The following is a 53,668-nucleotide window of genomic DNA, read 5'->3' as shown; positions in this document are numbered from 1 at the left end:
CGTCAGGCGCGACTCTCATCGTGGCGCGGAGCAAGTCTCCAACTTAACGCCGGATAGATTTGAGCAAGCCAACTACATCATACGAAATCGGGGTTGTAAAAAGGAGGGTGACCATAGATTTTTTTGCCCTTTTGTAGGGTGGGCGGCTGCGCCGCCGACGCGTCCGGGCGCCCGCCAGCACATCGCGGTCGCGCATTCACGCTGTCGTCGAACGCGTGGGCGGAAACCCGCCCACCCTACGGGTACCGCACTTCGGTGAATTCGCCCGGCATCAGCGGATGGGTCGCGAGCGAGAACGGCCCGATGCTCGAGCGCACCAGGCGCAAGGTCGGCAAGCCCACCGCCGCCGTCATCCGCCGCACCTGCCGGTTCTTTCCTTCCTCCAGCGTGACCGCGATCCAGCTGGTCGGCTTGTCCTGCCGGGCACGGATCGGCGGGTTGCGCGGCCACAGCCATGCGGGCTCGGCGATGCGCACCGCCTTGCATGGCTTGGTGACGAAGTCGCCCAGGTCGAGCGGTGCCTGCAGCCGGGCCAGCGTGGCGCCGTCCGCCACACCGTCGACCTGCACCAGGTAGGTCTTGGCTTCCTTGTGGTCCGGATGCGCGATCCGGTGCTGCAGCTTGCCGTCATCGGTGAGCAGCATCAGGCCTTCACTGTCCGCATCGAGCCGGCCGGCGGGATAGATGTTGGGGATGTCGAGGTAGTCGGCCAGCGTGGCGCGGCCATCCTGGGCCGAGAACTGGCACAGGACCTGGAAGGGTTTATTGAAGAGAATCAGGGACATGGATGACGAATGGGCTCAGAAAGGGTGCTGCGTAGCGCCCCGGAAAATACTGGTGCATAATGCAAGATGCCAGCCAGATGTCTTCTACAAGACTTGCGGCCGTATTCCACATTCTAGATGAAATGCAGGGCGGCCATGGCTATTCAGGCCGGAACGCCGCGCCGCGGCCTGCCTCGCGACCATCACGCGACCCTATGGGAGAACACGATGTACCAACATATCAAGGTCCCGGCCGACGGCCAGAAAATCACCGTCAACGCCGACCTGACGCTCAGCGTGCCGGACCATCCGGTCATTCCCTACATCGAGGGTGACGGCACCGGCGCCGATATCACCCCGGTCATGCGCAAGGTCGTCGATGCGGCCGTCGCCAGGGCCTATGGCGGCAGCCGCAAGATCAGCTGGATGGAAATCTATGCCGGCGAAAAATCGACCGGCGTGTATGGCCCCGATGTCTGGCTGCCGGCGGAAACCCTGGAAGTCCTGAAGGACTACGTGGTCTCGATCAAGGGCCCGCTGACCACCCCGGTGGGGGGCGGCATCCGCTCGCTCAACGTGGCGCTGCGCCAGGAGCTCGACCTGTATGTCTGCCTGCGACCGGTGCGCTACTTCGCCGGCGTGCCATCGCCGCTGAAGCAGCCGGACAAGACCGACATGGTGATCTTCCGCGAGAATTCGGAAGACATCTATGCCGGCATCGAATGGGCCGAGGGCTCCGAAGGCGTCAAGAAGGTCATCAAATTCCTGACCGAGGAGATGGGTGTCAGGAAGATCCGCTTTCCGGAGACCTCGGGCTTAGGGCTAAAGCCGGTCTCGCGCGAAGGCACCGAGCGCCTGGTGCGCAAGGCGATCCAGTACGCGATCGACAACGACAAGCCTTCGGTGACCCTGGTCCACAAGGGCAACATCATGAAGTACACCGAAGGCGGTTTCCGCGACTGGGGCTATGCGCTGGCACAGAAGGAGTTCGGCGCCGAGCTGATCGATGGCGGCCCATGGTGCAAGTTCAGGAATCCGAGGACCGGGCGCGAGATCACGATCAAGGATTCGATCGCCGATGCCTTCCTGCAGCAGATCCTGCTGCGCCCGGCCGAGTACAGCGTGATCGCCACCCTGAACCTGAACGGCGACTACATCTCGGACGCGCTGGCGGCCCAGGTCGGCGGCATCGGCATCGCGCCGGGCGCCAACATGTCGGACTCGGTCGCCATGTTCGAAGCGACCCACGGCACCGCGCCGAAGTACGCCGGCAAGGACTACGTGAATCCCGGGTCGCTGATCCTGTCGGCCGAGATGATGCTGCGCCACATGGGCTGGACCGAGGCGTCCGACCTGATCATCCGCGCGATGGAAAAGGCAATCACCTCGAAGAAAGTCACCTACGATTTCGCGCGCCTGATGGAAGGGGCGACCCAGGTCTCGTGCTCGGGCTTCGGCGAGGTGATGATCGAGCAGATGGGTTGAGGGAGGCCCGGGCGCGGCCGGCAGGCCGCTCCGGCCCGGAAGACGGACGAAAAAAAACCCCGCTGAGCGGGGTTTCTTGCTTCCGGGAGGGGAAAGATTACATGCCCTGGATGTTGGAAGCTTGCTTGCCTTTCGGGCCTTGCGTGACTTCGAATTGGACTTTTTGACCTTCTTTGAGGGTCTTAAAACCGTTCATATTGATTGCGGAGAAGTGCGCGAACAGATCCTCGCCGCCGTCATCAGGAGTGATGAAGCCAAAGCCTTTGGAATCATTGAACCACTTAACAGTACCAGTTGCCATAAAAGAACTTTCAAATTTTAACTAATCACACGAGCCATAAAAGCAAGAAGCTTCTTGCCCCCTCCTCAGCCTGCTCACTTCTTATCAACAAGTACATAAGTACCTGTCAATAACTGCATTGTTGGTGGAATAATCATTGAAGTCAAGCGCTTTTGCGGGGCTGTTGCCAAATTTGTTACGGCTGAGGTAACCCGACTCTTGATTTCGTCAATTGGATCGCCATCTGCGCATAAATCGGAAAACGCGTAACATGGAAGCACATGAGAACAAGCTGATGTTTACGCTTGGCACAGACTTTGAAAGCTTTAGAATACGCCCATGGCTACGAAGCATGATACCGAACAGCTGCTGGAGCGGCAGACCGTAAAACCGCCACCCTTGTACCAGGTGGCCTTGCTGAACGACGACTACACGCCGATGGAATTCGTAGTAGCGATCATCCAGGAGTATTTCAATAAGGATCGTGAAACGGCGACTCAGATCATGCTTTCCGTGCATCGTCACGGCAAGGGCGTTTGTGGGGTGTTTTCCAAAGATATAGCGTGTACCAAAGTGGAGTTTGTCTTAACGCATGCGCGTAAGGCAGGGCACCCCCTGCAGTGCGTGATGGAGGAAGTATGATTGCGCAGGAACTTGAAGTATCCCTACACATGGCCTTTGTCGAAGCCCGCCAGGCCCGCCACGAGTTCATTACCGTGGAACACCTGTTGCTGGCCTTGCTCGACAATCCATCCGCCGCCGAAGTCCTGCGTGCGTGCGCGGTCAATATCGATGACCTGCGCAAGACCCTGACTAATTTTATCGGCGATAACACCCCGACCGTGCCCGGCACGGGCGAGGTCGATACCCAGCCGACGCTTGGTTTCCAGCGCGTGATCCAGCGTGCGATCATGCACGTGCAATCGGCCTCGAACGGCAAGAAGGAAGTTACCGGCGCCAACGTGCTGGTGGCGATCTTCGGCGAGAAGGACTCGCACGCCGTCTACTACCTGCACCAGCAGGGCGTGACCCGTCTCGACGTGGTCAACTTCATCTCGCACGGCGTGCGCAAGGACCAGCAGATGGACACCAGCAAGGCGTCCGAAGGCGTGGAAGAGGCGCAGGTCGAGGGCGGGCAGGCCAAGGAAAGCCCGCTCGACCAGTTCACCCAGAACCTGAACAAGTCGGCGGCCGACGGCAAGATCGATCCGCTGATCGGCCGCGAGGAAGAAGTCGACCGCGTGATCCAGATCCTGTGCCGCCGCCGCAAGAACAATCCGCTGCTGGTGGGCGAGGCCGGTGTCGGCAAGACCGCCATCGCCGAGGGCCTGGCATGGCGCATCGTCCAGGAAGACGTGCCCGAGATCCTGCAGAACGCCGTCGTGTACTCGCTCGACATGGGCGCGCTGCTGGCCGGCACCAAGTACCGCGGCGACTTCGAGCAGCGTTTGAAAGCGGTGCTCAAGCAGCTGAAGGACACCCCGAACGGCATCCTGTTCATCGACGAGATCCACACGATCATCGGTGCCGGCTCCGCATCGGGCGGCACGCTCGACGCGTCGAACCTGCTGAAACCGGCGCTGGCCAACGGCCAGTTGAAGTGCATCGGCGCGACCACGTTCACGGAGTTCCGTGGCGTGTTCGAGAAAGACCATGCGCTGAGCCGCCGCTTCCAGAAGGTGGACGTGAACGAACCGTCGGTCGAGCAGACCGTGGCGATCCTGCGCGGCCTGAAGTCGCGCTTCGAAGAGCACCACGGCGTGAAATATTCCTCGTCGGCGCTGACCACCGCGGCCGAGCTGGCGGCGCGCTTCATCAACGACCGCCACCTGCCGGACAAGGCCATCGACGTGATCGACGAAGCCGGTGCCGCCCAGCGCATCCTGCCGAAATCGAAGCAGAAGAAGACCATCGGCAAGACCGAGATCGAGGACATCATCGCGAAGATCGCGCGGATCCCTCCGCAGACCGTCAACCAGGACGACCGCAGCAAGCTGCAGACCATCGACCGCGACCTGCGCAACGTGGTGTTCGGCCAGGATCCGGCGATCGAAGCCCTGTCGGCGGCGATCAAGATGGCGCGTGCCGGCCTGGGCAAGACCGACAAGCCGATCGGCTCCTTCCTGTTCTCGGGCCCGACCGGCGTCGGCAAGACCGAGGTCGCCAAGCAGCTGGCCTTCATCCTGGGCATCGAGCTGGTGCGCTTCGACATGTCCGAGTACATGGAACGCCACGCGGTGTCGCGCCTGATCGGCGCGCCGCCGGGCTACGTCGGCTTCGACCAGGGCGGCCTCTTGACCGAGGCAATCACCAAGAAGCCGCACGCGGTGCTGCTGCTGGACGAGATCGAGAAGGCCCACCCGGACATCTTCAACATCCTGCTGCAGGTGATGGACCACGGCACGCTGACCGACAACAACGGACGCAAGGCCGACTTCCGCAACGTGATCATCATCATGACCACCAACGCGGGCGCCGAGAGCCTGACCAAGCGCTCGGTGGGCTTCGTGGATTCGAAGGCGGCAGGCGACGAGATGGCCGACATCAAGCGCATGTTCACGCCAGAGTTCCGCAACCGCCTGGACGCGATCATCAGCTTCCGCGCACTGGACGAGGACATCATCCTGCGCGTCGTGGACAAGTTCCTGATGCAGCTGGAAGAGCAGTTGCACGAGAAGAAGGTGGAAGCCGTCTTCACCGAGAAGCTGCGCAAGTTCCTCGGCAAGAAGGGTTTCGACCCGCTGATGGGCGCGCGTCCGATGTCGCGCCTGATCCAGGACATGATCCGCAAGGCGCTGGCCGACGAGCTGCTGTTCGGCCGCCTGGTCAACGGCGGCCGCGTGACGGTGGACCTGAACGAGAAGGACGACGTCGTGCTCGAGTTCACGGAAGGAGACGCACTGCCGCCGCCGGCACCGGCCGAGACGGTGGAAATCGAATAAGCTTCGATTCACGATCCAGGAAACCGCGCTTCGGCGCGGTTTTTTTTCGTCCGGCCGACGCGAACGGCGCCGCAGGATTGAGCCTGCGCAATCGATATCTTTCTTTGCGGAATAAATTCTCTTGCGCGACGTATGCTTTTGATCTGGCGCGGCACTGTGCCGATGCGCTCACACTGCGTTCACTCGATTGCGTTCGCCGCTTCCAGCGGCTGGAGAAGCCGATGGAAATTGCTAGCTTGATCCTCCTGGTGCTGGCGTATCCCTTCCTCGCAGCATGGCTGGTCGGTATCGGCCGCGGGAGCAGGCTGGCCGCGCTGGAGCGTGAAATCAGCGTCCTGCGCGCCAGGGTCGAGGCCTCGACACCTTCGCCTTCCCCCGAATCCGCGCCTGGCGCCGCAAAACAGGGTCATGAGCCGGCCGCAGCGCTGCCAGAAGCGCAAGCGCCGGACCGGGCGGGGGAGGAAAGCGCAGCGCCGCTTTGGCCGCTCGCACCGCGAAACGAGCACGAAGCCGCACTGGAGGAGGGCAGCGATGCGGACGAGGTCGCGACCGAGCGGGCCGCGTCCACTGTCGCGCCGGCGCACGCCGCCGCGCAAGCGGCCACGCCAGGGGACGCCGGACAGGCGCTGGACGCGACGGCCGACCCGCAGGCCAGCGCGGCCGCGGACACGCGGCACGCCCCCGCAACGCAAGGCGGCGCCACACCGCCGCCTTCGTCCACCGCGCCAGGATGGGCCGCCGCCGCGATGGGCTGGCTGTTGAGCGGCAACCTGGTCGCCAAGCTCGGCCTGGTCATCCTGTTCATTGGCGTTGGCTTCCTGCTCAAGTACGTTGCAGAGACGGTCACTGTCCCGATCGAAGCGAGGCTGGCCGGGGTGGTCGTGGCAACCCTGGCCTTGCTGGGCTGGGGGTGGCGCCTGCGTAGCGCACGACGCGACATCGGCCTGCCGGTACAGGGGACAGCCATCGCGATCCTGATGCTGGTGGTCTTTGGCGCGTACCACCGCTACGACCTGATTCCTTCCGGTTTCGCTTTTGCCTTGCTGGTGGCGCTGACCGCTTTCACCTGCCTGCTGGCGGTGCTGCAGGAATCGCCCTGGCTGGCGGCATTCGGCATCACCGGCGGATTCGCGAGCCCTCTGCTGCTCTCCACCGGCGGGGGCAATCATGTCGGACTGTTTTCCTATTACGCGCTGCTCAATACGGGTGTCTTTTTCCTCGCCATCAAGCGCGCCTGGCGGCCCCTGAACCTGATCGGTTTCGCATTTACCTTCATCGTTGGCAGCGCATGGGGTACGCTGCGCTACACACCCGAGCATTACCTGAGCGCCCAGCTGTTCCTGGCCCTGTTCTTCGTGTTCTACGTCGGCATCGCGGTGGCGTTCGCACGCCAGCAGCACACGCGCCTGAAAGACCCCGTCGACGGCACCCTGGTACTGGGGACGCCGCTGGCCGCGTTCGCCCTGCAGGCCGGACTGGTCAAGGACATGGAGTTCGGGCTCGCCTTCTCGGCGCTCGTACTCGGCGTGTTCTACATGACGCTCGGTGTCATCCTGTGGCGCAGGGCAGGCGCGCGCTGGCGCGTGCTGGTGGAGACCTTCATGGCCCTCGGTGTGGTCTTCGGCACGCTGGCCATTCCGTTCGCGGTCGATGGCCGCTGGACTTCGGGCGTATGGGCGCTCGAAGGCGCGGGCTTTGCATGGCTCGGCCTGCGTCGCCAGCAGCGCCTCACGTGGGTGTTTGGCGTGCTGCTCCAGGCCGGCGCCTGGATGGGCTTCATCGGCGCAATCAGCGGCATCGATCCGGATGCCGCGCGCGACGCCAACCTGTGGCTGGGCTTCCTGCTGTTGGCGGGCAGCGCGTTTGCGATGGCCCGCGGGTTCCGCCAGCAAACCGGCGACCAGCACCCGGCCCTGCTGTGGATTGCCAACTGCTTCCTGGTGACGGCCGCCGGCTGGTTCCTGGCCGGCATCTGGACCGAAGCGATCCTGCACACGGGCGGCGGGCTGCGCGCGAACCTGCTCACGGCAGGCGCCCTGCTGACCGCCGGCTTGCTCTATCTCAGCGGCGCCCGCCTGGCCTGGCCGCTGGCGCGGCGCCTCGCCGCCCTTGCCCAGCTTGCGGCAGCGATCGCCCTGATGAGCGTCAGCACCGTGGCATGGCAATGGCTGAGCGTGAGGGAAACCGAGGACGGCGAACCGCTGCTGGGTGTCCTGATGATCGCGCTCGCCGCGCTTGCCAGCGCCTGCATGAGCAGGCGTTCGCCAGACCCCCAATCGCACCGCCACTTTCCGCTGGTGTTCCTGCTGTGGGGCGGCGCCTGGTGGTTCGGGCCGGGCATGAGCATTGCCGCAAGCAGGCTGCTGTTCGCGCTGCCGGCCGCACTCGGCCCTGCCGATGCACGCTGGAGTGCCACGTACGCGCTGCTGGCCGGGGTGTCCGCTATCGCCTGCACCCGCCTGGCGCCGCGCCTTGCCTGGCCGGAGCTGCGCTGGCTGGGCACGAGCAGCTGGGCCATGCTGGCCGTATTCACGCTGGTCATCCTGTCCAGCCTGTACGGGACGCGGACCTTGCCCGAGCCCGGTGTCTGGCTGGCCTGGGCGCTGCTCTGGTCCAGCAGCGAGTATGTGCTGCTGCGCTGGAACGCCGGCGATGCCAGTGGCGGTGGCCTGCTGCTGCGCGTCATGCACGCGCTGCGCTCGGCCGGGCCCTGGCTGGCGATCTGGCCCACCGGGGCGATCCTGGTCGGGCGGTGGCTGGCGGTGCCGGGCGACGTGGTCGATACGGCAGAGCAGACCGCCTGGGCAAGCAGCCCGGCCTGGGGCAACTACCTGCCGACCTGGGTCATGATGCTGGCGCTGGCCTGGCTGGCCGGGCGTAGCCGGGCCGGAAGGTGGCCGGCCACGCCCTTGCCGCAGTGGTACCAGCGCGTCCTGATTCCGTGCGGCGCGCTGCTCCTGCTGGCGCTGACGAGCGTCTGGAACCTGGTGCAGGACGGCACCATGGCGCCCTTGCCCTACCTGCCGCTGCTCAACCCGCTCGACCTGACGACCGGCTTCGTCCTGTTCCTGTCCCTGGGCGCGGCGCGCGCTGCGCTGGAAGGGCAGGGTGCCCCCGGCAGGATGACGGCACGCCTGCAGGCCAGCGGCGTGGCCGCCGCCTGGGTTTGGTGCAACCTTATCTTCCTGCGCAGCGCCGCGCAATACCGCGACATTCCGTATCGGGTGGATGCGCTGGCGGCGTCGCAGTTCGTGCAGGCCATGCTCTCCCTCGTCTGGTGCGCGAGCGCACTGGTCCTGATGCGCTTCGCTGCCGTCAGGGCCGTGCGCGGCAGCTGGTGTCTCGGCGCCGTCCTGCTGGGCGTGGTGGTGCTCAAGCTGTTGACCTTCGACCTGGCCAACAGCGGCAGCCTGGCGCGCGTCGTCTCGTTCGTCGGCGTCGGCCTTTTGATGATACTGATCGGCTATTTTGCTCCCTTTCCAAAGGCCGACAGGCGCCATGCCATGTCGACCCAGGGGGGCTGACCGGACTGGAACCCTATGCACCCCATGCACCCCATCCTCGAGCGCTTATCCAGCTTCCCCCGATCGGTCACGCTGTCGCTCACGATCGCGCTGAACGTCGTGCCGGTAGCGCAGGCGCTTGCGGTCCCGGGCGACCAGCGTCAAGACTATGCGCACGCAATTCCCGTCAGCGTGAGCGGCAAGCATGCCGTGGTGCAGTTGCCGGTGCCGCGCGCGGTCTACCTCGCGGCGCGCCAGCCCGGCCTGGCCGACCTGCGCCTGTTCGATGCCGCAGGCAGGCCGATGCCGTTCGCCCTCATCGACCAGGTCCAGCAGGCACAGGAGCAACGGTCGAGCACACCGGTCGCGGTGTTTCCGGTGCGCGGGCCGGCCGGCAGCACGCGCTTGCCGCCCGGACTGGAGATTCGGACAGGCGAGAATGGCGCGCTGATCTCGGTGACGGCGCCCGGGAACCGCGGCGCCGACGACGCCCTGGCAAGCCTGGTCCTCGACCTGCAGGCAGGAGCGACAGCGTCCAACCCGGTCGCTGCCCTGGCGCTCAGTCTGCCGCCCGGGCAGGGCAGCTACAGCGCCCAGGTGGCGCTCGATATCAGTGACGACCTGCAGGAATGGGAGGAACTCGCCGTCGCATCGCTCAGCTGGCTGGTCAACCGCCAGGGCGCCAGCGTGCGCAAGGACAGGATCGCGTTCCCGCCACGGGCGTTCCGTTTCGCGCGCATCCGCTGGATCGACGGGACGCCGGTCGAATTCTCCGCCGTCGCCGCGGAGCGGCTGGCCACGGAGCGTGTCCCGGAGCGGTGGGAAAGCGTCGTGCTGCAGCCAGGGCCGGCCACGGGGACCGACCTGCTGTACGAGGCGCCGATCGCCGTGCCGGTCGAATCGATCGGCCTCGCGCTCCAGCACCAGAATGTCGTGATGCCGGTACTCGTCGGGCACTACCAGAAACAGCCCGACCGGAGGACCGGCAGCACGCTCCAGCTGCCCCTGCGGCCGGTAGCGAATGCGACCTTCTACCGCTTGACGCAGGACGGACAGCCGCGCGTGTCGGGTGACATCGCCGTGCCCTTGACGCATGCGTCGCAGTGGGTGGTGCGGCCCCAGGGCAGTGCGCCCGAGCGGCCCGGCCTGCGCCTGCGCTGGAAGCCGGCGGTCCTCGTATTCGTCGCCGGAGGAGCCCAGCCGTACACGCTGGCCTTCGGGCGCGACGCCGTCCGCTCGGGCGCGGTGCCGCTCAGCCAGGTCGCGCCCGGCTTCTCGATGCGCGAGCTGGCTGTACTCGAGCAGGCACAGGCGGGTACGCCGGTCCGGCTGCAGGCCGAAGCCGACATCGCCCGTGGAGCGTACGAGGAACGGCAGGCATCGCGTACGCGCGTCACCTGGCTGTGGGCGCTGCTGCTGGCAGGCGTGGCGGTACTGGCCGGCATGGTCTGGAAACTGTCGCGCCAGATGAAAGGCGCAAGCGAAGGCACGCCGCCCGCCTGAACACCGCGGGGCGCCGCCGGCCGGATTTTTTGCATGTATGCACGTCGTCCAGTGCAGCCAGCTGTGGCAAACTGTTCCGCTTGAGTAACTCTTGCCACAGTGGACATGAACGTCTCCCGCACCATTCTCGCGCTGTCTCTGGCGCTCATCGGCAGCCAGGCCAGTGCTGCCGATCCTTATTTCCGTTTCCCGGCCGTGCGCGGCGACACGGTCGTGTTCACCGCCGAGGGCGACCTGTGGCGCACCACGCTCGCGGGCGGCAAGGCGACCCGCCTGACCACCCATCCGTCCGCGGAGACCCAGGCCGCGATCTCGCACGACGGCAGGTACGTGGCCTTCGCCGCTTCCTACGAGGGGGCGCAGGAAGCCTACGTGATGCCGGTCGAGGGCGGCCTGCCGAAGCGGATCACCTTCGAGAACGGCGGCGTGAGCGTGCTGGGCTGGACCGCGCAGGGCGAAGTGCTGGTCAGCACCGAGAACTCGACCGGTCCGTCCAAGCACCGCATCGTCGCCGCGCTCGACCCGATCAAGCTGGTGCGCCGCGTGCTGCCGCTGGCCGATGCCAACGATGCCGCGCTGAGCGACGACGGCCGCACCGTGGTCTTCACGCGCATGGGCCTGTCGATGACCAACGATAACGTCAAGGCCTACCGCGGCGGCGCCCATGCCCAGCTGTGGCGCTATGAACTGGGTTCGAAGAACGAAGCGGTGCGCCTGTTCAAGGACGACAACGCGAACAACCGCCGCGCCATGTGGCATGGGGGCCGCATCTACTTCATCAGCGATGCCGGCGGCGCCGACAACATCTGGTCGTCGCTGCCGGACGGCAGCGACCGCCGGGTCCACACCCGGCACACCGAGTGGGATGTGCGCACCGCCTCGCTGGGCGACGGCCGCATCGCCTACCAGCTCGGGGCCGACCTGCGCATCTACGACATCGCCAGCGGGGCCGACACGCGCCTGTCCGCCAGCCTGGTGTCGGACTTCGACCAGCAGCGCACCCGCCGCGTACGCTCGCCGCTCGACGCGCTGACCAGCATCGAGCTGGCCAACAAGGCCCAGCGCATCGTGCTGACCGCGCGCGGCAAGGTCACCATTGCCGGTACCGGCAGCTACCGCCGGGTCGAGATCGCGGTGCCGGAAGGCGCGCGCGCCCGCTCCGCCGTGTTCAGCCACGACGACAAGTGGGTATACGCTTTCGTGGACAGCACCGGCGAGAACGAGATCTGGCGCTTCGCGGCCGACGGCTCGGGCAAGGGCGAACGCCTGACGCTGGACGGCGCCAGCCACCGTTCCGGCATCTACCCGTCGCCGGACGGGAAGTACCTGGCCCATACCGACAAGAAGGGCCGCACCTGGCTGCTCGACCTGCAGGCGCGCACCAACGTCATCATCGACGACGCCAAGCAGGTCGGCGCCGACGGTCCCGACCAGGTGGTGTGGTCGCCGGACAGCCGCAACCTCGCCTTCGTGCGGGTCGGCAGCAGCGAGCAGCGCAACCAGATCGGCATGTACCACCTGCCGAGCAAGACCAAGGACTTCGTCACCACCGACCGCTACACGGCCGAGTCGCCGGTGTTCTCGCCGGACGGGAAATGGCTGTACTTCCTGTCCGCCCGCCACTTCAACGTCGCCAACGGCGGCCCCTGGGGCGACCGCAACATGGGCCCGGTGTTCGACCGCCGCGTCGGCATCTATGCGCTGGCCCTGCAGCCGGGCGTGCGCTTCCCGTTCAAGCCCGAGGACGAGCTGACCAAGCCGGAAGAAAAGACGCCGGAAGCGGCTGCCCGCGCCGCCGTGCAGGCGCCGGGCAAGGACGACGGCGACAAGAATGCCGCGGTCGCCGCGGTGGCCGCCGCCAGCGCCGCCGCCGCGGCCGCCGACGATGCGAAGGGCAAGGGCAAAACCGTGCCGACGCCGCCGGTCGACTACGCCGGCCTGCGCGAGCGCCTGTACGAGGTACCGGTCGCGCCGGGCAACTACCGTGCGCTGGCGGTCGACGACAAGCGCCTGTACGTCCTGGACACGGAGGGTGGCCGCGGCAGTGCGCTGAAGACCCTGGAGATCTCGCGCAACAGCCCGTCCCTGGAAACCTTCGTGGCCAACGTGCGCGAGTTCGGCCTGAGCGCCGACCGCAAGCACATCTTCTACCGCAGCGCCGGCAGCGGGCCGGGCGACATGCTGATCGTGGCGGCCGGCGCCAAGGCCCCGGCCGACCTGAGCAAGGCCAAGGTCAAGCTCGACGACTGGGCGGTGAGCACCAACCCGCGCCTGGAATGGAAGCAGATGTTCAACGATGCCTGGCGCATGCACCGCGACTTCCTGTACGACGCCAACATGCGCGGCGTGGACTGGAACGCCGCCCGCGCGCGCTACGCGCCGCTGGTCGAGCGCGTCACCGACCGCGCCGAACTGGACGACGTGCTGGGCATGATGGTGGGCGAAGTCGGGGCGCTGCATTCGCAAATCCGGCCGGGCGACGTGCGCCGCGCGCCGGGCGAGGGTGCGCCTTCCAGCCTGGGCGCGGTGTTCACGCGCGTGGCGGACGGTTTCCGGGTCGACCGCGTCTACCGTAGCGAGCCGGAACTGCCGTCCGAGCGCGGCCCGCTGGCCCAGCCCGACGTGGGGGTGAAGGAAGGCGACATCATTACCGCCGTCAATGGCAAGTCGCTGGTCGAGGCGCGCGACATCGCCGACCTGCTGCTTGACCAGGCCGACAAGCAGGTGCTGCTGCACGTGAAGAGCGCGGGCGCGAAGCCGGAGGGAAAGCCGCGCCCCGTGATCGTCACCCCGGTCAGCATGGCGCGCCATGCCAGCTTGCGCTACGCCGACTGGGAGCAGGGCAGGGCGCAACAGGCCGAGCGCGCGTCGCAGGGCAGGATCGGCTACCTGCACCTGCGCGCGATGAGCGCGCGCGACATCAACGCCTTCGCGCGCGACTTCTACGCCAACATCAACAAGGAAGGCCTGATCATCGACGTGCGCCGCAACAACGGCGGCAACATCGACAGCTGGATCATCGAGAAGCTGCTGCGCCGCTCATGGGCGTTCTGGAGCGCGAACGGCAACCTGCCGCAGTCGAACATGCAGAACACCTTCCGCGGCCACCTGGTGGTGCTGATGGACGAGCTGACCTATTCCGACGGCGAAACCTTCGCCGCCGGCATCAAGGCCCTGAAGCTGGGCCCGCTGGTCGGCAAGCGCACCGCCGGTGCCGGCGTCTGGCTCAGCGACGGCAACAGCCTGCTTGATAACGGCATGGCGCGGGTGGCCGAGTTCGGCCAGTTCGCGGCCGACGGCGAATGGCTGATCGAAGGCGTGGGCGTGAGCCCGGACATCGAGGTCGACAACCTGCCGCACGAAACCTTCGAGGGCCGTGACCGCCAGCTGGAAGTGGCGCTCGAGGTACTGGAGAAGAAGATGAAGGAGCAGCCGGTCAAGCCATGGAAGCCGGCGGCGATTCCGGCGCTCAAACGCCAGTGGGAAGGGGGCGAAGCCTCCGGCAAGGCAGCGCCAGGCGGCAAGTAAACCCGAGGCATGGGCGAAAACGCAGCCGGTTTTCGCCCATGCCTGCACCTTGCCATCACCTTGCCATCACGGCAGGCGCAAGTCCAGGCCCAGCTTCGTGGCCAGCAGGTAGGTGGCGAAGCCCAGGATCACGACCAGCAGCACGAACAGCACGGCCACCTTGGCGCCGGTACCCACCACCGCGCGCATCTCCTTCTTGCGGTCCGGATGCTTCTTCCCTTGATCGTAGTGCCACTTCACGGCAAAGAACATGCCGATGCTGAGTGCAACGACCTTGAACGTGAAGAAGACCACGGGGAACCATTCCATATCCATCATTTGCGTAATTCCAGGCTATCACTTGGACTGAGGAGCACCGGTTCACCACGGCGCCGGGCAGTGTCATTCGAAGAGGAGTGAGACGAAAACGCCAGCGATCGGCCATGCAGGGATGGTGCCGATGGTGCCGATGGCGCTTTTGAGGCATTCTACTCAAAAGCAAAATCCATACATCGAGACAAAATGTCCCAGTTGAAAGCCATACAAGATCCGCATCCGCCAAGCTGGCTGCCGCACCTGGCCGCGCAGGGCGGGCCGCGCTTCCTGCAGATCGCGGATGCCTTGCAGGCTGCGGTGGCGGACGGCTCCCTGAAGCCGGGTGACCGCCTGCCTCCCCAGCGCCGGCTGGCGGCGCAGCTGGGCGTCGACCTGACCACGGTCACCCGCGCCTACGACGAAGCCAGGCGGCGCCACCTGCTGGAGGGCCGCGGTGCGCGCGGCACCTATGTGGCGGCGCCAAAGGTCGAGCTGAACCCGGTCCTCGACCTGAGCATGAACACCCCGCCACCGCCGGATGGCGTGGACTTCGGCGACATGCTGAAGCAGGGCTTGTCCCAGGTACTGATGAGGGCGGACAATGAATTGCTGATGACCTACCACCTGGGCGGGGGAAGCGAGGCCGACCGCCAGGCCGGCGCCGCATGGCTTGCGCCGATGTTCGGCCGGCTGGACGCCAGCCAGGTGGTAGTCTGCCCGGGGGCGCAGGCGGCCATCGCCGCCCTGATCCTTGCGCTCACGGCGCCTGGCGACGTGATCCTGGCGGAACCAATGACGTATCCCGGCCTGCGCGCCGCGGCGACCCGGTTCAGCCGCCGCATCGTTGCGGTGGACGCGGACCAGCACGGCATGCTGCCCGGGCTGCTCGAGCAGGCCTGCCGCCAGCACAGGCCGCGGCTGGTTTACCTCAATCCGACGCTGCAGAATCCGACCGCCATCACCATGCCGGAAGGCCGGCGCAGGGAGCTCGCCGGCGTCGCGCAGCGCTGCCATGTACGCATCGTCGAGGACGATCCCTACTGGCTGCTTGCCGATGCCCCGCCGCCGCCGATCGCCGCGCTGGCCCCGCACCAGGTGCTCTACATCTCGACCCTGTCGAAATGCCTGACGCCCGGCCTGCGCGTCGCCTTCGTACTCCTGCGCGACCCGGACGAGCGCGAGCGCTTCCTGGTCGCGCTACGCGCGTTCGCACTGATGGCCGCGCCGCTGACGGCCGCACTGGCCACGCAGTGGATCCTCGACGGTTCCGCGGGCGGCTTGCTGGAAGGCGTGCGCAAGGAGGCGCGCCTGCGCCACCGGATGGCGCGCGACATCCTGGCGGGCCGCTACGGCGGCACCGGCGACGGCCTGCATGTCTGGCTTGCGCTACCGGCCTATTGGAACAGCGCGCAGCTCGCGCGCGCAGCCGACAGCGAGGGCATCGCCGTCACGCCGGCGGAGGCGTTCGCGACAGGCAGCGCCTGCGCGAACGCAATCCGGATCTCCCTGGGCAGCATCCAGGACCGTGGACGCCTGCAGGCAGGTCTGCAACGGCTGTCGCACCTACTTGCGCGGCGGCCGGAACCGTTCAGCGCCGCCGTCGTGTAAACATTCATCACGCTGTCACATACAATTTCTAAACTGCAAGTATCCCACTCATCCCACCCACTCGGATACGTGCAAATGCCACTTACGAAGCTGCAGACCGGCACCAAGCTCCTTGGCGCCTTCGGTATCGTCTCCCTCCTGATCCTGATCCTGTCGGCCGTGGCGCTATGGCGCATGCAGTCCACCGACGGCCTTACCCACGACCTCGTCTACGACAAGCTGGCCAAGCAGCAGCTGAGCGCCGACCTGCTCGGCGTCGAGCGCCTGAACGGCTCGCGCACGGTCGCCGTCGCGCGCAGCGACAGCCTGGAGCTGGCCGACTACTTCGGCACCCAGCTGGCCCAGGGCAAACAGGCCGCGTCCGCGCTTGAAGCGAAGCTGGCGGGGCTGCCGCTGTCGGCGCGCGAGGCCGGGCTGGTCGCCGAAGCGGGCAGGCACAAGGCCGCACTGGCCAGGACCCAGGCCGCGCTGTTCCAGGCCAAGGAGTTCGGCCAGACCCAGGTTGTCGAGCGTCTCGTTGCCGGCGACTGGGAACAGGGCTACCGGGCATATGCCGGCGCGCTGGAGGCTTTGCTGGCCCACGAGACGGAAGAGGCGCGCCGTCTCGCCGCGGAGTCGGCTGCCGCCTCGCTGGCCGGCAAGTCGCTGGTGCTGGCCCTGGGCGCCGGCGCGCTCGTGATCGGTGCCGCCATGGCCTGGATCCTGACCCGGAACATCGTCGGCCCGCTGCGCCAGGCCGCCGTGCTGGCCGAGCAGGTGGCGCATGGCGACCTGCGTCCGGTGATCCGCCACGGCCGCCACGACGAGATCGGCCGCCTGTTCGATGCGCTCAACGGCATGACGGGCGGTGTGTCCGCCACCGTGTCCCAGGTGATGCAGGGCGCACGGGAGATCGACATGGCGTCCGGCGATATCGCGGAGGGCAACCAGGACCTGGCGCGCCGTACCGAGCGCCAGGCGGCGGCGATCCGCCAGACCGTCGGGGCGATGGACGAACTGGGCGCGGCCATCGCCCGCAACAATGCCAGTGCGCGCTCGGCCCATGCCGTGGCCCGCTCGGCCTCCAGCGTGGCGGTGCGCAGCGCGGAGGCGGTCGAACAGGTGGTGGCGCGCATGGGCGCGATCAAGGCCTCGAGCGAGCGCATCGTCGACATCACCGCCATGATCGACAGCATCGCCTTCCAGACCAACATCCTGGCGCTGAACGCGGCGGTGGAAGCGGCGCGCGCCGGCGCCGAAGGACGCGGCTTCGCGGTGGTGGCGGCCGAGGTGCGTAGCCTGGCCCGGCACTCGGCGACGGCGGCGAAGGAAATCAAGCAGCTGATCGGCGCATCGACGCAGGAGGTCGCCGCCGGCACCGACATCGCCGGTACCGCGGGCGAAACCATGCGTGCGGTGCTTGCCCACGTGCACGACGTGGCCGGGCTGCTCGACACCATCCACGACGCCAGCAGCGAGCAGGCCAGCGGCGTGGCCCAGGTGAGCCAGGCGATCACAGAGATCGACGAATCGACGCAGCAGAACGCGGCCATGGTCGAACAAGCGGCGGCCGCCGCGGCATCGATGCGCCGGCAGGCGGCCGAGCTGTCGCAACTGGTGGCGACCTTCAAGTTGCGCACGGGTGCGCAGGCGCCGCGCGCACTGGCCGGCGCCTGAGGCGAGCGGCAAGGAAGCGGCAGGGGCGCGGCTTGCTGTATCATGCCGACCTCGAAAACGAAAGCCGCGCATGCTCATCATCACCATCAAACAGGGCAAGGAACAGGCCCTGCTGTCCGGCGACCCCTGGATCTACCTGTCCGCGATCGAGAAGGTCGAGGGCAAGCCCATGGAACGCGGCAAGCCGGGCGCCACCGCGCTGGTGCAGTCCTCGGCGCGGCGCTTCCTGGCGCGCGCGGCCTACAACGCCAAGTCGCAGATCGCGGCCCGGGTCTGGACCCTGGCTGAAAACGAGCCGGTCGACCATGCGCTGATCAAGCGCCGGGTGCAGGCCGCCGTCGAGCGCCGCGCTCCCGTGCTGGCGCAAGCCGACCTGCAGGCCCTGGTCCAGCTGGTCGATGGCGAGCAGGATGGCCTGTCCGGGCTGCTGGTGCACGCCTACGGCGGCCCGGCCGGCTACCTGGTGTGCCAGTTCAATGCCGCCGGCGTCGACCTGTGGAAAGTCACCATCGTGCAGGCGCTCCTCAAGGCGACCGGCTGCCCCAACGTCTATGAGCGCAGCGACGAGCTGGTGCGCAAGGCGGAAGGGCTGCCGATCACCCGGCGCGTGCTGGCCGGCGAGGAGCCGCCGCAACGCCTGATGGTGCGCGAGGGCGCGCGCCTGGTACCGATGGACATCCGCACCGGTTTCACCTACCCGCGCTGAGCACGGGCGCGCGCGCCCGTTGACTTCCGCCGCCGATCGCCGACAATGCATTGTGGGCGTCGTGCGGGGAGACAGCGCATGGTCATGAACCAACCGGGGTTTCTGTTTGCCACCGGAATCGAGAACAGCATCCCGACCATCGATGGCGGCAGGCATCGCATGGACGAGATGGACAAGTGCGGCCATTACCGCCACTGGCGGCGCGACTTCGACCTGGTCCAGGAAATCGGCATCCGCTTCCTGCGCTACGGCCCGCCGCTGCATACCACCCTGGTCGGCCCCAGGCGCTACGACTGGTCCTTCGCCGACGACACCTTCCCTGCGCTGCGGCGGCGCGGCCTGGTCGCCATCGTCGACCTGTGCCACTTCGGCCTGCCCGATTTCCTCGGCAACTTCCAGAATCCGGATTTCCCCGCCATCTTCGCCGACTACGCGCGCGCCTTCGCGCTGCGCTATCCCTGGATCCAGATGTACACGCCGGTCAACGAGATGTCGATCTGCGCGCTGTTCTCGGCCCTGTACGGCTGGTGGAACGAACAGCTGCGCAGCGACCGCGCCTTCGTCACGGCCATGAAGCACCTGGTGAAGGCGAACCTGCTGGCCATGCGCGCGATCCTGGAAGTGCGCCCGGACGCGCTGTTCGTGCAGAGCGAATCGACCGAGTACTTCCATGCCCGGTCTCCCGCCGCGATCGCGCCGGCCGAAACCATGAACGCGCGCCGCTTCCTGTCGCTCGACCTGAACTACGGCCGCCGCGTCGACTCCACCATGTACGAGTACCTGCTGGACAACGGCATGACGCGCGAGGAGTACCACTACTTCCTCAACAACAACCTGAAGCACCACTGCATCATGGGGAACGACTATTACCAGACCAACGAGCACCTGGTCGCCAGCGACGGATCGAGCACCGCCTCCGGCGAGATCTTCGGCTATGCGGTCATCACCCACCAGTACTACAACCGCTACCGGTTACCGGTGATGCACACGGAGACCAACCTGTGCGAGGGGCCCTGTGGCGACGAGGCGGTGCGCTGGCTGCGCAAGGAATGGGCCAACGTGCTTCGGGTGCGCAACAACGGCGTGCCGCTGGTCGGCTTCACCTGGTATTCGCTGACCGACCAGGTGGACTGGGATACCGGCCTGCGCGAAGACAATGGCCACGTCAACGCGCTCGGCCTGGCCGACCTGGACCGCAAGCTGCGGCCGGTGGGCCTGGCATACCGCGACCTGATCCGCGACTGGACCGAAGTGCTGCCGACCCAGAGCGTGTGCCTTCAGGTGCCGCTGGAGCTCGACGAGGATTATCCGGAGCACGGCGGTTCGCGGCCGCGCCCCATCGCCGACCCGGGTGCCACCACGGGCGCGCCCAAGAATACGGAATAGGCATGCGTTTCTCGAACCAGGTCGTGATCGTCACCGGCGCCGCTGGCGGCATCGGCCTCGCCACGGCCCGGCGTTTCGGCGCCGAGGGTGCGTCGGTGGCGCTGGTCGACCAGGATGCGAAGGCGCTGGCGGCAGCCGCCGCGCAGGTCCGGGGCGATACGCTGCAGGTCGTGTGCGACGTGGGTGACGAGGGGCAGGTAAGCGCAGCCGTCGACCGGGTCATGCAGCGCTATCGCCGGCTGGACGTCGTCGTCAACAACGCCGGACTCATGATGTTCCGGCCGATCGAGGAACTGGACGGCGCGCAGTGGAACAAGATTCTGCGGGTCGACCTGCTGGGCGCGTTCTATTTCGTCAAGCAGGGCTTCCTGCATATGCGGCCCGGCGGCGCGATCGTCAACGTCGCCAGCGTGCATGCGCTCGAAACCGAGCCGAACGTCGCACCCTACGCCGCCGCCAAGGCGGCACTGCTTTCCCTGACGCGCTCGGCGGCGATCGAAGGCATCCCGAAGGGCATCCGGGTGAACGCCATCCTGCCGGGCGCCGTCGACACCCCGATGCTGTGGAACAACCCGCAGGTGAAATCCGGCACCGAGCACCTCGGTCCCTCCGAGGTCGGCAAGCCCGCGCAGGTCGCGGCCGCGATCGCCTTCCTGGCGTCGAGCGATGCGGCCTTCATCCAGGGCGCCTCGCTGCTGGTCGACGGCGGCCGCCTGTGCCAGCTCTAGTCAGATGGCCGCCAGCGCGCGGCGCAGGTCGTCGCGCTGGTCTTCCAGGTGCTCGATGCCGACCGACAGCCGGATCAGGCCGTCGCCGATGCCCAGTCCGGCGCGCTGCTCGGGCGGGATGGTCGCATGGGTCATCAGCGCCGGGTGCTCGATCAGGCTCTCGACGCCGCCCAGGCTTTCGGCCAGGGTGAACACCTCGCAGGCTTCGAGGAAGCGCCGGCTGCCGGCCAGGTCGGTGGCCAGGTCGATCGAGACGATGCCGCCGAAACCGTTCATCTGGCGCCGCGCCAGCGCATGCTGGGGGTGCGATTCCAGGCCGGGGTAGAACACCTTGCGCACCTTCGGCTGCTGCTCCAGCCACTGGGCCAGGGCCAGCGCGTTGGCGCTGCTGCGCTCCACGCGCAGGGCCAGGGTCTTGATTCCGCGCAGCACCAGGAAGCTGTCGAACGGACCCTGGATCGCGCCCACGGCGTTCTGGATGAAGCCGAGCCCCTCGGCCAGGGCCGCGTGGCGCTCGTCGCGGCCGACCACCGCCACCCCGCCGATCACGTCCGAGTGGCCGTTCATGTACTTGGTGGTCGAGTGCACCACGATGTCGAAGCCCAGTTCCAGCGGGCGCTGGACGATGGGACTGGCGAAGGTGTTGTCGCACACGGTGATCACGCCGCGCGCGCGGCACAGCGCCGCGATCGCCGCCAGGTCGGCGAGCTTGAGCATCGGGTTGGTCGGGGTCTCGACCCACACCAGCTTCGTCTCGGGCGTGAGGGCCCTGGCCAGGGCATCGGGGTCGGTCAGGTCGGCGTAGCTGAAGCTGTGGCCGGCGCTGCGCCGGCGCACCCGCTCGAACAGGCGATAGGTGCCGCCGTACATGTCGTCGCCGGCCACGATGTGCGAGTTCGCCGGCAGCAGCTCCAGCACCGCCGCGATCGCGGCCAGGCCGGAAGCGAAGGCAAAGGCGGCGCTGCCGCTTTCGATGTCGGCCACGCAGCGCTCCAGTGCCCAGCGGGTCGGGTTGTGCGAGCGGCCGTAATCCAGGCCCTTGTGCACGCCCGGACTCTCCTGGCGGAAGGTCGAGGTGGCGAAGATCGGCGGCATCACGGCGCCGGTGGCCGGTTCCGGCGCCTGGCCGCCGTGGATGACGCGGGTGGCGATGTGCTTGTGCTGGTCGGTCATGAGAGCGTCCTACGAAGATGGTTGAGCAGGTCGTAGCGGGTGATCAGGCCGTAGAAGCGCTCGCCGTCGTGGATCACGGCGGTCAGCCCGCGGTCGAGGATTTCGCGCAGCTGGCCCATGCCGGCGGTGGGCGGCAGGGTCTGGAGCGAGGAAGTCATGGTGGCCGAGACGGGGGCATGGAAGTCGCCCCCCTTGCCGGTCACGTGCAGCAGCAGGTCGGACTCGTCGATCAGGCCGGCCAGCCGGCCCCCGGCGTCGATCACCGGCAGCTGCTGCAGGTCGGCGTTGCGCATGCGGTTGAAGGCGGTAAGCAGGGTGTCGGTGGGGGCGACGGTCACCACCTCGCCCTGGTCGTGGCGGCGCCCGATCAGGTCGCGCAGGTCGCCCGTCCTGGGGCGCGTGATGAGGCCCTGGTCGACCATCCAGCCGTCGCTGTAGACCTTGCTCAGGTAGCGGGTGCCGGTGTCGCACACGAAGCTGAGCACGCGCTTGGGCCGGGTCTGTTCCCGGCAGTAGCGCAGGCTTGCTGCCAGCAGGGTGCCGGTGGACGATCCGCCCAGGATGCCTTCCTGCTGCAGCAGCAGGCGTGCGCTGGAAAAGCTTTCCTCGTCGTCGATGGTGTAGGCCTTCTTGACGCGCGACAGGTCGGCGATGCCAGGGATGAAGTCTTCGCCGATGCCTTCCACCGCCCACGAACCTGCGTCGGTGCGCAGCACGCCGGTATTCACATAGTCGGCCAGGATCGAACCCTTCGGGTCGGCCAGCACGAATTCCAGGTTCGGCTGCACCTTCCTGAAATAGCGCGACAGGCCGGTAAGGGTGCCGGAAGAGCCGACGCCGACCACGATCGCATCCAGCCGGTGGTTGACCTGGTCCCAGATCTCGGGACCGGTGGTGGTCTCGTGGGCGCGCGGGTTGGCCGGGTTGTTGAACTGGTCGGCGAACCAGGCGCCGGGAATTTCCTTGGCCAGGCGCGCCGCATAGTCCTGGTAATAGTCGGGATGCCCCTTGCCGACGTCGGAACGGGTCAGGTGGATCTCGGCGCCGAGCGCCTTCAGGTGCAGGATCTTCTCGGGGGCCATCTTGTCGGGCACCACCAGCACCACCCGGTAGCCCTTGATGCGCGCGACCAGGGCCAGGCCGAGGCCGGTGTTGCCGGCGGTGGCTTCGACCACCGTGCCGCCGGGCGCCAGGCGGCCGTCGTGCTCGGCCTGTTCGATCATGGCGCGGCCGATGCGGTCCTTGATGGAGCCGCCGGGGTTTTGCGATTCGAGTTTCAGGAACAGCTGGCAGGGACCGGTGTCGATCCGGGTCACTTCGATCAAGGGGGTGTCACCGATCAGGGAAAACAGTGCAGCTTGCGACGCATGTTGCATAGTGCCTCCGAAGGCCGGGCCGGGCCCGGTTGCGCGCCGCTTCGTGGGCGGACGCTGGTCGACGAGCTGGCGCTCCTCCGGCGCCAGGCCATACAAAAATGTCATGATACGGCGAATAGCCGCGCCGGTGTTGATCCCGCTACCGATGGCCGAACTAGCGCTTCTTCAGGCGCCGCCAGAGGGTGGTGCGGCTGATGCCCAGGTGCCGGGCCGCGGCGTCGCGCTGGCCGCCGAAGCGCGCCAGCACCTCGTCCAGGCTTTCCCCGGCTGCAGCCGGGAGGGCAGGGGAAAGGGAAGGCGATACGTCCGCCCCCTGCGCCAGCTCGGGCGCGATCGCCAGCAGGAAGGCCGGGGTCAGCGCCTGCAGCGGCTCGGCCGCCATGAACAGGGCCAGGCGCTCCATCAGGTTGCGCAGTTCGCGCACGTTGCCGGGCCAGGGATAGGCTTCCAGCAGCGCCGCGCAGGCCCCGATCTCGGCATGCAGGTTCGGATGCGGACGCGCGTCGAGCGCGGCCAGCGCGCCCTTGAGCGACCATTCGGCCAGCGGCACGATGTCGGCGCGCCGCGCGCGCAGCGGGGGTAGGGCCAGGCGCAGCACGGCCAGGCGGTAGAACAGGTCGGCCCGGAAGCGCCCCTCGCGCACGCGCGCTTCCAGGTCGCAATGGGTGGCGCTGATCACCCGCACCTCGATCGGCACCGGCCGGGTGCCGCCCACGCGCATCACCTCGCGCTCTTCCAGCACGCGCAGCAGGCGCGTCTGCAGGCCGAGCGGCATCTCGCCGATCTCGTCGAGGAACAGGGTGCCGCCGTTGGCGGCCTCGAACAGGCCGGCGTGGCCGCCGCGCCGGGCCCCGGTGAAGGCGCCTTCCTCGTGGCCGAACAGTTCCGATTCCAGCAGCGACTCGGCGATCGCGCCGCAGTTCACCGCCACGAAAGGGCGGTTGAGCGCGCGCCGCAGGCCCTCGCGGTGGATCGCCTGGGCCACCAGTTCCTTGCCGCTGCCGGTCTCGCCCTGGATCAGCACCGTGGCCGGCGAACGCGCATACAGCACCACGGTCTGGCGCAGGCGCTCCATTGCGCCTGAATCGCCGCGCAGGTCGTGCAGGCCGCGCCGCGCGCGGCGCGCCTCGAGCGAGGCGCTGCGCCGGCCGTGGTTCGCTTCGAGCCGGGTCAGGCGCGCCATCTCGAGCGCGTCGTCGAAGGCCTGCCGGATCGACGCGGCCGAATACAGGAACACCCCGGCCAGCCCCGCTTCCTCGGCCAGGTCGGTGGCCAGGCCGGCGCCGACGATCACGGCGATGCCCGCGGCCTTCAGTTCATGGATGGCAGCGCGCGCGTCTTCTTCCGTGACGTAGGTGCGCTGGGCGATGTCGAGGCCGAAAGTGGCCGCGAAGTCGGCCAGTTCCGGCAAGGGTGTGCCGTAGCTGATCACGCCGATGCGTGCCGACACCCGGCGCGCCCGCGCCAGCGCCTGCATCACGTCGAAGCCGCTGGCCCTGGCCACCACCACCGGCGCCGCCACCCGGCCCTTCAGGTAGGCCGCGTTGGAGCCGGCCGCGATCACCACGTCGCAGCGCTCGGCGGCCATGCGTTCGCGGATACGGCGCGCCGCCTCGTCGAAGCCCAGGTGCAGCGGCTCGATCGTGGCCAGGTGGTCGTACTCGAGGGTGATGTCGCGGAACAGGTCGGACAGGCGCGATACCGACACTGTCCAGATCACGGGCTTGTCGCCGCCGTCGGCGGGGCTGCGGGAGGGATCACTCATGGCGGCAAGTGTAGCCGATCCGTGCGCCGTGCTTGCGGCCAGTGCCCGCGGCGCTGCCGGCTGCGCAAGCGCTCACAAGTAAGCGCTCACAAGTAAGCGGTCGTAAGAATGCGGTAAGGCCGCACCCGTAGGATGGGCCCCAGCCTGTAAAAAAAGGCATCACGATAACTACCGGAGACAGAAGTGGAACAAGACATCGTACAGCGGGTCAAGGCCGACCCCAATTACCGCAAGCTGGTCAGGGCGCGCTCGCGCTTCGGCTGGATCCTCACCTGGAGCATGATGGTCGTGTACTACGGCTTCACACTGCTCTGCGCCTTCGACAAGGAATTCATGGGCAGCCGTTTCGGCGACGGCGTCATGACCTGGGGCATTCCGCTGGGCCTGTTCGTGATCCTGTTTACCGTCGTGATCACCGCCGTCTACGTGCGCCGCGCCAACGGCGAGTACGACCGCCTGACCGACGCCATCAAGGCCAATGCAGCCAGCGGCAACGGCAGCGGCAACGGCAGCGGAAGGAAGGTGGCCGCATGAACACCCTGAACCGTATCGTCCTCGCGCCGGCGCTGCTGGCCGCCAGCGGCGCCGTCCTGGCCGCGCCCGACCTCGGCCAGGCCACCAAGCAGGCCACCAACTGGACCGCGATCAGCATGTTCGCGATCTTCGTGGTGCTGACCCTGTTCATCACCAAGTGGGCCGCCGCCAAGACCCGCTCGGCCTCCGACTTCTACACCGCCGGCGGCGGCATCTCGGGCTTCCAGAACGGCCTGGCGATCGCCGGCGACTTCATGTCGGCGGCCAGTTTCCTCGGCATTTCCGCCGCCGTGTTCCTGGACGGTTTCGATGGCCTGATCTACGCCATCGGCTTCCTTGTCGGCTGGCCGGTGATCACCTTCCTGATGGCCGAGCGCCTGCGCAACCTGGGCCGCTATACCTTCGCCGACGTGGCCGCCTACCGCTTCCACCAGAAACCGATCCGCGTGTTCGCGGCGTCGGGCACCCTGGTGGTGGTGGCCTTCTACCTGATCGCGCAGATGGTCGGCGCCGGCCAGCTCATCAAGCTGCTGTTCGGCCTGGAATACTGGATCGCGGTGGTGATCGTGGGCCTCCTGATGATGGTCTACGTGCTGTTCGGCGGCATGACCGCGACTACCTGGGTGCAGATCATCAAGGCCGTGCTGCTGCTGTCGGGCGCGTCCTACATGGCCTTCGCGGTGCTGGCGCAGTACAACTTCAGCCCCGAGCAGCTGTTCTCGGCCGCCACCGAGGTGCACGCCAAGGGCGACTCCATCATGGGCCCGGGTACCTTCCTGAAAGACCCGATCTCGGCGATCTCGTTCGGCATGGCGCTGATGTTCGGCACCGCCGGCCTGCCGCACATCCTGATGCGCTTCTTCACCGTCCCGAGCGCGAAGGAAGCGCGCAAGTCGGTGCTGTGGGCCACCACCTGGATCGGCTACTTCTACATCCTCACCTTCATCATCGGCTTTGGCGCGATCGTGCTGGTCGGGACCAATCCGGCCTTCAAGGACGCCGCCGGCAAGCTCCTGGGCGGCAACAACATGGCGGCGGTGCACCTGGCCAATGCCGTGGGCGGCGACATCTTCCTCGGCTTCATCTCGGCGGTGGCCTTCGCGACCATCCTGGCGGTGGTAGCCGGCCTGACCCTGTCGGGCGCCTCGGCGGTGTCGCACGACCTGTACGCCACCGTGTTCAAGAAGGGCAAGGCCAACAGCGCCGATGAGCTGAAGGTGTCGAAGATCACCACTATCGCGCTGGGCATCATTGCGGTATTCCTCGGGATCGCGTTCGAGAAGCAGAATGTCGCCTTCATGGTGTCGCTGGCCTTCGCGATCGCCGCCTCGGCCAACTTCCCGGTCCTGTTCATGTCGGTGCTGTGGAAGGACTGCACCACCCGCGGCGCCACCGTCGGCGGCTTCCTGGGCCTGGCCACGGCCGTCGTGCTGACCGTGGTGTCGAAATCGGTCTGGGTCGATGTGCTGGGCAATGCGCAAGCGATCTTCCCGTACACCTCGCCGGCGATGTTCTCGATGGCGGTCGGCTTCTTTGGCATCTGGTTCTTCTCGGTCACCGACAAGAGCCCGCGCGCCGCGATCGACAGGGCCGGCTTCGAAGCACAGGAAGTACGCTCCGAGACCGGCATCGGCGCCGCGGCCGCCTCGGCCCACTGAAGCCCGCGCTTCGATCACCGAACCCCGCCGCGGCGGGGTTTTTTGTTGCTACAATGTTTCACTTTATGTTGCATGTTGCGTTCGATTGAAACACGTGGGTGGGGCAAACGGCGCCAAGTCCTTGAAATTCGGGCGAAAGCGCGACTGGCACGCCACTTGCATTAGCTAACCCGTATTCGCTCAACGCATCACTCGAAAGGACAAGCATGAGTCTCACCTCCGCTGGCGCCGCCTTCCGCAAGGCCGTCCAGGAAGAATCCCCGCTGCAGGTCATCGGCGCCATCAACGCCAACCACGCGCTGCTGGCCAAGCGCGCCGGCTACCGCGCCATCTACCTGTCGGGCGGCGGCGTGGCCGCCGGTTCGCTGGGCCTGCCGGACCTGGGCATTTCGAGCCTGGAAGACGTGCTGATCGACGTGCGCCGCATCACCGACGTGTGCGACCTGCCGCTGCTGGTCGATATCGACACCGGCTTCGGCGCCTCTGCCTTCAACGTGGCGCGCACCGTGCGCAGCCTGGAAAAGGCCGGCGCCGCCGCCTGCCATATCGAGGACCAGGTCGGCGCCAAGCGCTGCGGCCACCGTCCGGGCAAGGAAATCGTCGGCAAGGACGAGATGGTGGACCGCGTCAAGGCCGCCGCCGATGCCCGCCACGACGGGGACTTCGTGATCATGGCGCGCACCGACGCGCTGGCCGTGGAAGGGCTGGACGCCGCCATCGAGCGCGCCGTCGCCTGCGTGGAAGCGGGCGCCGACATGATCTTCCCGGAAGCGATGACGAGCCTGGAGATGTATAAACAGTTCGCCGACGCCGTCAAGGTGCCGGTGCTGGCCAACATCACCGAGTTCGGCTCGACCCCGCTGTTCACGCTCGACGAGCTGCGCAGCGCCAACGTGTCCATCGCGCTGTATCCGCTGTCGGCCTTCCGCGCCATGAACAAGGCGGCCGAGAACGTGTACCAGGCGATCCGCCGCGACGGCACCCAGCAGAACGTGCTGGACACGATGCAGACCCGCGCCGAACTGTACGACCGCATCGACTACCATCGCTACGAGCAGAAACTGGACGCGCTGTTCGCCCAGAAGAAAACCACATAACGCAGACTCAGGAGAATCCACGCATGAGCACCCAGAACAACGAGACCCCAACGTTCAAGCCGAAGAAATCGGTGGCCCTGTCCGGCGTCGCCGCCGGCAATACCGCGCTGTGCTCGGTGGGCAAGTCGGGTAACGATTTGCACTACCGCGGCTACGATATCCTGGACGTCGCGAACACCTGCGAGTTCGAGGAAATCGCCTACCTGCTGGTGCACGGCAAGCTGCCCACCCAGGCGGAACTGAAGGGCTACAAGGCCAAGCTGAAATCGCTGCGCGGCCTGCCGCAAGCGGTGAAGAGCGCGCTGGAAGCGCTGCCGGCCGGCGCCCACCCGATGGACGTGATGCGCACCGGCGTGTCAGTGCTGGGCTGCACCCTGCCCGAGAAGGACGACCACAACATCGCCGGCGCGCGCGACATCGCCGACCGCCTGATGGCGTCGTTCGGCTCGATGCTGCTGTACTGGTACCACTTCAGCCATAACGGCAAGCGCATCGAGGTCGAAACCGACGACGACTCGATCGGTGGCCACTTCCTGCACCTGCTGCACGGCGAAAAGCCGCGCGACTCGTGGGTGCGCGCGATGCACACCTCGCTGATCCTGTACGCCGAGCACGAGTTCAACGCCTCGACGTTCACGTCGCGCGTGATCGCCGGCACCGGGTCCGACATCCACTCGGCCATCACCGGCGCGATCGGCGCGCTGCGCGGACCAAAACACGGCGGCGCCAACGAAGTCGCGCTCGACATCCAGAAGCGCTATGAAAACGCCGACGAGGCCGAAGCCGACATCCGCAACCGCGTCGCCAACAAGGAAGTCGTGATCGGCTTCGGCCACCCTGTGTACACCATCAGCGACCCTCGCAACGTGGTGATCAAGGAAGTGGCGCGCACCCTGTCGCAGGAAGCTGGCTCGATGAAGATGTTCGACATCGCCGAGCGCCTGGAATCGGTGATGTGGGAAGTCAAGAAGATGTTCCCGAACCTCGACTGGTTCTCGGCCGTGTCGTACCACATGATGGGCGTGCCGACCGCCATGTTCACGCCGCTGTTCGTGATCTCGCGCACCTCGGGCTGGTCGGCCCACATCATCGAGCAGCGCATCGACAACAAGATCATCCGCCCGAGCGCGAACTACGTCGGTCCGGAAGACCTGCAGTTCGTCCCGATCGCCGACCGCACCTGAGCGTCAACAGAATGCGCCGGCCCGGGCATGCCCCCGCGCCGGCCAATCACACGAGTACCGCCATGAACACCAATCACCGCAAACCCCTTCCCGGCACCGCGCTGGACTACTTCGACACGCGCAGCGCCGTCGATGCGATCCAGCCGGGCGCCTACGACACGCTGCCCTATACCTCGCGCGTGCTGGCCGAGAACCTGGTCCGCCGCTGCGACCCGGCCACGCTCACCGATTCGCTGAAGCAGATCATCGAGCGCAAGCGCGAGCTCGACTTCCCCTGGTTCCCGGCGCGCGTGGTCTGCCACGACATCCTGGGCCAGACCGCGCTGGTCGACCTGGCTGGCCTGCGCGACGCCATCGCCGCGCAGGGCGGCGACCCGGCCCTGGTCAATCCGGTGGTGCCGACCCAGCTGGTGGTCGACCACTCGCTGGCCGTCGAGTGCGGCGGCTTCGACCCGGACGCCTTCGCCAAGAACCGCGCGATCGAGGACCGCCGCAACGAAGACCGCTTCCACTTCATCGACTGGACCAAGAAGGCCTTCCAGAACGTGGACGTGATCCCGCCGGGGAACGGCATCCTGCACCAGATCAACCTGGAGCGCATGTCGCCGGTCATCCAGCAGGAACAGGGCGTGGCCTATCCGGATACCCTGGTCGGCACCGACTCGCACACCCCGATGGTCGATGCGCTGGGCGTGATCGCGATCGGCGTGGGCGGCCTGGAAGCGGAAAGCGTCATGCTCGGCCGCGCCTCCTGGATGCGCCTGCCCGACATCGTCGGCGTCGAGCTGACGGGCAAGCCGCAAGCGGGCATCACCGCCACCGACATCGTGCTGGCGCTGACCGAATTCCTGCGCAAGTCGAAAGTCGTTTCCACCTACCTCGAGTTCTACGGCGAAGGCGCGTCCAGCCTGACGCTGGGCGACCGCGCGACGATCTCGAACATGGCCCCGGAATTCGGCGCCACCGCCGCGATGTTCTACATCGACGAGCAGACCATCAAGTACCTGCGCCTGACCGGCCGCGAGGAAGAGACCGTGCAGCTGGTCGAAACCTATGCCAAGCAGGCCGGCCTGTGGGCCGACAGCCTGGCGAGCGCCCAGTACGAGCGCGTGCTGTCCTTCGACCTGTCGACCGTGGTGCGCAATATCGCCGGTCCGTCGAACCCGCACAAGCGCGTGCCGACTTCGGAACTGGCCGCGCGCGGCATTGCAGGCAGGGTCGAGAACGAAGCAGGCCTGATGCCGGACGGCGCCGTCATCATCGCGGCGATCACCAGCTGCACCAACACCAACAATCCGCGCAACATGATCGCGGCCGGACTGATCGCCCGCAACGCCAACCGTGCCGGCTTGACCCGCAAGCCCTGGGTCAAGAGCTCGCTTGCGCCGGGTTCCAAGGCCGTCGCCCTGTACCTGGAAGAAGCCGGCCTGATGCCCGAGCTGGAAAAGCTGGGCTTCGGCGTGGTCGCCTTTGCCTGCACCACCTGCAACGGCATGAGCGGCGCGCTCGACCCGACCATCCAGCAGGAGATCATCGAGCGCGACCTGTACGCGACCGCGGTCCTGTCGGGCAACCGCAACTTCGACGGCCGCATCCACCCGTATGCCAAGCAGGCCTTCCTGGCCTCGCCGCCGCTGGTGGTGGCCTATGCGATCGCCGGCACCATCCGCTTTGACATCGAGAAGGACGTGCTGGGCACGGACACCGCTGGCCGCGAAATCCGCCTGGCCGACTTGTGGCCGTCGGACGAAGAGATCGACGCGGTGGTGGAGAACAGCGTCAAGCCGGAACAGTTCCGCAAGGTGTACACGCCGATGTTCGCGCGCGTGGCGGACGATGGCGCGACGGTGAGCCCGCTGTACGACTGGCGACCGCAGAGCACCTACATCCGCCGTCCGCCGTACTGGGAAGGCGCGCTGGCCGGCGCGCGCAGCCTGGCCGGCATGCGTCCGCTGGCGGTCCTGGGCGACAACATCACCACCGACCACCTGTCGCCGTCGAACGCGATCCTGCTCGATTCCGCCGCCGGCGAATACCTGGCGAAGATGGGCCTGCCGGAAGAGGACTTCAATTCCTACGCGACCCACCGGGGCGACCACCTGACGGCGCAGCGCGCGACGTTTGCGAACCCGACCCTGAAGAACGAGATGGTGCGCGACGCGATGGGCAATGTAAAGGCGGGATCGCTGGCGCGCATCGAGCCGGAAGGGCAAGTGACGCGCATGTGGGAAGCGATCGAGACCTACATGGAGCGCAAGCAGCCACTGATCGTGGTCGCCGGCGCCGACTACGGCCAGGGATCGTCGCGCGACTGGGCAGCCAAAGGGGTTCGACTGGCGGGCGTGGAGGCGATCGTGGCCGAAGGCTTCGAGCGCATCCACCGCACCAACCTGGTGGGCATGGGCGTGCTGCCGCTCGAGTTCAAGCCGGGCGTGAACCGCCTCACCCTGGGCATCGACGGCACCGAGACCTTCGACGTGCGTGGCGAGCGCACGCCGCGCACCGACCTGACCCTGGTCATCCATCGCCGCAACGGCGAGCGCGTGGAAGTGCCGGTGACCTGCCGCCTCGATACCGCCGAGGAAGTGGCGATCTACGAGGCCGGGGGCGTGCTGCAGCGCTTCGCGCAGGATTTCCTCGAGTCGAGCGTCCCGAAGGTCGCCGCGTAATCGCGAACGGAATTTGACCGCGTGGGCAGGGGACCTGCCCACCCTACGAAACATCTTGATTTTGTAGGGTGGGAGGGTTTCCCGCCCACGCGGTGAAGACGCGTTCGAATCGCCCATAAGGATTTATATGGCACACACTCCCCAAATCAAGATCCCCGCCACCTACATGCGCGGCGGCACCAGCAAAGGCGTGTTCTTCCGCCTGCAAGACCTGCCCGAAGCCGCCCGGGTTCCCGGCCCGGCGCGCGACGCGCTGCTGCTGCGCGTGATCGGCAGCCCCGACCCCTACGGCAAGCAGATCGACGGCATGGGCGGCGCCACCTCCAGCACCAGCAAGGCCGTGATCGTCGCCAGGAGCGACAAGCCCGGCCACGATGTCGACTACCTGTTCGGCCAGGTCGCGATCGACAGGCCCTTCGTGGACTGGAGCGGCAACTGCGGCAACCTGTCCTCGGCGGTCGGATCCTTCGCGATCGCCAGCGGCCTGCTCGACCCGGCCCGCGTTCCGCAGGACGGCGTGGCCACGGTGCGCATCTGGCAGGCCAATATCGGCAAGACCATCATCGCCCACGTCCCGGTAACGAACGGCGCGGTGCAGGAAACCGGCGACTTCGAACTGGATGGCGTGACCTTCCCGGCGGCCGAAGTGCAGCTCGAATTCCTCGACCCGGCCGCGGAAGAAGAGGGCGCTGGCGCCGGCATGGCTACTGCCATGTTCCCGACCGGGAACCTGGTCGACGAGCTCGAGGTGCCCGGTGTCGGCACACTCAAGGCGACCATGATCAACGCCGGCATCCCGACCATCTTCGTACAGGCCGACGCGATCGGCTACCTCGGGACCGAACTGCAGGAGGCCATCAATGGCGACCCGCGCGCGCTGGCCATGTTCGAGACCATCCGCGCCCACGGCGCCCTGCGCATGGGCCTGATTTCGAGCATCGAGGAAGCGGCCCGGCGCCAGCACACGCCCAAGGTAGCCTTCGTCGCCCCGCCGGCGAGCTACCAGGCGTCGAGCGGCAAGCAGGTCGATGCCGGCGACATCGACCTGCTGGTGCGCGCACTCTCGATGGGCAAGCTGCACCACGCCATGATGGGCACGGCCGCCGTGGCGATCGGCACCGCCGCGGCGATTCCCGGCACCCTGGTCAACCTGGCCGCCGGTGGCGGCGAGCGCAGCGCGGTGCGTTTCGGCCACCCGTCCGGCACCCTGCGCGTCGGCGCCCAGGCGGTGCTGCGCGATGGCCAGTGGAGCGTGGCCAAGGCCATCATGAGCCGCAGTGCGCGGGTGTTGATGGAAGGCTGGGTGCGCGTCCCCGGAGACTGCCTTTAATATGGAACGTTGACGGTGCCACTTTGACGGGCCGCAACAACACGGCCCGTTTTTGTGCTTTTTAGTTTTGGATCGTCAAAGGTTTGTGGTTTATGATTGCTAAATGGCAAGTTAGCCAAGCAACAATCAAGATTCCATGCCCCGACTTTCCAGCGAGCCGATGCTTGCAGCCAGCCCCGCCTCCGCCCCTGCCGCCGACGCCTGCGCGCAGCCGGACGCCCGCGATCTCGACCACGAGATGCTGCGCATCGCGCTGCGCGAGCAGCGCGCGATCCTGGAAAACGCGCCGGTCGGTATCGTCTTCACGCTGCCAGGCGCCTTCAAGTCCTGCAATCCGCGCATCTGCGAGATGCTCGACTATTCCCACGAGGAGCTGAGCCGGCTGCATCCGGCCGAGGTGTTCGGCACGCCCGAGGATTACCAGGCACTGACCGCGGAAGCCTATCCGGTGCTGGCCGCGGGCGGCCTGTACGAGAAGGGGGAACACCCGTTCCGGCGCCGCGACGGTTCCATGATCTGGGCCCGGCTGCGCGGGCGCGCGGTCGATCCGGCCACGCGCGAAGCCGGTACCATCTGGATCGTCGAGGACGTGACCGAGGTGCGCCAGACGCTGTTCGAGATGCAGGCGATCATGAACAACGCCACGATCGGCATCATGTACACGCGCAACCGCATCATCCAGCGCTACAACCCGGCCTTCAGCGCCATGTTCGGCTACCGCGACGGCGAAGCGCTGGGCCGCTCGACCCGCATCGTCCACCCGGACGACCAGTCCTGGCACGACTTCAGCGTGCACGCCTACCCGCAGCTGGCGCGCGGCATTCCCTACCGCGCCGAGACGGAGCTGGTGCGCAAGGACGGCACCCGCATCTGGGGCCAGCTGAACGGCTACCTGTTCAATCCGGAGGACCCGGCGCTGGGCGCGATCTGGATGTTCGAGGACCGCACCCGCGAGCGGGCCGACGAGATCCAGCTGCGCAACGCGCTGATGGAAAACCGCGCCATCCTCGACAACGCGGTGCTGGGCATCGCCGTGGTGGAAAACGGCGTCACCCTGCATTGCAACGCCAAGATGGAGGAGCTGTTCGGCAGCCCGGCCGGCGGCATGGACGGCCGTCCGGTGCGCGACCTGTATCCGGACGACGTCACCTGGCGCCAGGCGCGCCGCGATACGGCGCGCAGCTTCCGCGAAGGGCCGGTGCACAGCGCGGAACACCAGATGGCGCGGCGCGACGGCAGCCGCTTCTGGGCGCGCCTGTCGGGACGCCTGTTCGACGTGGCCGAGAAGGCGGGGCGCAGCGTCTGGCTGCTGGACGACGTCACCGCCCAGCGCGAGGCGGCCGACGCGATCCGGCGCGCGCGCGACGAGCTGGAGATCCGGGTGGCCGAGCGCACCGCCGAGCTGGCCGGGGCCAACGCGCTGCTGCAGGAAGAGATCGTCGAGCGCCGCCAGGCCGAGGCGCGGGTGCACCACATGGCCTACCACGACAGCCTGACCGGCCTGCCCAACCGCGCCCTGCTGGCCGACCGCCTCGAGTGCGCGCTGCGCGCCGCGCAGAGGAACAGCAGGAAGGGCGGGCGTGCCCTGGCGGTGATGTTCCTCGACCTCGACCGCTTCAAGACCATTAACGATTCGCTCGGCCATGCCACCGGCGACCACCTGCTGCGCGAGGTGGCGCGCCGCCTGTGCGCGGCGGTGCGCGCCAGCGATACCGTGGCGCGCCTGGGCGGCGACGAGTTCGTGGTGCTGCTGCCCGATGTCGGCGGCGCGGCCGAGTGCGCGCTGGTGGGCGACAAGATCATCGAGGCGCTGTCCACGCCCTTCCCGCTGGAAGGGCACAGCCTGCACATCTCGCCCTCGATCGGCATCTGCCTGTGCCCGGACGATGGCGGCGACGTCGAGACCCTGATGCGCCACGCCGACGCCGCGATGTACCACGCCAAGGCGCTGGGGCGCAACAACTACCAGTTCTTCGACCAGGGCATGAACCAGGCCGCGGCGCGCCGCTTCGAGCTGGAATCGAACCTGCGTGGCGCCCTGCTGCGCAGCGAGTTCGAGCTGCACTACCAGCCGATCATCTGCACCGCCACCCGGCGCCTGCACGCGCTCGAAGTGCTGCTGCGCTGGCGCCGGCGCAGCGAAGGCGGCGCGGGCGGCGCGGACGCCAATACCGTGCTGGTGGGGCCGGACGAATTCATCCCCATCCTCGAAGAGAACGGCATGATCGTGCCGGTGGGCGAATGGGTGATCCGCACCGCCTGCGAACAGAGCATGGCCTGGCAGCGCCAGGGCTTGCCGGCGGTGCCGCTGGCGATCAACCTGTCGGCGCGCCAGTTCATGCACGACGGCCTGGTGGAATCGATCCGCCGCATCGTGGGCGAGACCGGGATCGACCCGGCGCTGGTGGAATTCGAGATCACCGAGACCGCGCTGATGCAGCACGGCGGCCAGACCCTCGACACGCTACGCCAGATCAACGACATGGGCATGCGCCTGTCGATCGACGATTTCGGCACCGGCTATTCGAGCCTGGCCTACCTGAAGCGCTTCCCGGTGCGCAAGATCAAGATCGACCGCGCCTTCGTGCGCGAGCTCGAAGCCAGTTCCGAAGACCGCGCCATCGTGGCGGCCGTGATGGCGCTGGCCAACAGCCTGCAGCTGTCGGTGGTGGCCGAAGGCGTCGAGACCGAGGGCCAGTACCAGCTGCTGGGCGGGCAGGGCTGCCAGCTGGCCCAGGGCTACCTGTTCGCGCGCCCGCTGCCGGCCGGCGAGGCTGCCCGCCTGCTGCGCGGTTCAGCCCTGCAGCAGGGCGCCTGAGTCGAGCGTGGCGACCACCGGCGCGTGGTCGGACGGCTGTTCCCACTTGCGGGTCTCGCGGTCGATGCCGCAGGCCGTGCAGTGCGCCGCCAGTTCGCGGCTGAGCAGGATGTGGTCGATGCGCAGGCCGCGGTTGCGGCGAAATGCCATCTGGCGGTAGTCCCACCAGCTGTACTGTTTTTCCGGCTGCGCGAACAGGCGGAAGGCGTCGAGCAGTCCCAGTTCCATCAGCGCCGCCATCTGCGCGCGTTCCGGCGCCGTGAAGTGGATGCGGTGCTCCCATTCGGCCGGATCGTGCACGTCGCGCGCTTCCGGCGCAATGTTGTAGTCGCCCAGCAGGGCCAGGCGAGGATGGGCGCGCATCTCGTCGGCGATCCAGGCGCGCAGCGCATCCAGCCAGGCCATCTTGTAGGCGAACTTGTCGCTGCCGATCTCCTGGCCGTTCGGCATGTAGGCGCACACGATGCGCATGCCGCCGATGGTGGCGGCCAGGATGCGCTGCTGCTCGTCGGCGAACAGCGGATTGTTCTTCTGCACCGACTCGATCGGGTGCCGGGACAGGATGGCCACCCCGTTGTAGGTCTTCTGGCCGCTGAATGCGGCTTCGTAGCCGATCGCCTTGAGCTCCGCGGCGGGAAACCTGTCGTCGGTCAGCTTGGTTTCCTGGACACAGAGGACGTCCACCGGATTGGCCTCCAGCCAGGCGAGCAGGTGCTGGAGGCGGACTTTCAGGGAATTGACGTTCCAGGTGGCGATCTTCATGGGCGGGTCTATAGGCAAAACCGGCATGATAACCGCTTGCGATCCTGTGCGGCAGCATGTGCCTATGCGCGAAATGCAACATTTCCGTTTGATGCGGCGCAAACGCCTGAATTGTGGAAAACACTTACGGGGATCGTCCCCGCTTCGAAAAACCGTTGCTAATTAGCCTACAGAATTGTGTGTGAAACAATTGGCTATGCTAAAATAAATTAATATATTATTAAAAAAATTTGCAATTACCGTCTTCAGGGGCTGTAAAAACGTTCGCAAAAGAATTAAACTAGCGCCACAGTATTTAACACTGTTTCTACGCAAGCATTACAATAGTTGTGATGGTGCAACTAATCTTGTACTATCTACGGAAATGAAGACAGATGTTCGGGGCTGTCCCAATGGCTGCATGCATGGCAGCCGGGCCCGCCTGGTGCATGGTAATAACCGATTCGCCACCGTATCTTTCGATAGCGATGAATCCGAACGCCGATTTACAAAGGACTGAAATGCGCACTGCATTCGAAGCGTGGGCCCAGCGCGAAGGGCATATCACCCGCCGCCGCGAGGACAAGCCCGAGGAATACCTCGTCTACGAAACCCAGCGCCGCTGGGTGATCTGGCAGGCCGCCCTGACGCACGGGGCCAAGGCTGCGGCCGAGGCGCCTTCCAGGTTCGCGAAGGACGCCGGGCAGAAGCCTGCGCTGACCCAGGACGAGGCAACGGTACGCAACCGCGTGCTCAACGAGGTGCTCGATGCGTTCAGCGAACTGGACGAGGCCGCCGGCATGGAAGGCGTGCTGAAGGTCATCCAGGGCCTGAAGAAGAAGCAGAAGAGCCTCGAGGACAGCAAGGCCTGAGTTTGTCTGCAGCCAGGCACTACCGCCACTACAAGGGCGGCCTCTACGAACTGCTCGTCGAGGCCGTGCTGGAAGCGGACCACACGCCCGTGATGGTCTACCGCGGCCAGGACGGCAAGGTCTGGGTGCGCCCGCGCGCCGCCTTCTTCGAAACCGTCCATGCCGATGGCGTGGCGCAGCCCCGCTTTCGCGCGCTCGACGATGCCGGCTCCGACTGAGGCATCCTGACCCTTCAGCATGTGGCCTGCGCTGCCGTTAATGGTGGGATGAAACATCTATCCACCGCCACCATGCCGCGTCGTTTCTCCCGTTCCATCCTCTCCCTGCTGGCTGCCCCGTTCCTGCTGGGCGGCTGCGCCACCATTGCCGACGCACCGCTGCAGCAAATGCTGGAAGTGCACGCGGTGCTCGACTACCAGGAGGTGGCCGGCGTCGGCTGCGTGCTGACCAATGACATGGGGCGCTGGTTCGTGGTCGCGCCCGGCCGGGTCACGATCACGCGCAGCGCGGCGCCACTGGTGGTCGACTGCAAGAAGGCGGGCGCGGCGAGCGGGCAGGAGATCTTCGGCTCGCGTCCCGATGCGATGAGCCTGATCGGAAACGCGGTCATCAGCGCCGGCATGGGCATCGCGCTCGACCGCTGGGCGGGGGCGAGCTGGGCTTATCCGGTCAACCTGACCGTATTGATGGCGCCGGCGAAAGTGGCGGCCGAGGTGAACGCGCTGCAGCGGGTGGAAACGCGGGTGTTCTGAAGATTGCCGGGCAGGCGGACCTGCCCATGAGCGATGAAATAATCTTTCATTTTAAAGGCCGCCGTGAAATATTATTTCACGGCGGCCTTCGTGCTCCGGCTGCGCTTACACGCGGTTCATCAGGAAGGTGGTCAGGAGCGGCACCGGACGGCCGGTGGCACCCTTGTTCGCGCCCGACTTCCAGGCGGTGCCGGCGATGTCCAGGTGGGCCCAGGTGTACTTGCGGGTGAAGTTCTCCAGGAAGCAGGCCGCCGTGATCGAGGCCGCGCCCGGGGTACCGATGTTGGCCAGGTCGGCGAAGTTCGACTTCAGCTGCTCGTTGTAGTTCTCGCCCAGCGGGAAGCGCCATGCCACGTCGCCCGCCTGCTTGCCGGCGTCCAGCAGTTCCTGGGCCAGCGCGTCGTGCGCCTCGTCGTGGCGGGTGAACAGGCCGCTTGTATGGTGGCCCAGGGCCACGATGCAGGCGCCGGTGAGCGTGGCGATGTCGACCACGGCGGCCGGCTTGAAGCGCTCGGCGTAGGTGAGGGCGTCGCACAGGATCAGGCGGCCTTCGGCGTCGGTATTCAGGATCTCGATGGTGAGGCCGTTCATCGAGCTCACGATGTCGCCTGGCTTGGTGGCGCGGCCCGAGGGCATGTTCTCGCAGGCGGCCACGATGCCGATCACGTTCAGCTTCAGGTTCATCTCGCCGATCGCGCGGAAGGTGCCCAGCACCGAACCGGCGCCGCACATGTCGTACTTCATCTCGTCCATGTTCGGACCCGGCTTGAGCGAGATGCCGCCGGTGTCGAAGGTGATGCCTTTGCCCACCAGGACGGTCGGCGCATCCTTCTTGTTGCCGCCCATGTGCTTGAGCACGATGAACTTCGGCGCTTCTTCGCTGCCCTTGGCCACCGCCAGGAAGCTGCCCATCTTCAGGGCTTCGAGCTGCTTGCGCTCGAGGACCTCGATCTCGAAGCCATACGCGTCAGCCAGCTGGCGCGCGGTGTTGGCCAGGTAGGTCGGGGTGCACACGTTCGGCGACAGGTTGCCCAGTTCCTTGGTCAGGGCCATGCCGTTCGAGATGGCGAGCGCCTGGGCCAGGACCGGCTTGAGCGCGGTGGCGGCATTCGCGGCGTCGGCAGCGATCACGATCTTGCGCACGCCGGAAGGCACAGGGTCCTTCTTGCTCTTTTGCGTATCGGTGCGGTGCTCGGTCTCGTTGGCGGCGATCACCAGGGTTTGCACCGCCCAGTTGACGTCGCGGTCTTTCACATCGGCCAGCGGGAATGCGATAATGCCATCCGCGCTGCCCAGGGTGCCGAAGACTTTCAGGGCCGCGCCGACGGCGGTGCCGTAGTTCTTTTCGCTCACCGTGTCGTCGGCGCCCATGCCCACCAGCAGCACGCGGGCGGCGGCGACGCCGCTCACGCCGCGCAGCAGCAAGGTCGAACCGGGCTTGCCGCTGATGTCGCCGGACTTCACCGCCGCGCTGATGGCGCCGCCGGCATCGAGTGCCTGGGCGGCCTGCGACAGCTTCTTGTTCTCGAACACGGCCACGGCCAGCACGCCGGTTTTTGCGGCGGACAGGGTGTTCTTGGTGTCGAATGCTTTTATGCTAAAGTCCATTTTTGGTTCTCCGGTTCGTTTTCGCGGTGCCGCAGTGATGTCGATTTCCATACTGCCGTGCCTAACCTGCAATTATAGCTACTTATTGAATGATCTTTCGACGCGCCCTGCAACGTGAATTGGCCAGTTCGGCCGGCGCCACCTTCACGGTGCTGTTCACGATCCTGGTCACCTGGACCCTGATCACGGTCCTCGGCAAGGCCGCCGGCGGCAAGGTCGATTCCGGCGACGTGCTGGCCCTGATCGGCTTCGCCATCCTGAACTACCTGCCCACCATCCTCACCCTTACCGTGTTCATCTCGGTGCTGGGCGCGGTCACGCGCAGCTACCGCGATTCCGAGATGGTGGTGTGGTTCGCCTCCGGCATGTCGCTGAGCCGCTGGATCCGCCCGGTGCTGAGCTTCGGCCTGCCGATCATGGTGGTGGTGGCGGCGCTGTCGCTGCTGGTGGCGCCGTGGGCGGCCATGAAGCGCATCGAGTTCGTGGAGCGCTTCCAGAACCGCGAAGACCTCAAGCGGGTCGCCCCCGGCCAGTTCCGCGAGTCTTCCTCGGCGGACCGCGTCTTCTTCGTCGAACGCTCGACCACCGGCGCCACCGTGGTGCAGAACGTGTTCGTCAACTCGCAGGACAAGAACGGCAACACCGCGGTGGTGGTGGCCAAGGAAGGCGTGATCGAGACCGATGCCAAGGGCGGCCAGTACCTGGTGCTGAGCAACGGGCGGCGCTACCAGGGCAGGCCCGGCCAGGCCGACTTCCAGTCGATGGAGTTCGAGCGCTACAAGATGCGCGTGGCGACCCGCGCCCCGGTGCTCGGCGCCGACACCCCCAGCAATGCGCTGCCCACCTCGGTGCTGCTGCAGTTCGATAACCAGTACACCCGCGCCGAACTGCTCGACCGCATCTCCGCGCCGATCATCTGCCTGGTCCTGATGCTGCTGGCGATCCCGCTGGGCTTCGTCAATCCGCGTGCCGGCAGCTCGGCCAACATGATCCTGGCGCTGCTGATCTTCTTTACCTACCTGAACCTGAACAAGCTGATGGAAAACAGCGTCAAGCGCGCCAAGCTCGATTTCGACATGGCCTGGTGGCCGCTGCACCTGGCCGCCGCGCTGACCGTGCTGGCGCTGTTCGCCTGGCGCCTGAACGTCAACCACCGCTGGCATCCGCTGGCCTTGCTGGGTGCCTGGAAGCGGCGCCGCGGCCAGCGCCGCAGCCCGGCCGCGGCAGCGGCGGCGCCGGCCAGGGCGGAGGCAGAATGAGCGTCCTGCAGCGTTATTTTGCGGTGAACATCGCGCAGGCGGTCGCCTTCGTGCTGGTCGCCTTCCTGGCCCTGATCTCCTTCATGGACCTCACCGGCGAGCTGCCCTCGGTCGGCAAGGGCGGCTATGAATTCCAGCATGCGCTGATGTATGCGCTGCTGCTGGTGCCGGGCAACGTGTACCAGGTGATGCCGGTGGCGGCCCTGATCGGCACCATCTACACGATGGCGCAATTCGCCTCGAGTTCCGAATTCACCATCATGCGCGCTTCCTCGATGTCGACCCGGATGGCGGCCTGGATGCTGTTCCGGATCGGCGTCGTGTTCGTCCTGATCACCTTCGTGTTCGGCGAACTGATCACCCCGCGCACGGCGCCCCTGGCCGAGCGGGTGCGCCTGGCCGCCAAGGGCTCCACCCTGTCGACCGACTTCCGCTCCGGCATGTGGACCAAGGACAGCGTGCATACCGACGGCATCAAGGGCCCGGTGGTCGGCACCCGCTTCTTCAACGTGCGCCAGATCCGCAACGACGGCCAGCTGGTGGACGTGCGCCTGTACGAGTTCGACGCCAACATGCGCATGCGTTCCCTGATCACGGCCAGCGGCGGCACCTACCGCGGCGACAACACCTGGCGCCTCACCGGGGTCACCGAGACCATGTTCTCCAACAGCCGCACGCTGCCGGCGCCCGGCAGCCCGGTGCCCGAAGGGCAGTCGGTGGCGGCCAGCTTCGGCCAGGAGACCGCGGCCGTGTCGACGCGCAAGCTCGACACGCTCGAACTGGCCTCCGAGATCACCCCCAAGATCCTGTCGGTGTCGCGCTCGGACCCGGAACGCATGTCGGCCAACGAGCTGGCCGTGTACACCCGCCACCTGGCCGAGAACCGCCAGGAGACCGACCGTTTCAAGGTGGCGTTCTGGAAGAAGATCATCGACCCGCTGTCGATCCTGGTGCTGATGGCGCTGGCGCTTCCCTTCGCCTACCTGCACACGCGCAGCGGCGGCGTGAGCCTGAAGATTTTTGTTGGCATCATGATCGGCGTGAGCTTCCTGCTGCTCAACGCGCTGTTCTCGCACCTGGGCGTCCTGACCGCGCTGCCGGCCTTCTTCACGGCGGCCGCGCCCAGCCTGCTGTTCCTGCTGCTGGCGATCGGCGCCCTGTGGTGGGTGGAGCGGCATTGATGGTGCTTCCCGTGCCTTCCACTACCCGCGCCCTGGTCCTGTTCGCGCACGGCGCGCGCGCCGCATCCTGGGCCGCGCCCTTCGAGCGCCTGCGCGAGCAGACCGCGGCGCGCTTGCCGGACGTGCGCGTGCGCCTGACCTTCCTGGAGCTGATGGAGCCGCGCCTGCCGCAGGCGGTCGCCGCGCTGGTGGAGGAAGGAGTAAACGACATCACCGTGGTGCCCGTGTTCCTGGGGCAGGGCGGCCATCTGCTGCGCGACCTGCCGCTGCTGGCGGACGGCATCCGCGCCGCCCATCCCGGCCTGCGGCTGCAGGTGGCGGGCGCGATCGGCGAAGATCCGGGCGTGCAGGCGGCGATGAGCGACTACTGCGTGCGCGCCCTCGGCTGAGCGGCGCCGGCCTTGCGGCCGGCTGGATCAGGCCTGGTGCGCGCGCCTGGCCAGCGCCTCGCCCAGCATCACGAGCACCGGCCCGTGGCCCGGTTCCAGCCCGCGCGCCAGGTCGCTCAAGTGCATGCGCAGGATGCGCTCGTCCGGTCGGCTGCAGTTCTCCACCACCACCACGGGTAGGTCCGCGCGCCGGCCTTCGGCCAGCAGGCGCTCGGCGGTGGCCGCCGCTTCGCGTCCACCCATGTACTGCACCAGGGTGTCGGTTTCGGGCAAGCTGGGATGGTCGGGCTGGTCGGGCGCGGTGCTGGAAGTAAAAAAGGCGACGCTGCGCGCAACGCCGCGCTTGGTCAGCGGCTGTTTTGCGGCGGCGGCCGCCGCCACCGCGGTGGTGATGCCGGGGACGACCTCGACCTCGATGCCGGCCGCTTCCAGCGCGCGCAATTCCTCGTCGGCGCGGCCGAACAGCATCGGATCGCCCCCTTTCAGGCGCACCACGAGGCGGTAGCGGCGGGCGCAGTCCACCAGCTGCTCGTTGATCAGGACCTGGGCGGTCGAGCGCTGGCCCGAGCGCTTGCCGACCGGGACCAGCTCGGCCCGGGCGCACAGGGCTAGCATCTCGGGCGTGACCAGGGCGTCGTAGAGCACGACCTCGGCCTGGGCCAGCAGGCGCGCGCCGCGCACCGTGATCAGGTCGGCCGCGCCGGGACCGGCACCCACCAGATAGACTTTGCCCAGCCCCGCCATACGCCTCCTTCGCTTATCGGTCCAGGCGGATCATACCCGCTGCGACGGTCTGGTGGGTGACTTCGTCGATCAGGATGAAGGCGCCGGTAGCGCGGTTGTCGGCATAGGCGTCGGCCGCCAGCGGCTGCTGCACGCTGAGCTGCACCGTGGCGATGTCGTTGAGCGACAATCCCGTGCCCGGCGTTCCGGGCGCACGCTGCTGGGTGTTGACGTCGAGGATGCTGTCGATCTGCTTGAGCTTCGCCGCGCTCTGGCGCGTGCCGTGCTTGATCCAGTACTTGCGGCGCGCATCGAGCGGCTCGTCCGACATCCAGCACAGGTCGGCCACCACCTGCTTGAGCAGGGTGGCCGGCTGCTCGCTGCCGGCCAGTAGGTCGCCGCGCGAGATGTCCAGGTATTCGTTGAGCAGCAGGGTCACCGACTGGCCGGCGACGGCCGTCCGCAGCGAGCCGTCGAAGGTGACGATGTCCTTGACGGTGGCCTGCTGGCCGGAGGGCTGCACGATCAGCTTGTCCCCGACGGAGACCTTGCCCGACTCGATGCGGCCCATGTAGCCGCGGAAGTCGTTCGCCTCGTGGCCGTTGTGGCGCGCCACCAGCTGCACCGGGAAGCGCAAGGGCGCGGCATGGGCGTCGTTGTATACCGACAGGCTCTCCAGCAGTTCGATCAGGGTCGGGCCGCGGTACCAGGGCATGTTGCCGGAGGCGGCGACCACGTTGTCGCCGCTGAGTGCCGACAGCGGGATCGCGGTGACGTCGCGCAGGCCGAGCGTGTCGGCGAAGGCGCGGTAGGCGGCGACGATGCGCTCGTACACGGCCTGGTCGTAGCCGACCAGGTCCATCTTGTTGACAGCGACGATCACGTGCTCGATCTGCAGCAGTTTCGCAATGGTCGAGTGGCGCTTGGTCTGGGTCAGCAGCGTGACCGAACCATCTTCTGCCAGCTTCACCTTGGACACGTCCACCAGGATGACCACGGCGTCCGCGGTGGATGCGCCGGTGACCATGTTGCGGGTGTACTGCTCGTGGCCCGGTGTGTCGGCGATGATGAACTTGCGCTTCGGGGTGGCGAAGTAGCGGTAGGCGACGTCGATCGTGATGCCCTGTTCGCGCTCGGCTTCCAGGCCGTCGGTCAGCAGCGACAGGTCGATGGTGTCGCCCACGGTGCGCTTGTGCTTCGAGCGCGAGACGGCGGCCAGCTGGTCGGCGAAGATGCCCTTGCTGTCGTACAGCAGGCGGCCGATCAGGGTGCTCTTGCCGTCGTCGACGGAGCCGGCCGTGATGAAGCGCAGCAGGCCGGCGTCGGCCGCCTGGGGCAGGTTCGGATGGTCGAGGTGCTGGGTGCGTGCGTTCATCAGAAATATCCTTGCTTCTTGCGTTTTTCCATCGAGGCTTCGGAGGTCTGGTCGTCCATCCGGGTCGCGCCGCGTTCGGTCACCTCGGTGATCGCGGTTTCGGCGATGATCTGTTCCACCGTGGCGGCGCTGGACGCCACCGGGCAGGTGCAGGAGATGTCGCCCACCGTGCGGAAGCGCACGCTGCGGGTCTCGACCTGCTCGCCGTCGCGCGGCGGCGTCAGGGGCGTGAGAGGCACCAGCAGGCCATTGCGCGGGATCACCTGGCGCTCGTGGGCAAAGTAGATCGGGGGCAGGGCCAGCCGTTCGCGGGCGATGTATTGCCACACGTCGAGCTCGGTCCAGTTCGAGATCGGGAACACACGCATGTTCTCTCCCGGGTGGACGCGGGTGTTATACAGGTCCCACAGTTCCGGCCGCTGGGCCTTCGGGTCCCATTGGCCGAATTCGTCGCGGAAGGAAAAGATGCGCTCCTTGGCGCGCGCCTTTTCCTCGTCGCGGCGGGCGCCGCCGATGCAGGCATCAAAAGCGTGCTCGGCGATGGTTTCCAGCAGCGTCACGGCCTGGGCCGCGTTGCGCGAGTCGGTGGCCGGATTGCGCAGGCGTACCGTGCCGCGCCGGATCGATTCCTCGACCGAGCCGACAATCAGGCGCTCGTCCAGTTCGGCGACGCGCGCATCGCGGAAGGCGATCACTTCGTCGAAGTTGTGGCCGGTGTCGATGTGCACCAGCGGGAAGGGAAACTTGCCGGGGCGGAAGGCCTTTTCGGCCAGGCGCAGCAGCACGACCGAATCCTTGCCGCCCGAGAACAGCAGGGCGGGATTGCTGCACTCGGCCGCGACTTCGCGCAGGATGTGGATGGCCTCGGATTCCAGGGCGTCGAGGTGGCGTGCATTCATGTCGCCGAGCACGGCCGGATTGTCGAGAAGCTTGGTCATGTGTGTTCCGTCATGAAGTAGCGGCCCGGGCCGCCACGGATTGGATGCGTACGAGTTTGCCGTCGACCACGTGCAGGCCGCACTCCTTCGATTCGGGGTTTTCCCACCACCAGCGGCCGGCGCGCACGTCCTCGCCAGGCTGGACCGCGCGGGTGCAGGGTTCGCAGCCGATCGACGGGTAGCCGCGCTCGTGCAGGGCGTTGTACGGGACGTGTTGCGTGCGCAGGTACTCCCAGACGTCTTGCTCCGACCAGTCGGCCAGCGGGTTGAACTTCTGCATACCGTGCGCGGCATCCATCTCCTGCACCGCGAGTTCGGCACGCGTGGTCGACTGGGCGCGGCGCTGGCCGGTGATCCAGGCCCGCTTGCCGGCCAGGGCGCGGCCGAGCGGCTCGACCTTGCGGATGCGGCAGCATTCCTTGCGCATCTCGACGCTGTCGTAGAAGGCGTTCAGGCCGTTTTTGGCGACGTAGGCTTGCACGGCTTCCGGTTGCGGCTTGAACAGGGCGATATCAATGCCGTAGGTCGCGCGCACGCGGTCCAGCATGTCGAGCGTTTCGGCATGCAGGCGGCCGGTCTCGAGCGAGAAGATCCCGATCGGCAGTTCCGCTTTCAGGATCAGATCCAGCAGGACCATGTCCTCGGCTGCCAGGCTCGACGCGAACACGGCGGGCGAATAGTCGCGCGCGATGCGCGCCAGGATGGCGCCCGTTTCTTCGACACGACGGTGCAGGTCGCTCATGGTGTCGTCCCTAGATGCCGGCGCCGATGTCCGCCAGTTCCGGCGGCGTGCCGCGCGGCGCGCGGCGGAACAGCGGCAGCGGCTGGTCGACGGAAGCCTGGTAGGTTTCCGAGAACACGGTCAAGCCCTTCAGGGCGTCGTGGATGCTGCGGTCCGGGCGGGTGGCGAAGGCATCGAAGCCGACCCGCGAAAGGGGCCACAGCTGGTCGCGCAGCACGTCGCCAATGGCGCGCAGCTCGCCCGTGTAACCGAGACGCTTGCGCAGGTTGAAGGCGGTCGAGTAGCCGCGCCCGTCCGAGAACTTCGGGAAGTCCACCGCCACCACCTGGAAGCGCGGCAGGTCGTCGCGAATCGCCGCGGCCTGCTCGTCGGGCGCGAGCCAGACGCCGATCTCGGCGCGCGCCGACAGCACGGCGCGCTGCGCCAGCCACACGCCCAGCGGTACGATGATCCTGCCTTCCGGGACCTCGACCGTCTCGGCGCTTTGCTCCGGCTCGAGGCGCAGCACCGACCAGTCGTCCGCGACCACTTCACGATGCCTGATGATCTGCTTGTGCGCATTAAGCATATTGGTCTTCTCCCACCAATTGGCCAGCCGCGATCGGCGTGGCATAGACGTGTTCCTTGAAGGGCGCGATGCCCAGGCGCTGCACGGTGTCGACGAAGCGCTCGCCCTCGAAGCGCTCGCGCACATAGACTGCGAGCAGGCGGCCAACCACTTCCGGCATCTGCACGGCCGAGAAGGACGGGCCGATGATCTTGCCGATGGCGGACAGGTTGCCCTGGGCGCCGCCGATCGACACCTGGTACCACTCGCTGCCGTCCTTGTCGACGCCGAGGATGCCGATCGCGCCCACGTGGTGGTGGCCGCAGGCGTTGATGCAGCCCGAGATGTTCAGTTCGATGTCGCCGATGTCGTGCTGGAAGTCGAGGTTGTCGAAGCGCTCCGCGATGGCGGCCGCGATCGGGATCGACTTGGCGTTCGCCAGCGAGCAGAAGTCGCCGCCCGGGCAGGCGATGATGTCGGTCAGCAGGCCGATATTCGGCGTCGCCAGGCCGCGTGCCTTGGCCAGCTGCCACAGCTCGAACAGCTTCGACTGCTCGACGTCGGCCAGCACCAGGTTCTGCTCGTGCGTCACGCGCAGTTCGCCGAAGCTGTAGCGGTCGGCCAGGTCGGCCACGAAGTCCATCTGCTCGGCGGTGGCGTCGCCCGGCGGCACGCCGGTTTTCTTCAGCGACAGCACCACGGCGGCGTAGCCGGGCACCTTGTGCGGCTTGACGTTGCGGTTGACCCAGTTGGCGAAGGCGCGGTTGCCGGCGTGGACCGCGGTCGGGTCGATGTCGTCCAGTTCGGCATAGTCATGCGGCTGGAACCACTGGGCGACGCGGTCGAATTCTTCCTGGGTCAGGGTTTCCGGACCATCCTTCAGGTCCTTCCACTCTTCTTCGACCTGGCGCGTGAATTCCTCGACGCCGAGGGCCTTCAGCAGGATCTTGATGCGTGCCTTGTACTTGTTGTCGCGGCGGCCGTGCTGGTTGTACACGCGCATCACGGCTTCGGTATAGGTCAGCATGTGCTGCCAGGGCAGGAACTCGCGGATCACCGAGCCCAGGATCGGGGTGCGGCCCATGCCGCCGCCGGCCATGAACTTGAAGCCGACTTCGCCCGCCGCGTTCTTTACCAGGGTCAGGCCGATGTCGTGGATGGCGATCGCCGCGCGGTCTTCGACGGCGCCGTTGATGGCGACCTTGAACTTGCGCGGCAGGGCGATGAACTCGGGGTGGAAGGTGCTCCACTGGCGCAGGATCTCGGCGAAGGGGCGTGGATCGATGATCTCGTCCGCGGCGACGCCGGCGAATTCGTCGGTCGTGATGTTGCGGATGCAGTTGCCCGAGGTCTGGATGGCGTGCATCTCGACCGAGGCCAGCTCTTCCAGGATCTGCGGGGTGTCTTCCAGGTCGATCCAGTTGTACTGGATGTTCTGGCGCGTGGTGAAGTGGCCGTAGCCGCGGTCGTACTTGCGCGCGATGTGGGCGAACACGCGCATCTGCTTCGAGGCCAGCAGGCCATAGGGCACGGCCACGCGCAGCATGTAGGCGTGGCGCTGCATGTAGAGGCCGTTCTGCAGGCGCAGCGGGATGAATTCTTCTTCCGTCAGTTCGCCGCTCAGGCGCCGTTCCACCTGGCTGCGGTATTGCGCGATGCGCTCGCGCACGATGAGGTGGTCGTAGTGGTCGTAGCGGTACATGGTCTCGTCCGATGGGGGCGGACCTGGCAACATTGTCCACCCATTAAAGGTAGCGGCCAGTGTAGGGTGGGGTGCTTATATTCCAAACTACGGAGATTTCATTTGCTTATATGCGCAACTTGAATAAGCATCTTAGAATGTCGTCTGCTGCCGCTTTAACAAGAACTCCAGGAACCGAACCATTCAATGAATCTCCACCAGCTGCGCTTCGTGCGCGAAGCCGTCCGCCAGAACTACAACCTGACCGATGCGGCCAAGGCGCTGTTTACCTCCCAGCCCGGGGTCTCGAAAGCCATCATCGAGCTGGAGGAAGAGCTCGGCGTTGACATCTTCACCCGCCATGGCAAGCGCATCCGCGGGTTGACCGAGCCGGGCCAGCTGGTACTGCAGTCGGTCGAGCTGATCATGCAGGAGATCGAAAGCCTCAAGCGCATCGGCAAGGAATACGCGGCCCACGACAGCGGCAGCTTCACCATCGCCACCACCCACACCCAGGCGCGCTACATGCTGCCCAAGGTGGTGCAGGCCTTCATGCAGAAGTTCCCGAAAGTGCGCCTGTCCTTGCTGCAGGGTAACCCTAAGCAGATCGCCGACATGGTCAAGAACGACCAGGCCGACCTGGCCATCGCCACCGAATCGATCTCGGCCGTCGACGGGCTGATCACGCTGCCCTGCTACCAGTGGGAGCACATGGTGGTGGTGCCGCCGGAACATCCGCTGCTGCGCTCGAAGGCGGTGTCGCTGGAAGAGATCGCCAGCTATCCGGTCATCACCTACGACGCCGCCTTTGCCGGCCGCAGCAAGATCGACCACGCCTTCGGCCTGCGCAGCCTGAAGCCGGACGTGCTGCTGGAAGCGATCGACGCCGACGTCATCAAGACCTATGTCGAGCTGGGCATGGGCGTGGGCATCATCGCCGGCATGGCCTTCGACCCGGAACGCGACCGCAACCTGCGCGCCATTCCCGTGGGCCAGCTGTTCGGCATGAACGTCTCGCGGGTCGCGGTGAAGCAGGGCGCCTACCTGCGCAGCTATATCTATACTTTCATCGAACTGCTCGCCCCGACCCTCAACCGCAAGATGGTCGAGTCCGCCATGCGCGGCGGCGACAACTACGAACTGTAATCAACAAGGAAACACCATGAGCAACATCCCTGGCAACAACCCGGTTGCCGACTTCTACACCGCCATCGCCGAGCACTACGACGCCCAGTTCCACGACGAGAGCGACGAGGAACGCCAGGACGACCTGGACGACGTGGCCGAGCAGGTCGCCGAGCTGATGCGGGGGCACACGGTGCTGGAGCTGGGCTGCGGCACCGGCTACTTCACCGACGTGATCGCCGAGACGGCGCAGTCGGTGCTGGCCACCGACATCAGCGAAGCGATGCTGGCCGTGGCGCGCGAACATGGGGAAGGGCTGGAGAACGTGCGGTACCGAGTGCTTGACGCGCTGAACCTGCCCACCGACCTCGGCAACGAAGTCGGAAAAATCACGGCCGTGTTCGCTGGCTTCCTGTGGTCGCATTTCAGGAAAGAAGAGCAGGATGCCTTCCTCGCCGGCCTGCGCGCCCGGGTCGGTTCCAACGCGCTGCTGGTGCTGATCGACGATGAATACGTGGAAGGCGCCAGCCCGACGGTGGCGCGCACCGACGCGCAAGGCAATACCTGGGCCCAGTTCACGGATGCCGAGGGCAGGCGCCACGAGCTGCCGAAGAACTACCCGACCGACAGCGCGCTGCGCAAGCGCCTCGGCACGGCGGTACGCGAGATCAAGATCGGGCGCTGGGACAGCTGCTGGGCGCTGACCTGCCGCCTCAAGTAGGACGCGCCTTTTGCTATCAGCACAATATACTGCGGCTATTAAACCAATCCCATCCGAAAGGACATCCATGAAGTTTGTCGCCGCATCCGTACTGGGCCTGTCGCTGGTCCTTGCCAATCCGGCCGCCAGCGCTGCCGCCGTGCCCGCGCCGCATGCCGCAGCGCCCACCCCCGCCCACGTGAAGGCGGTGCAGGACCTGCTCGCCACGATGCAGGTCGAGAAAGTCCTGCGCAGCGTCGCCGCGCGCAGCCGCTATGCCAGTGAAGCCCAGCGCCAGGCGGTGTTCGCCCGCATCGGCCAGACCCCGCCGGCCGAGGTGGCGCGGCGCCTGGCCCCGGCCCTGGCACCGTCCATCTCCGCCGACACCGCGGCCGAAATGACGCGCTTCTACCAGACGCCGTATGGCAAGCGTGTGCTGCACGAGAAGTACAACAGCAGCGCCCAGATCCAGATGCCGGGCATGAAGCCGGTGGTGCCGCCGGAAGAGAAGAAGGAACGCAAGCGCGCCGCCTACGTGAAGGCCAGCAAGGAACTGGCGGATGCTGCGCCGCTCATCGAGCGCGAAGCCTTCAAGCTGCTGCAGAAGATCCTGGCCGAGAAGCGCTGAAGCCAGCCGTGCGGGCTTGCATCGCACCCGCGGCGGCGTGCGGCATGTCCAGGTGAACGTGGCGGGCGACACGGCGCCGCAGGATTGACTACAGTCGAGCAAGCGTTTAAACGGCCGAGGCTGCAACATGCGCACCCCCGGTGCGGCGCCTCGGGCAACCTTCACTTGCACAGGAGTCCGCCAGATGAACTTTCGCAGCCTGCTTTCCTCCGTACTGATCGGCGCCGTCGCCAGCGCGCGCTCGATGACGCCGATGGCGACCATCGCCACCGCCCGCCTCGCGGGACGCCGCACCCCCGGCGAACTGTTCCTGCTCGACCGTCCGCTGTTCAAGTATGGCGCGCTGGCGATGGGCGCCGGCGAGCTGTATGGCGACAAGATGAAGTCGGCGCCCGACCGTACCGTCTTCCTGGGGCTGCTGGCGCGCGTGATGAGCGCGGGCATCGCCGGCGCCGCATTGGCGCCGCGCGGCAATGAAAAGGCGGGCGCGGCGCTGGCCGTCGCCACCGCCGTGCCGCTCGCCTACCTCACGCTGGCCGGCCGCAAGCAGGCAATGGCGAAGATGGGCCAGACCCGTAGCGGACTGATCGAAGATGCGCTGGTCGTCGCCGCAGGCAGCGCGATCGTGGCCCTGTCGACCAGCGGCCAGCGCGAGCACGGACGCACCGCGCTGCAACGGACCTACGCCTGATTCAGCGGGCGCTGTCCGGCGCCTCGTCATCCAGCATATAGTCGAGCGTATCGGTATCGCGGTCGCTTGCCAGCGGCGCGCCCCACAGCTTGAGCCAGGTGAAGCCGGCGACGCCGGCCGCCAGGGAAGCGGCCAGGATCGCCATCTTGGACGCGTTGATGGTCGCGCCCGCGCCGGTGAAGGCCAGGTTGGTGATGAAGATCGACATGGTGAAGCCGATCCCGCCCAGCAGGCCGGCGCCGACGACATGGCGCCAGGCCAGGTCCAGGGGCAGGCGGCACAGGCCGAGCGCCACCGCCCCGAAGCTGAACAGGAAGATCCCCACCGGCTTGCCGAGGACCAGGCCCGCGAGGATGCCCAGGCTGTTCGCGCTCAGCAGGTCCGTGGCCCAGCCGGCCCCGATCACGATCCCGGTATTTGCCAGCGCGAAGACCGGCAGGATCAGGAAGGTCACCGGCTTGTGCAGGATGTGCTCGAGCCGGTGCGAGGGCGAGGCAGCGTCGTCTTCCCTGCTCGAATAGGGAATGGCAAAGGCCAGCAGCACGCCGGCGATGGTCGCGTGCACGCCGGACTTGAGCATCAGGAACCACATCAGCGCGCCGCCCAGCAGGAAGGGCAGTAGCGCCATCACGCGCAGCACGCGGTTCAGCGCCAGCATGACAGCAAACACGCCCAGCGCACCTGCTAGGTACAGGAAGGACAGCTCGCTGGTGTAGAACAGGGCAATGACAATGATTGCCCCAAGGTCGTCCATCACGGCCAGCGCCGTCAGGAAGATCTTCAGCGAGGCCGGCACCCGGCTGCCCAGCAGGGCCAGCACGCCGAGGGCGAAGGCGATGTCGGTCGCCATCGGGATGCCGACGCCGGCCTGGGTCGGCGTGCCGCCGTTCAGGCCGAAGTGGATCAGGGCCGGCACCGCGATGCCGCCCACGGCGGCCAGCATCGGCAGCATGGCGTTGCGCAGGTCGGACAGCTCGCCGTTGACCAGTTCGCGTTTGAGTTCAAGCCCGATCAGGAGGAAAAAGACCGCCATCAGGGCGTCGTTGACCCAGTGCTCGATGCTGAGCCCGGCGACGTGGTGCTGCCAGAGGCCGAGCCAGGCGGGGCCGAAGGAAGAATTGGCGAGGGCGAGCGAGATCAGGGTGCAGGCGATCAGGACGATGCCGCCCGCCTTGCTCGATTCGAAGAATTCCTTGAAAGACAGGGAGAGGCGGCGTTCGATATGCATGGTGGTCGCGCCGGGGCGCAAAAGAGCCGCGAGGCGGCCCGACCTTCGCACATCCTGCCGTACCCGCATGGTACGAACACCCGCACGCAGTATAACAGGAATGGCTGGGTGGCCACGCCCGGCAGGCGCGGCCACGCCAAGGGGAAACTTCAGCTGGTGGTTTCGGCGGCGACCGTGCCGCCGGTGGCCTTGCCCTGCTGCAGGCCGGCGTTGCGCCCGACCCAGTAGTCGGCGTTCTGGATGCCCAGCGCCACCGGATCGAAGACCGGGTCCTTGCCCTGGGCCTTCTGCGCCTCGTAGTCGCGCAGGCACTTGAAGGCCGTGTTGCGCATCAGGAGGATGGCCACGATGTTCAGCCAGGCCATCAGGCCCACGCCCAGGTCGCCCAGCGCCCAGGCCGCGTCGGCGGTGCGGATGGTGCCGTAGAAGGTGGAGCCGACCAGCGCGATCTTCAGCAGGAAGGTCAGCCACGGGCGGCCGACGCTGCGGTTGATGTAGGCA

The 53,668-nt window shown here is 66.9% G+C and carries 44 protein-coding genes (1 of these 44 running past the window's edge); 28 read left to right on the top strand and 16 right to left on the bottom strand.

Translation table 11 applies throughout. The features are described 5' to 3' along the window. Positions 1-236: 236 nt before the first annotated feature. The gene (locus LE190_RS18540; RefSeq protein ID WP_225240090.1) at positions 237-785 is read right to left on the bottom strand and encodes a pseudouridine synthase; all 549 of its coding nucleotides are present in this window, start codon (positions 783-785) and stop codon (positions 237-239) included. 207 nt (positions 786-992) lie between these two features. On the opposite strand from LE190_RS18540, the gene icd reads away from it, so the two are divergent. Continuing rightward, positions 993-2,249 (top strand): NADP-dependent isocitrate dehydrogenase, encoded by a 1,257-nt coding sequence (gene icd / locus LE190_RS18535; protein WP_225240089.1) that lies wholly within the window; start codon positions 993-995, stop codon positions 2,247-2,249. A 97-nt stretch (positions 2,250-2,346) separates the two neighbouring features. On the opposite strand, the gene cspE is transcribed toward icd, so the two are convergent. Further along, positions 2,347-2,550 (bottom strand): transcription antiterminator/RNA stability regulator CspE, encoded by a 204-nt coding sequence (gene cspE, locus LE190_RS18530; RefSeq protein WP_020653506.1) that lies wholly within the window; start codon positions 2,548-2,550, stop codon positions 2,347-2,349. 318 nt (positions 2,551-2,868) lie between these two features. Between cspE and clpS the strand changes: the two genes are divergently transcribed. From clpS to LE190_RS18505, 5 genes are all read left to right on the top strand, one after another. Further along, positions 2,869-3,171 (top strand): ATP-dependent Clp protease adapter ClpS, encoded by a 303-nt coding sequence (clpS, locus tag LE190_RS18525; protein ID WP_027864722.1) that lies wholly within the window; start codon positions 2,869-2,871, stop codon positions 3,169-3,171. Beyond that, on the top strand, positions 3,168-5,471 hold the full coding sequence (gene clpA, locus LE190_RS18520; RefSeq protein ID WP_225240088.1) for an ATP-dependent Clp protease ATP-binding subunit ClpA: 2,304 nt from the start codon (positions 3,168-3,170) through the stop codon (positions 5,469-5,471). Before clpS ends, clpA begins: the two co-directional genes overlap by 4 nt. A gap of 221 nt (positions 5,472-5,692) precedes the next feature. Then, entirely contained in the window at positions 5,693-8,995 is a 3,303-nt protein-coding gene (locus LE190_RS18515) for a DUF2339 domain-containing protein (protein ID WP_225240087.1), read from the top strand. A 15-nt stretch (positions 8,996-9,010) separates the two neighbouring features. Next, positions 9,011-10,477 (top strand): DUF3999 family protein, encoded by a 1,467-nt coding sequence (locus LE190_RS18510; RefSeq protein WP_225240086.1) that lies wholly within the window; start codon positions 9,011-9,013, stop codon positions 10,475-10,477. 105 nt (positions 10,478-10,582) lie between these two features. Further along, entirely contained in the window at positions 10,583-14,005 is a 3,423-nt protein-coding gene (locus LE190_RS18505; protein WP_225240085.1) for a S41 family peptidase, read from the top strand. 66 nt (positions 14,006-14,071) lie between these two features. On the opposite strand, the gene LE190_RS18500 is transcribed toward LE190_RS18505, so the two are convergent. Further along, positions 14,072-14,323, bottom strand: coding sequence for a hypothetical protein (locus LE190_RS18500; protein ID WP_307734725.1), 252 nt, complete (start codon positions 14,321-14,323; stop codon positions 14,072-14,074). Positions 14,324-14,506: 183 nt separating this feature from the next. Between LE190_RS18500 and LE190_RS18495 the strand changes: the two genes are divergently transcribed. From LE190_RS18495 to LE190_RS18475, 5 genes are all read left to right on the top strand, one after another. Next, positions 14,507-15,907, top strand: coding sequence for an aminotransferase-like domain-containing protein (locus LE190_RS18495; RefSeq protein ID WP_225240084.1), 1,401 nt, complete (start codon positions 14,507-14,509; stop codon positions 15,905-15,907). Positions 15,908-15,982: 75 nt separating this feature from the next. Continuing rightward, complete coding sequence (locus tag LE190_RS18490) at positions 15,983-17,563, top strand: methyl-accepting chemotaxis protein (RefSeq protein WP_225240083.1); 1,581 nt, start codon at positions 15,983-15,985, stop codon at positions 17,561-17,563. Between the two features lie 70 nt (positions 17,564-17,633). Beyond that, positions 17,634-18,269 carry a class I SAM-dependent rRNA methyltransferase gene (locus LE190_RS18485; protein WP_225240082.1) on the top strand — a complete coding sequence of 212 codons (636 nt, stop codon included), beginning with the start codon at positions 17,634-17,636 and terminating at the stop codon, positions 18,267-18,269. 78 nt (positions 18,270-18,347) lie between these two features. After that, positions 18,348-19,655: a family 1 glycosylhydrolase gene (locus tag LE190_RS18480; protein WP_225240081.1), complete on the top strand. Its 1,308-nt coding sequence runs from the start codon at positions 18,348-18,350 to the stop codon at positions 19,653-19,655. Between the two features lie 2 nt (positions 19,656-19,657). Next, positions 19,658-20,383: an SDR family NAD(P)-dependent oxidoreductase gene (locus tag LE190_RS18475; RefSeq protein ID WP_225240080.1), complete on the top strand. Its 726-nt coding sequence runs from the start codon at positions 19,658-19,660 to the stop codon at positions 20,381-20,383. On the opposite strand, the gene LE190_RS18470 is transcribed toward LE190_RS18475, so the two are convergent. The 3 genes from LE190_RS18470 to prpR all read right to left on the bottom strand — a co-directional run bounded on the left by LE190_RS18470 (position 20,384) and on the right by prpR (position 24,697). After that, a complete protein-coding gene (locus LE190_RS18470) occupies positions 20,384-21,556 on the bottom strand; it encodes a trans-sulfuration enzyme family protein (protein WP_225240079.1) in 1,173 nt (390 codons plus the stop codon). Next, on the bottom strand, positions 21,553-22,932 hold the full coding sequence (locus tag LE190_RS18465) for a pyridoxal-phosphate dependent enzyme (protein ID WP_225240093.1): 1,380 nt from the start codon (positions 22,930-22,932) through the stop codon (positions 21,553-21,555). The genes LE190_RS18470 and LE190_RS18465 overlap by 4 nt, the downstream gene beginning before the upstream one ends. Before the next feature lie 154 nt (positions 22,933-23,086). Next, a complete protein-coding gene (gene prpR / locus LE190_RS18460; protein ID WP_225240078.1) occupies positions 23,087-24,697 on the bottom strand; it encodes a propionate catabolism operon regulatory protein PrpR in 1,611 nt (536 codons plus the stop codon). Positions 24,698-24,880: 183 nt separating this feature from the next. Between prpR and LE190_RS18455 the strand changes: the two genes are divergently transcribed. From LE190_RS18455 to LE190_RS18425, 7 genes are all read left to right on the top strand, one after another. Continuing rightward, positions 24,881-25,231 carry a DUF485 domain-containing protein gene (locus LE190_RS18455; RefSeq protein WP_225240077.1) on the top strand — a complete coding sequence of 117 codons (351 nt, stop codon included), beginning with the start codon at positions 24,881-24,883 and terminating at the stop codon, positions 25,229-25,231. Next, positions 25,228-26,889, top strand: a complete 1,662-nt coding sequence (locus LE190_RS18450) for a cation acetate symporter (protein WP_225240076.1) — start codon at positions 25,228-25,230, stop codon at positions 26,887-26,889. Before LE190_RS18455 ends, LE190_RS18450 begins: the two co-directional genes overlap by 4 nt. 206 nt (positions 26,890-27,095) lie before the next feature. Then, positions 27,096-27,986 carry a methylisocitrate lyase gene (prpB, locus tag LE190_RS18445; RefSeq protein ID WP_225240075.1) on the top strand — a complete coding sequence of 297 codons (891 nt, stop codon included), beginning with the start codon at positions 27,096-27,098 and terminating at the stop codon, positions 27,984-27,986. A 23-nt stretch (positions 27,987-28,009) separates the two neighbouring features. Next, positions 28,010-29,170 carry a bifunctional 2-methylcitrate synthase/citrate synthase gene (gene prpC, locus LE190_RS18440; RefSeq protein WP_225240074.1) on the top strand — a complete coding sequence of 387 codons (1,161 nt, stop codon included), beginning with the start codon at positions 28,010-28,012 and terminating at the stop codon, positions 29,168-29,170. Positions 29,171-29,232: 62 nt separating this feature from the next. Then, positions 29,233-31,839 (top strand): Fe/S-dependent 2-methylisocitrate dehydratase AcnD, encoded by a 2,607-nt coding sequence (gene acnD, locus LE190_RS18435; RefSeq protein ID WP_225240073.1) that lies wholly within the window; start codon positions 29,233-29,235, stop codon positions 31,837-31,839. Between the two features lie 127 nt (positions 31,840-31,966). After that, the gene (gene prpF, locus LE190_RS18430; RefSeq protein WP_225240072.1) at positions 31,967-33,169 is read left to right on the top strand and encodes a 2-methylaconitate cis-trans isomerase PrpF; all 1,203 of its coding nucleotides are present in this window, start codon (positions 31,967-31,969) and stop codon (positions 33,167-33,169) included. Between the two features lie 136 nt (positions 33,170-33,305). Next, the gene (locus LE190_RS18425; RefSeq protein ID WP_225240071.1) at positions 33,306-35,987 is read left to right on the top strand and encodes an EAL domain-containing protein; all 2,682 of its coding nucleotides are present in this window, start codon (positions 33,306-33,308) and stop codon (positions 35,985-35,987) included. Here the strand turns inward: LE190_RS18425 and xth are convergent. Further along, on the bottom strand, positions 35,964-36,749 hold the full coding sequence (gene xth / locus LE190_RS18420; protein WP_225240070.1) for an exodeoxyribonuclease III: 786 nt from the start codon (positions 36,747-36,749) through the stop codon (positions 35,964-35,966). The genes LE190_RS18425 and xth overlap by 24 nt on opposite strands. Positions 36,750-37,249: 500 nt before the next feature. Between xth and LE190_RS18415 the strand changes: the two genes are divergently transcribed. The 3 genes from LE190_RS18415 to LE190_RS18405 are packed head-to-tail and all read left to right on the top strand — an operon-like array spanning position 37,250 to position 38,352. Next, positions 37,250-37,600, top strand: coding sequence for a phiTE_015 family protein (locus LE190_RS18415; RefSeq protein WP_225240069.1), 351 nt, complete (start codon positions 37,250-37,252; stop codon positions 37,598-37,600). A gap of 2 nt (positions 37,601-37,602) precedes the next feature. Further along, positions 37,603-37,818 (top strand): DUF1653 domain-containing protein, encoded by a 216-nt coding sequence (locus LE190_RS18410; protein ID WP_225240068.1) that lies wholly within the window; start codon positions 37,603-37,605, stop codon positions 37,816-37,818. A gap of 48 nt (positions 37,819-37,866) precedes the next feature. Beyond that, on the top strand, positions 37,867-38,352 hold the full coding sequence (locus LE190_RS18405; RefSeq protein WP_225240067.1) for a hypothetical protein: 486 nt from the start codon (positions 37,867-37,869) through the stop codon (positions 38,350-38,352). A 105-nt stretch (positions 38,353-38,457) separates the two neighbouring features. Here LE190_RS18405 and LE190_RS18400 read toward each other — a convergent pair whose 3' ends face one another. Beyond that, on the bottom strand, positions 38,458-39,960 hold the full coding sequence (locus tag LE190_RS18400) for a leucyl aminopeptidase (protein WP_225240066.1): 1,503 nt from the start codon (positions 39,958-39,960) through the stop codon (positions 38,458-38,460). Positions 39,961-40,049: 89 nt separating this feature from the next. Here LE190_RS18400 and lptF point away from each other — a divergent pair, with 89 nt between their 5' ends. Genes lptF through LE190_RS18385 form a run of 3 tightly spaced genes read left to right on the top strand, consistent with a single transcriptional unit; the run spans position 40,050 to position 42,789 of the window. Then, positions 40,050-41,219, top strand: coding sequence for an LPS export ABC transporter permease LptF (lptF, locus tag LE190_RS18395; protein ID WP_225240065.1), 1,170 nt, complete (start codon positions 40,050-40,052; stop codon positions 41,217-41,219). After that, positions 41,216-42,400 (top strand): LPS export ABC transporter permease LptG, encoded by a 1,185-nt coding sequence (lptG, locus tag LE190_RS18390; RefSeq protein WP_225240064.1) that lies wholly within the window; start codon positions 41,216-41,218, stop codon positions 42,398-42,400. The genes lptF and lptG overlap by 4 nt, the downstream gene beginning before the upstream one ends. Positions 42,401-42,411: 11 nt before the next feature. Beyond that, positions 42,412-42,789 (top strand): CbiX/SirB N-terminal domain-containing protein, encoded by a 378-nt coding sequence (locus tag LE190_RS18385; RefSeq protein ID WP_225240063.1) that lies wholly within the window; start codon positions 42,412-42,414, stop codon positions 42,787-42,789. Positions 42,790-42,816: 27 nt separating this feature from the next. Here LE190_RS18385 and cobA read toward each other — a convergent pair whose 3' ends face one another. The 6 genes from cobA to LE190_RS18355 are packed head-to-tail and all read right to left on the bottom strand — an operon-like array spanning position 42,817 to position 48,816. Next, positions 42,817-43,533 (bottom strand): uroporphyrinogen-III C-methyltransferase, encoded by a 717-nt coding sequence (gene cobA / locus LE190_RS18380; protein WP_225240062.1) that lies wholly within the window; start codon positions 43,531-43,533, stop codon positions 42,817-42,819. A 13-nt stretch (positions 43,534-43,546) separates the two neighbouring features. Continuing rightward, entirely contained in the window at positions 43,547-44,887 is a 1,341-nt protein-coding gene (locus LE190_RS18375) for a sulfate adenylyltransferase subunit 1 (RefSeq protein WP_225240061.1), read from the bottom strand. Next, a complete protein-coding gene (cysD, locus tag LE190_RS18370) occupies positions 44,887-45,825 on the bottom strand; it encodes a sulfate adenylyltransferase subunit CysD (RefSeq protein WP_225240060.1) in 939 nt (312 codons plus the stop codon). The genes LE190_RS18375 and cysD overlap by 1 nt, the downstream gene beginning before the upstream one ends. A 10-nt stretch (positions 45,826-45,835) precedes the next feature. After that, positions 45,836-46,567: a phosphoadenylyl-sulfate reductase gene (locus LE190_RS18365; RefSeq protein ID WP_225240059.1), complete on the bottom strand. Its 732-nt coding sequence runs from the start codon at positions 46,565-46,567 to the stop codon at positions 45,836-45,838. 10 nt (positions 46,568-46,577) lie between these two features. After that, the gene (locus LE190_RS18360) at positions 46,578-47,135 is read right to left on the bottom strand and encodes a DUF934 domain-containing protein (protein ID WP_225240058.1); all 558 of its coding nucleotides are present in this window, start codon (positions 47,133-47,135) and stop codon (positions 46,578-46,580) included. After that, positions 47,128-48,816, bottom strand: a complete 1,689-nt coding sequence (locus LE190_RS18355; RefSeq protein WP_225240057.1) for a nitrite/sulfite reductase — start codon at positions 48,814-48,816, stop codon at positions 47,128-47,130. The genes LE190_RS18360 and LE190_RS18355 overlap by 8 nt, the downstream gene beginning before the upstream one ends. A 186-nt stretch (positions 48,817-49,002) precedes the next feature. Here LE190_RS18355 and LE190_RS18350 point away from each other — a divergent pair, with 186 nt between their 5' ends. The 4 genes from LE190_RS18350 to LE190_RS18335 all read left to right on the top strand — a co-directional run bounded on the left by LE190_RS18350 (position 49,003) and on the right by LE190_RS18335 (position 51,939). Then, entirely contained in the window at positions 49,003-49,941 is a 939-nt protein-coding gene (locus LE190_RS18350; RefSeq protein ID WP_225240056.1) for a CysB family HTH-type transcriptional regulator, read from the top strand. A 16-nt stretch (positions 49,942-49,957) separates the two neighbouring features. Beyond that, positions 49,958-50,641: a class I SAM-dependent methyltransferase gene (locus LE190_RS18345; protein ID WP_225240055.1), complete on the top strand. Its 684-nt coding sequence runs from the start codon at positions 49,958-49,960 to the stop codon at positions 50,639-50,641. Positions 50,642-50,708: 67 nt separating this feature from the next. Further along, entirely contained in the window at positions 50,709-51,248 is a 540-nt protein-coding gene (locus LE190_RS18340; protein WP_225240054.1) for a hypothetical protein, read from the top strand. Between the two features lie 184 nt (positions 51,249-51,432). Next, positions 51,433-51,939, top strand: a complete 507-nt coding sequence (locus tag LE190_RS18335) for a hypothetical protein (RefSeq protein ID WP_225240053.1) — start codon at positions 51,433-51,435, stop codon at positions 51,937-51,939. Position 51,940: 1 nt separating this feature from the next. Here the strand turns inward: LE190_RS18335 and nhaA are convergent, their stop codons facing one another. After that, the gene (gene nhaA / locus LE190_RS18330; RefSeq protein ID WP_225240052.1) at positions 51,941-53,167 is read right to left on the bottom strand and encodes a Na+/H+ antiporter NhaA; all 1,227 of its coding nucleotides are present in this window, start codon (positions 53,165-53,167) and stop codon (positions 51,941-51,943) included. A gap of 149 nt (positions 53,168-53,316) precedes the next feature. Next, positions 53,317-53,668, bottom strand: the final stretch of a protein-coding gene (locus tag LE190_RS18325; protein WP_225240051.1) for an alanine/glycine:cation symporter family protein. The gene runs 1,136 nt beyond the window's last position; the window shows 352 of its 1,488 coding nt (coding positions 1,137-1,488); the start codon falls outside the window, past its right edge; its stop codon occupies positions 53,317-53,319.

Source organism: Massilia hydrophila, from assembly GCF_020208145.1.
Lineage (GTDB): Bacteria > Pseudomonadota > Gammaproteobacteria > Burkholderiales > Burkholderiaceae_D > Telluria > Telluria hydrophila.
The sequence above is the reverse complement of the archived record's forward strand: the minus strand, read 5'-3'. Positions and strand labels throughout refer to the sequence as shown.

Coding starts and splice junctions, on each gene's coding strand:
- LE190_RS18540 (WP_225240090.1), bottom strand. CDS start 785: ATGTCCCTGATTCTCTTCAATAAACCCTTCCAGGTCCTGTGCCAGTTC.
- icd (WP_225240089.1), top strand. CDS start 993: ATGTACCAACATATCAAGGTCCCGGCCGACGGCCAGAAAATCACCGTC.
- cspE (WP_020653506.1), bottom strand. CDS start 2,550: ATGGCAACTGGTACTGTTAAGTGGTTCAATGATTCCAAAGGCTTTGGC.
- clpS (WP_027864722.1), top strand. CDS start 2,869: ATGGCTACGAAGCATGATACCGAACAGCTGCTGGAGCGGCAGACCGTA.
- clpA (WP_225240088.1), top strand. CDS start 3,168: ATGATTGCGCAGGAACTTGAAGTATCCCTACACATGGCCTTTGTCGAA.
- LE190_RS18515 (WP_225240087.1), top strand. CDS start 5,693: ATGGAAATTGCTAGCTTGATCCTCCTGGTGCTGGCGTATCCCTTCCTC.
- LE190_RS18510 (WP_225240086.1), top strand. CDS start 9,011: ATGCACCCCATGCACCCCATCCTCGAGCGCTTATCCAGCTTCCCCCGA.
- LE190_RS18505 (WP_225240085.1), top strand. CDS start 10,583: ATGAACGTCTCCCGCACCATTCTCGCGCTGTCTCTGGCGCTCATCGGC.
- LE190_RS18500 (WP_307734725.1), bottom strand. CDS start 14,323: ATGATGGATATGGAATGGTTCCCCGTGGTCTTCTTCACGTTCAAGGTC.
- LE190_RS18495 (WP_225240084.1), top strand. CDS start 14,507: ATGTCCCAGTTGAAAGCCATACAAGATCCGCATCCGCCAAGCTGGCTG.
- LE190_RS18490 (WP_225240083.1), top strand. CDS start 15,983: ATGCCACTTACGAAGCTGCAGACCGGCACCAAGCTCCTTGGCGCCTTC.
- LE190_RS18485 (WP_225240082.1), top strand. CDS start 17,634: ATGCTCATCATCACCATCAAACAGGGCAAGGAACAGGCCCTGCTGTCC.
- LE190_RS18480 (WP_225240081.1), top strand. CDS start 18,348: ATGGTCATGAACCAACCGGGGTTTCTGTTTGCCACCGGAATCGAGAAC.
- LE190_RS18475 (WP_225240080.1), top strand. CDS start 19,658: ATGCGTTTCTCGAACCAGGTCGTGATCGTCACCGGCGCCGCTGGCGGC.
- LE190_RS18470 (WP_225240079.1), bottom strand. CDS start 21,556: ATGACCGACCAGCACAAGCACATCGCCACCCGCGTCATCCACGGCGGC.
- LE190_RS18465 (WP_225240093.1), bottom strand. CDS start 22,932: ATGCAACATGCGTCGCAAGCTGCACTGTTTTCCCTGATCGGTGACACC.
- prpR (WP_225240078.1), bottom strand. CDS start 24,697: ATGAGTGATCCCTCCCGCAGCCCCGCCGACGGCGGCGACAAGCCCGTG.
- LE190_RS18450 (WP_225240076.1), top strand. CDS start 25,228: ATGAACACCCTGAACCGTATCGTCCTCGCGCCGGCGCTGCTGGCCGCC.
- prpB (WP_225240075.1), top strand. CDS start 27,096: ATGAGTCTCACCTCCGCTGGCGCCGCCTTCCGCAAGGCCGTCCAGGAA.
- prpC (WP_225240074.1), top strand. CDS start 28,010: ATGAGCACCCAGAACAACGAGACCCCAACGTTCAAGCCGAAGAAATCG.
- acnD (WP_225240073.1), top strand. CDS start 29,233: ATGAACACCAATCACCGCAAACCCCTTCCCGGCACCGCGCTGGACTAC.
- prpF (WP_225240072.1), top strand. CDS start 31,967: ATGGCACACACTCCCCAAATCAAGATCCCCGCCACCTACATGCGCGGC.
- LE190_RS18425 (WP_225240071.1), top strand. CDS start 33,306: ATGCCCCGACTTTCCAGCGAGCCGATGCTTGCAGCCAGCCCCGCCTCC.
- xth (WP_225240070.1), bottom strand. CDS start 36,749: ATGAAGATCGCCACCTGGAACGTCAATTCCCTGAAAGTCCGCCTCCAG.
- LE190_RS18415 (WP_225240069.1), top strand. CDS start 37,250: ATGCGCACTGCATTCGAAGCGTGGGCCCAGCGCGAAGGGCATATCACC.
- LE190_RS18405 (WP_225240067.1), top strand. CDS start 37,867: ATGAAACATCTATCCACCGCCACCATGCCGCGTCGTTTCTCCCGTTCC.
- LE190_RS18400 (WP_225240066.1), bottom strand. CDS start 39,960: ATGGACTTTAGCATAAAAGCATTCGACACCAAGAACACCCTGTCCGCC.
- lptF (WP_225240065.1), top strand. CDS start 40,050: ATGATCTTTCGACGCGCCCTGCAACGTGAATTGGCCAGTTCGGCCGGC.
- lptG (WP_225240064.1), top strand. CDS start 41,216: ATGAGCGTCCTGCAGCGTTATTTTGCGGTGAACATCGCGCAGGCGGTC.
- cobA (WP_225240062.1), bottom strand. CDS start 43,533: ATGGCGGGGCTGGGCAAAGTCTATCTGGTGGGTGCCGGTCCCGGCGCG.
- LE190_RS18375 (WP_225240061.1), bottom strand. CDS start 44,887: ATGAACGCACGCACCCAGCACCTCGACCATCCGAACCTGCCCCAGGCG.
- cysD (WP_225240060.1), bottom strand. CDS start 45,825: ATGACCAAGCTTCTCGACAATCCGGCCGTGCTCGGCGACATGAATGCA.
- LE190_RS18365 (WP_225240059.1), bottom strand. CDS start 46,567: ATGAGCGACCTGCACCGTCGTGTCGAAGAAACGGGCGCCATCCTGGCG.
- LE190_RS18360 (WP_225240058.1), bottom strand. CDS start 47,135: ATGCTTAATGCGCACAAGCAGATCATCAGGCATCGTGAAGTGGTCGCG.
- LE190_RS18355 (WP_225240057.1), bottom strand. CDS start 48,816: ATGTACCGCTACGACCACTACGACCACCTCATCGTGCGCGAGCGCATC.
- LE190_RS18350 (WP_225240056.1), top strand. CDS start 49,003: ATGAATCTCCACCAGCTGCGCTTCGTGCGCGAAGCCGTCCGCCAGAAC.
- LE190_RS18345 (WP_225240055.1), top strand. CDS start 49,958: ATGAGCAACATCCCTGGCAACAACCCGGTTGCCGACTTCTACACCGCC.
- LE190_RS18340 (WP_225240054.1), top strand. CDS start 50,709: ATGAAGTTTGTCGCCGCATCCGTACTGGGCCTGTCGCTGGTCCTTGCC.
- LE190_RS18335 (WP_225240053.1), top strand. CDS start 51,433: ATGAACTTTCGCAGCCTGCTTTCCTCCGTACTGATCGGCGCCGTCGCC.
- nhaA (WP_225240052.1), bottom strand. CDS start 53,167: ATGCATATCGAACGCCGCCTCTCCCTGTCTTTCAAGGAATTCTTCGAA.